The organism is Streptococcus azizii, assembly GCF_001984715.1.
Taxonomy (GTDB): domain Bacteria; phylum Bacillota; class Bacilli; order Lactobacillales; family Streptococcaceae; genus Streptococcus; species Streptococcus azizii.
Map to the genome: position 1 here is coordinate 1 of NZ_MSPR01000015.1, position 57,377 is coordinate 57,377.

General features: G+C 41.5%; 57 protein-coding genes, 10 tRNA genes, 1 rRNA gene and 1 riboswitch (1 of these 69 running past the window's edge). Of the genes, 55 read left to right on the top strand and 13 right to left on the bottom strand.

Features of this window, described 5'->3' with window-relative positions; translation table 11 throughout:
• The first annotated feature begins 11 nt into the window (after window positions 1–11).
• From rrf to BVE84_RS07670, 12 genes are all read left to right on the top strand, one after another.
• A 5S ribosomal RNA gene (gene rrf, locus BVE84_RS07615) occupies window positions 12–127 on the top strand.
• Between the two features lie 5 nt (window positions 128–132).
• Window positions 133–206 (top strand) — tRNA-Asn (locus BVE84_RS07620).
• A gap of 26 nt (window positions 207–232) precedes the next feature.
• Window positions 233–304 (top strand) — tRNA-Glu (locus BVE84_RS07625).
• A 5-nt stretch (window positions 305–309) separates the two neighbouring features.
• A tRNA-Ser gene (locus tag BVE84_RS07630) sits at window positions 310–399 on the top strand.
• A gap of 71 nt (window positions 400–470) precedes the next feature.
• Window positions 471–544 (top strand) — tRNA-Met (locus tag BVE84_RS07635).
• Window positions 545–559: 15 nt separating this feature from the next.
• Window positions 560–632: transfer RNA gene (locus tag BVE84_RS07640), tRNA-Phe, on the top strand.
• Window positions 633–647: 15 nt separating this feature from the next.
• A tRNA-Tyr gene (locus BVE84_RS07645) sits at window positions 648–728 on the top strand.
• 7 nt (window positions 729–735) lie between these two features.
• A tRNA-Trp gene (locus BVE84_RS07650) sits at window positions 736–806 on the top strand.
• A gap of 10 nt (window positions 807–816) precedes the next feature.
• Window positions 817–889, top strand: a tRNA-His gene (locus tag BVE84_RS07655).
• Window positions 890–900: 11 nt separating this feature from the next.
• A tRNA-Gln gene (locus BVE84_RS07660) sits at window positions 901–972 on the top strand.
• Between the two features lie 13 nt (window positions 973–985).
• A tRNA-Leu gene (locus BVE84_RS07665) sits at window positions 986–1,069 on the top strand.
• A 131-nt stretch (window positions 1,070–1,200) separates the two neighbouring features.
• Window positions 1,201–1,983: a DUF2971 domain-containing protein gene (locus tag BVE84_RS07670; RefSeq protein WP_076996463.1), complete on the top strand. Its 783-nt coding sequence runs from the start codon at window positions 1,201–1,203 to the stop codon at window positions 1,981–1,983.
• On the opposite strand, the gene BVE84_RS07675 is transcribed toward BVE84_RS07670, so the two are convergent.
• The 7 genes from BVE84_RS07675 to BVE84_RS07705 form a co-directional block, all read right to left on the bottom strand.
• Window positions 1,980–3,113, bottom strand: coding sequence for a tyrosine-type recombinase/integrase (locus tag BVE84_RS07675; protein WP_076996464.1), 1,134 nt, complete (start codon window positions 3,111–3,113; stop codon window positions 1,980–1,982). The genes BVE84_RS07670 and BVE84_RS07675 overlap by 4 nt on opposite strands.
• 3 nt (window positions 3,114–3,116) lie before the next feature.
• The gene (locus BVE84_RS07680; protein WP_000633419.1) at window positions 3,117–3,323 is read right to left on the bottom strand and encodes a DUF3173 domain-containing protein; all 207 of its coding nucleotides are present in this window, start codon (window positions 3,321–3,323) and stop codon (window positions 3,117–3,119) included.
• A gap of 5 nt (window positions 3,324–3,328) precedes the next feature.
• A complete protein-coding gene (locus tag BVE84_RS07685; RefSeq protein WP_076996465.1) occupies window positions 3,329–4,117 on the bottom strand; it encodes a rolling circle replication-associated protein in 789 nt (262 codons plus the stop codon).
• Between the two features lie 181 nt (window positions 4,118–4,298).
• Complete coding sequence (locus BVE84_RS07690) at window positions 4,299–4,613, bottom strand: hypothetical protein (protein ID WP_000772804.1); 315 nt, start codon at window positions 4,611–4,613, stop codon at window positions 4,299–4,301.
• A 98-nt stretch (window positions 4,614–4,711) separates the two neighbouring features.
• Entirely contained in the window at window positions 4,712–6,070 is a 1,359-nt protein-coding gene (locus BVE84_RS07695; RefSeq protein ID WP_076996466.1) for a P-loop NTPase family protein, read from the bottom strand.
• Complete coding sequence (locus BVE84_RS07700; RefSeq protein ID WP_076996467.1) at window positions 6,033–6,458, bottom strand: hypothetical protein; 426 nt, start codon at window positions 6,456–6,458, stop codon at window positions 6,033–6,035. The genes BVE84_RS07695 and BVE84_RS07700 overlap by 38 nt, the downstream gene beginning before the upstream one ends.
• Before the next feature lie 66 nt (window positions 6,459–6,524).
• Window positions 6,525–6,806, bottom strand: coding sequence for a hypothetical protein (locus BVE84_RS07705; protein ID WP_000471938.1), 282 nt, complete (start codon window positions 6,804–6,806; stop codon window positions 6,525–6,527).
• Between the two features lie 167 nt (window positions 6,807–6,973).
• Here BVE84_RS07705 and BVE84_RS07710 point away from each other — a divergent pair, with 167 nt between their 5' ends.
• The 7 genes from BVE84_RS07710 (at window position 6,974) to BVE84_RS07740 (ending at window position 12,623) form a co-directional block, all read left to right on the top strand.
• Entirely contained in the window at window positions 6,974–7,432 is a 459-nt protein-coding gene (locus tag BVE84_RS07710; RefSeq protein ID WP_000450049.1) for a hypothetical protein, read from the top strand.
• Between the two features lie 823 nt (window positions 7,433–8,255).
• Window positions 8,256–8,705, top strand: coding sequence for a zinc-dependent MarR family transcriptional regulator (locus tag BVE84_RS07715; RefSeq protein WP_076996468.1), 450 nt, complete (start codon window positions 8,256–8,258; stop codon window positions 8,703–8,705).
• The gene (locus BVE84_RS07720; RefSeq protein WP_076996469.1) at window positions 8,702–9,406 is read left to right on the top strand and encodes a metal ABC transporter ATP-binding protein; all 705 of its coding nucleotides are present in this window, start codon (window positions 8,702–8,704) and stop codon (window positions 9,404–9,406) included. The genes BVE84_RS07715 and BVE84_RS07720 overlap by 4 nt, the downstream gene beginning before the upstream one ends.
• Entirely contained in the window at window positions 9,399–10,220 is an 822-nt protein-coding gene (locus BVE84_RS07725; RefSeq protein ID WP_076996470.1) for a metal ABC transporter permease, read from the top strand. The genes BVE84_RS07720 and BVE84_RS07725 overlap by 8 nt, the downstream gene beginning before the upstream one ends.
• An 8-nt stretch (window positions 10,221–10,228) precedes the next feature.
• Window positions 10,229–11,737, top strand: a complete 1,509-nt coding sequence (locus BVE84_RS07730; RefSeq protein ID WP_076996471.1) for a metal ABC transporter solute-binding protein, Zn/Mn family — start codon at window positions 10,229–10,231, stop codon at window positions 11,735–11,737.
• A 237-nt stretch (window positions 11,738–11,974) separates the two neighbouring features.
• Complete coding sequence (locus BVE84_RS07735; protein ID WP_076996472.1) at window positions 11,975–12,430, top strand: CopY/TcrY family copper transport repressor; 456 nt, start codon at window positions 11,975–11,977, stop codon at window positions 12,428–12,430.
• Window positions 12,417–12,623: a heavy-metal-associated domain-containing protein gene (locus tag BVE84_RS07740; RefSeq protein WP_076996473.1), complete on the top strand. Its 207-nt coding sequence runs from the start codon at window positions 12,417–12,419 to the stop codon at window positions 12,621–12,623. The genes BVE84_RS07735 and BVE84_RS07740 overlap by 14 nt, the downstream gene beginning before the upstream one ends.
• A 201-nt stretch (window positions 12,624–12,824) precedes the next feature.
• On the opposite strand, the gene BVE84_RS07745 is transcribed toward BVE84_RS07740, so the two are convergent.
• Window positions 12,825–13,223, bottom strand: coding sequence for an HIT family protein (locus BVE84_RS07745; RefSeq protein ID WP_076996474.1), 399 nt, complete (start codon window positions 13,221–13,223; stop codon window positions 12,825–12,827).
• Window positions 13,224–13,486: 263 nt separating this feature from the next.
• Here BVE84_RS07745 and BVE84_RS11270 point away from each other — a divergent pair, with 263 nt between their 5' ends.
• On the top strand, window positions 13,487–13,612 hold the full coding sequence (locus BVE84_RS11270) for a hypothetical protein (protein ID WP_256765665.1): 126 nt from the start codon (window positions 13,487–13,489) through the stop codon (window positions 13,610–13,612).
• 358 nt (window positions 13,613–13,970) lie between these two features.
• On the opposite strand, the gene tyrS is transcribed toward BVE84_RS11270, so the two are convergent.
• Window positions 13,971–15,230 carry a tyrosine--tRNA ligase gene (gene tyrS, locus BVE84_RS07750; protein ID WP_076996475.1) on the bottom strand — a complete coding sequence of 420 codons (1,260 nt, stop codon included), beginning with the start codon at window positions 15,228–15,230 and terminating at the stop codon, window positions 13,971–13,973.
• 120 nt (window positions 15,231–15,350) lie between these two features.
• Here tyrS and pbp1b point away from each other — a divergent pair, with 120 nt between their 5' ends.
• From pbp1b to BVE84_RS07840, 17 genes are all read left to right on the top strand, one after another.
• On the top strand, window positions 15,351–17,720 hold the full coding sequence (gene pbp1b / locus BVE84_RS07755) for a penicillin-binding protein PBP1B (RefSeq protein WP_076996476.1): 2,370 nt from the start codon (window positions 15,351–15,353) through the stop codon (window positions 17,718–17,720).
• Between the two features lie 424 nt (window positions 17,721–18,144).
• Complete coding sequence (rpoB, locus tag BVE84_RS07760) at window positions 18,145–21,708, top strand: DNA-directed RNA polymerase subunit beta (RefSeq protein ID WP_076996477.1); 3,564 nt, start codon at window positions 18,145–18,147, stop codon at window positions 21,706–21,708.
• Window positions 21,709–21,779: 71 nt separating this feature from the next.
• A complete protein-coding gene (gene rpoC / locus BVE84_RS07765; RefSeq protein ID WP_076996478.1) occupies window positions 21,780–25,415 on the top strand; it encodes a DNA-directed RNA polymerase subunit beta' in 3,636 nt (1,211 codons plus the stop codon).
• 115 nt (window positions 25,416–25,530) lie between these two features.
• Window positions 25,531–25,884: a DUF1033 family protein gene (locus BVE84_RS07770; RefSeq protein ID WP_076996479.1), complete on the top strand. Its 354-nt coding sequence runs from the start codon at window positions 25,531–25,533 to the stop codon at window positions 25,882–25,884.
• Between the two features lie 324 nt (window positions 25,885–26,208).
• The gene (gene comGA, locus BVE84_RS07775; RefSeq protein WP_076996480.1) at window positions 26,209–27,159 is read left to right on the top strand and encodes a competence type IV pilus ATPase ComGA; all 951 of its coding nucleotides are present in this window, start codon (window positions 26,209–26,211) and stop codon (window positions 27,157–27,159) included.
• A complete protein-coding gene (gene comGB / locus BVE84_RS07780) occupies window positions 27,080–28,108 on the top strand; it encodes a competence type IV pilus assembly protein ComGB (RefSeq protein WP_256765667.1) in 1,029 nt (342 codons plus the stop codon). The genes comGA and comGB overlap by 80 nt, the downstream gene beginning before the upstream one ends.
• Window position 28,109: 1 nt before the next feature.
• Entirely contained in the window at window positions 28,110–28,424 is a 315-nt protein-coding gene (gene comGC, locus BVE84_RS07785; RefSeq protein WP_076996481.1) for a competence type IV pilus major pilin ComGC, read from the top strand.
• 40 nt (window positions 28,425–28,464) lie between these two features.
• Window positions 28,465–28,815 carry a competence type IV pilus minor pilin ComGD gene (comGD, locus tag BVE84_RS07790; protein WP_244157400.1) on the top strand — a complete coding sequence of 117 codons (351 nt, stop codon included), beginning with the start codon at window positions 28,465–28,467 and terminating at the stop codon, window positions 28,813–28,815.
• A gap of 46 nt (window positions 28,816–28,861) precedes the next feature.
• Complete coding sequence (gene comGE, locus BVE84_RS07795; RefSeq protein WP_083708315.1) at window positions 28,862–29,080, top strand: competence system putative prepilin ComGE; 219 nt, start codon at window positions 28,862–28,864, stop codon at window positions 29,078–29,080.
• Window positions 29,067–29,501, top strand: a complete 435-nt coding sequence (gene comGF, locus BVE84_RS07800) for a competence type IV pilus minor pilin ComGF (RefSeq protein WP_179098468.1) — start codon at window positions 29,067–29,069, stop codon at window positions 29,499–29,501. The genes comGE and comGF overlap by 14 nt, the downstream gene beginning before the upstream one ends.
• A 10-nt stretch (window positions 29,502–29,511) precedes the next feature.
• Entirely contained in the window at window positions 29,512–29,898 is a 387-nt protein-coding gene (gene comGG / locus BVE84_RS07805) for a competence type IV pilus minor pilin ComGG (RefSeq protein ID WP_135017491.1), read from the top strand.
• A 234-nt stretch (window positions 29,899–30,132) separates the two neighbouring features.
• A complete protein-coding gene (locus BVE84_RS07810; protein ID WP_076996484.1) occupies window positions 30,133–30,801 on the top strand; it encodes a Fic family protein in 669 nt (222 codons plus the stop codon).
• A 728-nt stretch (window positions 30,802–31,529) separates the two neighbouring features.
• On the top strand, window positions 31,530–32,495 hold the full coding sequence (locus BVE84_RS07820) for a class I SAM-dependent methyltransferase (protein ID WP_076996485.1): 966 nt from the start codon (window positions 31,530–31,532) through the stop codon (window positions 32,493–32,495).
• A gap of 37 nt (window positions 32,496–32,532) precedes the next feature.
• Window positions 32,533–33,729, top strand: a complete 1,197-nt coding sequence (locus BVE84_RS07825) for an acetate kinase (RefSeq protein WP_076996486.1) — start codon at window positions 32,533–32,535, stop codon at window positions 33,727–33,729.
• 262 nt (window positions 33,730–33,991) lie between these two features.
• On the top strand, window positions 33,992–34,852 hold the full coding sequence (locus BVE84_RS07830; RefSeq protein ID WP_076996487.1) for a pyridoxamine kinase: 861 nt from the start codon (window positions 33,992–33,994) through the stop codon (window positions 34,850–34,852).
• Window positions 34,849–35,376: an ECF transporter S component gene (locus BVE84_RS07835; RefSeq protein ID WP_076996488.1), complete on the top strand. Its 528-nt coding sequence runs from the start codon at window positions 34,849–34,851 to the stop codon at window positions 35,374–35,376. The genes BVE84_RS07830 and BVE84_RS07835 overlap by 4 nt, the downstream gene beginning before the upstream one ends.
• An 84-nt stretch (window positions 35,377–35,460) precedes the next feature.
• Window positions 35,461–35,550: riboswitch (THF riboswitch) on the top strand.
• A gap of 38 nt (window positions 35,551–35,588) precedes the next feature.
• Entirely contained in the window at window positions 35,589–36,152 is a 564-nt protein-coding gene (locus BVE84_RS07840) for a folate family ECF transporter S component (protein WP_076996489.1), read from the top strand.
• Between the two features lie 47 nt (window positions 36,153–36,199).
• Here BVE84_RS07840 and pepA read toward each other — a convergent pair whose 3' ends face one another.
• Window positions 36,200–37,273: a glutamyl aminopeptidase gene (pepA, locus tag BVE84_RS07845; RefSeq protein ID WP_076996490.1), complete on the bottom strand. Its 1,074-nt coding sequence runs from the start codon at window positions 37,271–37,273 to the stop codon at window positions 36,200–36,202.
• 51 nt (window positions 37,274–37,324) lie between these two features.
• Here pepA and BVE84_RS07850 point away from each other — a divergent pair, with 51 nt between their 5' ends.
• The 13 genes from BVE84_RS07850 (at window position 37,325) to BVE84_RS07910 (ending at window position 50,005) form a co-directional block, all read left to right on the top strand.
• Window positions 37,325–37,609 carry a DUF4651 domain-containing protein gene (locus BVE84_RS07850; RefSeq protein WP_076996516.1) on the top strand — a complete coding sequence of 95 codons (285 nt, stop codon included), beginning with the start codon at window positions 37,325–37,327 and terminating at the stop codon, window positions 37,607–37,609.
• The gene (locus BVE84_RS07855) at window positions 37,606–37,926 is read left to right on the top strand and encodes a thioredoxin family protein (RefSeq protein ID WP_076996491.1); all 321 of its coding nucleotides are present in this window, start codon (window positions 37,606–37,608) and stop codon (window positions 37,924–37,926) included. The genes BVE84_RS07850 and BVE84_RS07855 overlap by 4 nt, the downstream gene beginning before the upstream one ends.
• Before the next feature lie 3 nt (window positions 37,927–37,929).
• Window positions 37,930–38,556 (top strand): YtpR family tRNA-binding protein, encoded by a 627-nt coding sequence (ytpR, locus tag BVE84_RS07860; RefSeq protein ID WP_076996492.1) that lies wholly within the window; start codon window positions 37,930–37,932, stop codon window positions 38,554–38,556.
• 75 nt (window positions 38,557–38,631) lie between these two features.
• Window positions 38,632–39,027 carry a single-stranded DNA-binding protein gene (locus BVE84_RS07865; RefSeq protein WP_076996493.1) on the top strand — a complete coding sequence of 132 codons (396 nt, stop codon included), beginning with the start codon at window positions 38,632–38,634 and terminating at the stop codon, window positions 39,025–39,027.
• 518 nt (window positions 39,028–39,545) lie between these two features.
• Window positions 39,546–39,830 (top strand): co-chaperone GroES, encoded by a 285-nt coding sequence (gene groES, locus BVE84_RS07870; protein WP_076996494.1) that lies wholly within the window; start codon window positions 39,546–39,548, stop codon window positions 39,828–39,830.
• A 17-nt stretch (window positions 39,831–39,847) separates the two neighbouring features.
• Entirely contained in the window at window positions 39,848–41,470 is a 1,623-nt protein-coding gene (groL, locus tag BVE84_RS07875) for a chaperonin GroEL (protein WP_076996495.1), read from the top strand.
• Between the two features lie 315 nt (window positions 41,471–41,785).
• Entirely contained in the window at window positions 41,786–42,835 is a 1,050-nt protein-coding gene (locus BVE84_RS07880) for an LLM class flavin-dependent oxidoreductase (protein ID WP_076996496.1), read from the top strand.
• A 604-nt stretch (window positions 42,836–43,439) separates the two neighbouring features.
• Complete coding sequence (gene rpsL / locus BVE84_RS07885; RefSeq protein WP_018379166.1) at window positions 43,440–43,853, top strand: 30S ribosomal protein S12; 414 nt, start codon at window positions 43,440–43,442, stop codon at window positions 43,851–43,853.
• 17 nt (window positions 43,854–43,870) lie between these two features.
• Entirely contained in the window at window positions 43,871–44,341 is a 471-nt protein-coding gene (gene rpsG / locus BVE84_RS07890) for a 30S ribosomal protein S7 (protein ID WP_076996497.1), read from the top strand.
• A 352-nt stretch (window positions 44,342–44,693) separates the two neighbouring features.
• On the top strand, window positions 44,694–46,775 hold the full coding sequence (gene fusA, locus BVE84_RS07895) for an elongation factor G (RefSeq protein ID WP_076996498.1): 2,082 nt from the start codon (window positions 44,694–44,696) through the stop codon (window positions 46,773–46,775).
• A 73-nt stretch (window positions 46,776–46,848) separates the two neighbouring features.
• Window positions 46,849–47,466, top strand: coding sequence for a hypothetical protein (locus BVE84_RS07900; RefSeq protein ID WP_135017492.1), 618 nt, complete (start codon window positions 46,849–46,851; stop codon window positions 47,464–47,466).
• A 186-nt stretch (window positions 47,467–47,652) separates the two neighbouring features.
• Window positions 47,653–48,663, top strand: coding sequence for a type I glyceraldehyde-3-phosphate dehydrogenase (gap, locus tag BVE84_RS07905; RefSeq protein WP_076996500.1), 1,011 nt, complete (start codon window positions 47,653–47,655; stop codon window positions 48,661–48,663).
• Window positions 48,664–48,805: 142 nt separating this feature from the next.
• A complete protein-coding gene (locus BVE84_RS07910; protein WP_076996501.1) occupies window positions 48,806–50,005 on the top strand; it encodes a phosphoglycerate kinase in 1,200 nt (399 codons plus the stop codon).
• Window positions 50,006–50,198: 193 nt separating this feature from the next.
• Here BVE84_RS07910 and BVE84_RS10885 read toward each other — a convergent pair whose 3' ends face one another.
• Window positions 50,199–50,375 carry a hypothetical protein gene (locus BVE84_RS10885; protein WP_158072010.1) on the bottom strand — a complete coding sequence of 59 codons (177 nt, stop codon included), beginning with the start codon at window positions 50,373–50,375 and terminating at the stop codon, window positions 50,199–50,201.
• A 2-nt stretch (window positions 50,376–50,377) separates the two neighbouring features.
• Complete coding sequence (locus tag BVE84_RS10760) at window positions 50,378–50,734, bottom strand: hypothetical protein (RefSeq protein ID WP_135017493.1); 357 nt, start codon at window positions 50,732–50,734, stop codon at window positions 50,378–50,380.
• A gap of 736 nt (window positions 50,735–51,470) precedes the next feature.
• Between BVE84_RS10760 and BVE84_RS07920 the strand changes: the two genes are divergently transcribed.
• The 5 genes from BVE84_RS07920 to BVE84_RS07940 all read left to right on the top strand — a co-directional run bounded on the left by BVE84_RS07920 (window position 51,471) and on the right by BVE84_RS07940 (window position 56,274).
• Window positions 51,471–51,863 carry a hypothetical protein gene (locus BVE84_RS07920; protein ID WP_076996503.1) on the top strand — a complete coding sequence of 131 codons (393 nt, stop codon included), beginning with the start codon at window positions 51,471–51,473 and terminating at the stop codon, window positions 51,861–51,863.
• A gap of 215 nt (window positions 51,864–52,078) precedes the next feature.
• Window positions 52,079–52,594, top strand: a complete 516-nt coding sequence (locus BVE84_RS07925; RefSeq protein ID WP_076996504.1) for an FUSC family protein — start codon at window positions 52,079–52,081, stop codon at window positions 52,592–52,594.
• Between the two features lie 75 nt (window positions 52,595–52,669).
• A complete protein-coding gene (locus tag BVE84_RS07930) occupies window positions 52,670–53,029 on the top strand; it encodes a MerR family transcriptional regulator (protein WP_076996505.1) in 360 nt (119 codons plus the stop codon).
• A gap of 51 nt (window positions 53,030–53,080) precedes the next feature.
• A complete protein-coding gene (glnA, locus tag BVE84_RS07935; protein WP_076996506.1) occupies window positions 53,081–54,427 on the top strand; it encodes a type I glutamate--ammonia ligase in 1,347 nt (448 codons plus the stop codon).
• 644 nt (window positions 54,428–55,071) lie between these two features.
• A complete protein-coding gene (locus BVE84_RS07940) occupies window positions 55,072–56,274 on the top strand; it encodes an IS110 family RNA-guided transposase (protein ID WP_076996507.1) in 1,203 nt (400 codons plus the stop codon).
• Between the two features lie 510 nt (window positions 56,275–56,784).
• Here the strand turns inward: BVE84_RS07940 and rnjA are convergent.
• Window positions 56,785–57,377, bottom strand: partial view of a ribonuclease J1 gene (rnjA, locus tag BVE84_RS07945; RefSeq protein ID WP_076996508.1) — the end only. Its footprint extends 1,084 nt past the window's final position; 593 of the gene's 1,677 nt are visible here — the last part of the coding sequence; its start codon lies off the right edge, out of view — the gene reads right to left on this strand; the stop codon is at window positions 56,785–56,787.

Consider the following 57,377-nt stretch of genomic DNA (forward strand, 5'->3'; position numbering starts at 1 on the left):
AACCACTACAGTTAAGTGACGATAGCCTAGGAGATACACCTGTACCCATGCCGAACACAGCAGTTAAGCCCTAGAACGCCGGAAGTAGTTGGGGGTTGCCCCCTGTGAGATAAGGTAGTTGCTTAGCCAGAATCCGCCATAGCTCAGTTGGTAGTAGCGCATGACTGTTAATCATGATGTCGTAGGTTCGAGTCCTACTGGCGGAGTAAAGAGAAATCTTTAGTTTATTTATGGTCCGTTGGTCAAGGGGTTAAGACACCGCCTTTTCACGGCGGTAACACGGGTTCGAATCCCGTACGGACTATAATTGGAGGATTACCCAAGTCCGGCTGAAGGGAACGGTCTTGAAAACCGTCAGGCGTGTAAAAGCGTGCGTGGGTTCGAATCCCACATCCTCCTTAAGTGATGAAGGTGCTAATCGGTTTGTATGACGACTAGGAAGTTAGCCTGGATATACTTTATACTATTGACGCGGGATGGAGCAGCTAGGTAGCTCGTCGGGCTCATAACCCGAAGGTCGTAGGTTCAAATCCTGCTCCCGCAATTTGATTGTGGATATGGCTCGGTAGCTCAGTTGGTAGAGCAATGGATTGAAGCTCCATGTGTCGGCGGTTCGATTCCGTCTCGCGCCATTTATTGAATAATTCGGAAGGGTAGCGAAGAGGCTAAACGCGGCGGACTGTAAATCCGCTCCTTCGGGTTCGGGGGTTCGAATCCCTCCCCTTCCATATCTTTACGGGCATAGTTTAAAGGTAGAACTAAGGTCTCCAAAACCTTCAGTGTGGGTTCAATTCCTACTGCCCGTGTTTAACTATGGCGGGTGTGGTGAAGTGGTTAACACATCAGATTGTGGCTCTGACATTCGTGGGTTCGATTCCCATCACTCGCCTATTTTATTATTGGGGTATAGCCAAGCGGTAAGGCAAGGGACTTTGACTCCCTCATGCGTTGGTTCGAATCCAGCTACCCCAGTTATAGTATACTAGCCGGCGTGGCGGAATTGGCAGACGCGCTGGACTCAAAATCCAGTGTCCGCAAGGACGTGCCGGTTCGACCCCGGCCGCCGGTATAGTAATAAAGACAAGGTTTATAAGCCTTGTCTTTTTGTTTTGAGGTGATAAAATTTGAAGTTGAGTTACTAAAAATTACTTAATGTTTTGTAGTATAATATGTTATATAAGCAAGAGGAGGAACCATTATATGAAGACACTTTATCATTATACAACAGTTGAAACATTACTTCTGATATTAAATTATAAAACATTGAGATTCAAAAGTTTACTTTATGTTGACGACCCATTAGAACCTTCAACTTCAGACTTTGGTAATCTAGGTGGATTTAAGTATGTGTCTTGTTGGACTGATACTCCTAATAGTATTCCACAATGGACAATGTATTCTGATAATATGACAGGAGTGTGTATAGGAATTAGTTTTGACAAAGAAACTGATGTCTTTTTAACGGAAAAATTTTCTTTATCTGAATCTTCTGAACCAATTGATATGGTAAATGCATTACATCCTGTAAAATCAGGCTTATTAGTTACAAATAATAAATATGTGCCATCTTTGGAACAAATACGGTATACTGATGATGTTTCATTGATTACTCCTCAAGTAGTTTCTTCAGATGATAAATTCACAACTATTAATTTAGCTTCAAATGGTATCTATAAGACAACTGAGTGGAGTTTTCAAAATGAGCAAAGATTTTCTTTTCAAATTTTTCCATTACCAATAGATTTAGTTTTGGAATCAATGAGTGCAAATAAAGGAGATTTGACTGAAATATTTAATAGTTTTAATTCTGTTAAACCTAAAGAATACTTTGATTTAGATTTAAATCCGACTATATTCAATAATATGACAATTACTTTTGGTAAAAGATGCTCTGCTGAAGATAAGTTGAAAGTATCAAAATTTTTAGAGGATAATAAATTTCATATTCCTTTATTTGATAGTTCTGTAAATATAAAGCCTTAAATTAGGTCATCTAATTTATCAGCTAAATCTTTTTGCTTGCTTGGATACAAGTGAGAATAGGTATCAATTGTAGTTGTTATAGAAGCGTGTCCTAGCCTTTCTTTCACAACTAAATAATCTTCCCCCTGATTTATCAATAGAGAAGCGTGTGAGTGTCTAAAATCGTGTATGCGTATCATTTTAAGTGTGTTATCACGTTCAAGGATTTTCTTATACTGCTTTTCTATGGCATTTTTTGTAATTGTGATAGGACTACTTTGAAACACTTGTAGAGTCAAGTTATCGCTAGTAAAATGCTCTAATAGATGTTTTTGTTGCTGTTGCCAATCTTGTAGTTCTTGGCTTAATTTTTTATTGAGAACAATTCTTCTTGTTCCTGCTTTAGTCTTAGTTGTGTTGATATGACTTATCCCTTTATTGACATAGACAGATTTTGTGATATGAATTGTATTGCTTGAGAAGTCGATGTCTTGCCATGTTAGTGCGAGTGCTTCTCCAAGTCTTAATCCCGTAAAGAATAGAACAGTAAAGAGCAATTTGATATTGTATTCTTCTGGTTCAAATAGTGTTAAAAACTGCTGAAATTCTTTTACTGTCCAAAACTGCATTTTAGTTTTTTCAATTGGTAATTTTTTTAGTAGTTTTACAGGATTTGTTGAGTAATAGCCTTTTCGCAAGCCGATGTCAAAAATCTTTTTAAGCAAAATCATGATTTTATTGATAGTATTTGAGCTTAATAGGTTGTCAGAATTTTGGGCTACTTTTTTCCTAAGGTGTTCTCTAAACTGGTAAATGTCTTCATAGGTTAATTTTCCGACATTATCAACTTTTGAAAAATAATCTTTAATGTGTTTATTGTAGTTATTTTCTTGTGTGTTGATATAGCTTACTTTTCGATGATTTATATTGTCTTCTTCTTTTAGTAGTTCATAGAGCATAGAAACAGTTATTTTAGCGCCATAGAAGCGTTCTTTCAGCTCTACACTTCTTAGGTAGTGTTCTGCTTCGGTAGCTTCTTTTTTGGTCTTGTAGCCCTTTCTAACTACTCTACGTTGTTTTAGTGTTATTGGGTCAAAACCATTACTAATATCAACTATCCATCCACCGTCTTTATCTTTTCTAATTGCCATATATTACCCCCTAGAAAGAGAGCTATTTTGGACATCAAAACCAAGTAATTCAGTAGCGATAGAAGCAGGGATAGTTCCAATTCGCTTATTTTGGTACACTCTAAAACCTCTTGCAATTAGTAGTTCTTTTCCCTGTCTGATAATTCGTTTAGAAGTTCCCTCAGAGAAACCAAGGGCAATGAGGTCATTCTTATTTATAGTTGTTATCATGTGACTTACTCCTTTGTATCTAACTTTATCTTTTTGTAGGTAACGTGATTATCGAAATACTGACCGTCTTTATAGACTTTGCTGGTGTATTCCGTTTCATATAGGACGGTTGAGCTGTTATAGTCAAAAGTTTCGTAGCTATAGAACTTATCTTCATCAGGCTTTTTCAAATTGCGTGATGATAAATAGGCTTGTTTACTAAAGTTTTCCAACAGCTCTTGTCCGATACCTTTTTCAAAATATTTGGTAACATATCGACCGCGGTTTTCTTTGCTATCGACATCAACTTTATTTATCCGTACTGCTCCGTGTCCCCAAAGCTCTAATAGTTGCCTATGTGGAATATAGGGAACGCTGAAAAGTAGAATATGAGCATGCCATGCTCCACGTTTTTGCTTTTCTAATACTGCAATATATCTTAATTGGCTTTTTTTAGTTTTAAATATGTGATAGTTAAAGCGTTTGATAAATGTTTTGAGTAAGTCTTTGAATTCGTTTCTCTCGCTGATATTTTCTTTAGTGGTTAAGGTAAGAAAAGAAGTCGTATCATCAAAGTTACAATCGACTAGACGGAGTAAGTTCCACTTTGCTTCTAAGCGAGTTTTTTTCATGCGTTCAAGACGTTGTTCTTGTTCTTCTGGTGTTAGTTCATCAAATGTTCTGCGTTTTGATTTTTCCTTGTTTTCAGCATTAGTATCTATAGTTGATTTTCCTTTTGAAAATATTGGCTTTTCATATTCCCAAATTTCAATATAGGAAGCGGTGCGAATAATTTTTTTATTATAATTACTCATAAAAAAACGCACCTTTATTATAGTTTTCGCCAAAAGACTGTCTATATAATAAATAAACTAGGAGGAGCAAAGCTCCTCCCTACTTCTATCATGTGATCCTAAGCACCGCTCCGCTAAACACGCTTCCAGCTTGCCGACTGCTTGTCGGCAGTTTTGCTTAGGTGTATGATAAGAAGTATGGTTATTTTGCGACGGGTAAAATGTCTGAACAAGAAAACCAGAGATTTCCGTTGAACTGACCGACATTCAAATCTTTTAGTATCACAGGACAAGTTTTATTATTTACCATTTCTTGAACTGTTAAAGTGGGTGTCAGAGTATTTACTTTAACCTGTATCATCTCCATGAAGAAATCACTATTTTCATCTTGAATTGACACATTTAGACGAAATGCAGTAGGCTTATTAGTTTCTCTATCTAATACTTCTGTATAGCCTTTTACGGCAAAGAAGCGGTTACCTAGGAGTTCAGGTTTTAAAAAATCATTGAGTTTCATAATAGTTTCCTTTCTTTTTACCTCCTGCCAAAGCAGTCGGTTTGCTCTTTTTCTCTATTGGAAAGACTGCCTATTCCAACAGAGAAAAAAGACCGTCATTAGTAGTTTGGTAGAATTTTCCTAACTATCTGCAAAAAATCCTGTTTAGTTTTAACATCAACGAATGGAACGATTGTCAGTACTGGTTCAATCGAATTTAGACCATCAGCATGAAAGAGTGCTTCACCTTTTCTATCAGATACAGTAGGCACGTTCTCCAAATCACACATAGAGAAAGCCATTTTCAAGCGGTCAGCCCCTGGATTACCGAGGTATAAAACTGCTGAAATTTGATTTCTCAGTTCAACTGGGATATTCTCAGCATTAGGGTCTTGTGTGGACAGGAGTAAATGACAGCCCGCTTGTCGTCCTTTACGTGCAATTAGTCCTAGATTTTGCAGAATTTCATTCCATAGCTCTTTTCCTTGTTTACTAGAGCCACAACTATCACGAATGGAAGCTAATTCATCAACAAACAGAAAGTTTGGGGTCATTTCTAAATCGTAGGCATCGGCATTTAATGAACTATTCTGTTTGATAACTTCAAACCTTGCATTCATAATATCTACAAATTCTCTTGATAATTTTGCTAACATTTGGGGCGAAGAGCCTATTGCTATTTGCTCACCTAACTCTTCTTGAAGAAGTTTACCAAGGGAATATAAGTCAGCTCCTTTACCATCTACGATACCTAGATAGGTGCTATCATCAGTACCGCACCCCTTTGCAAGTGCATTGAATAAAAACCATTGTAAGGCTATTGTCTTTCCTGTGCCTGTACGCCCGTAAACACCGATATTAGTATTCGATTTTAGGCTGAATTGTTGGGTATTTGACAGTTTAATAACTGGACTAGAAATACTTTGGAAAAATTTTCTTGTTAAATTATTATTGAAAACATACTGTTCAATTTCTTCAATGTGCCCAAGTTGATAAATAACACAATTAGGTAGTTCTTTTTTGGAAAGTAAAGGAAGTCCAAGACCTGCTACCAAATTATCCTCCAAATTCTTTAAACGTTTTGTCCATTTGTCTCCAAAAAGTGGAGCAGAGATAGTTACTGCATTATCGTTAGAGATATCGAAAGTTAGTATAGCAGTATTTAGAATTCTATCCCCGTCAGAATCATATAACTTCAAACTTTCAAGAATATACCAAAGGCGTTCACGGATAAATAAAGTTTTACCTATTCTCTTCTTAATTGCGATAAATGCCTTATTAGTAAGAAATATACTCCCTAAAAGGAAAATTACTACAATTAAACGTGGCAGAAGTAGAGGAATTGCGGACCAGTAGTAAAACAACATTAGAACAAATATAATATTAAAAACTATCCTAAATAATTTAAGTTTTTGACGAGTTATAAAAAACGGTTTCCGTTCAATTTGAACTATTTTCTTCAATTTTATCAGCTTCATTAGTCCCCTCTTTCCAAATGATTGGCAGATACTTGTTGTTTCTCCTAACTCTCAAATTTTTACGAACCGTTGCGTAGTCCTTTAATCCTAGAGTTCCTGCAATGATTACACCATCTTGTTTATCAAGTATAGAAAGTAATATGAAAAAATTTCCCGTTGTTGCGTGTGGTAGCATTGAAGGGAATAATAGTTCAAACTCATTATTTGAAGTAGTGTGGTCACAAATAACTAAGATATTGTTTTCCCACCCGAAGTCAAATTGTTTGTTATCAAGAATTTGAAAATATGGACTGGCTCTAGGCAAAACAATTTGCTTAGCAATAACTGATGTTTCTGTTAATTGTAAAAGAAGAGCACTAGGATTAGAAGTAAAGCCAATAATAGTCATATCACTACTTTCCTTTTATTTCGCTAAATAATACAACTAATGGGAGGAGTGAACCTCCCATTAGTGCTAGATATAGCTATTAGCATGACGTCGTGTCTTACCAGCTGAGATATCTTCCAACATGGTCTTACCATCTTTGTAATGGTGACGAGCAGAGGCATATGCCAGTTTCCGAGCTAATGCAGTCTGGACGGTTTTAAGGCCGAGACGTTTTTTCCAGGCATCTGCAATATCACTCACATCATCGGAAATAGTAACCTCTCCTGTTAGTGCATTAGCCTTGGATTGCAAAGCTTTAAGTTGTCCCTCTGATGAGGAATAGATAAATTTGACAAGTTCTTTAAACATAAGAACACTCCTTTTCAGATATTATATTTAGAGGATATTCCTCTATATTCAGTATTATACTATAAAAAAAACATAAAAGTCAACAACGGAATGCAATATTTGAAAAAAATCTCTCCATGTGATAAAATTTAATACATAATAATGGTCCGATAATGTTAGGAGAAGCTATGGAAACTAGAAATGAAAAATTTAGAAGATTATCAGAAGCTCGAATGACGAAGGTTTTTTCAATTTTAAACATATTGAGAAATCAAAGTGACAAATCAAAATACACTTTTTCAAAATCAGACATTGAAGAGCTATTTGGAGCGTTGGAACAAAAAGGTGAAGAAATAAAAGAGTTTTTCACTAGCCCCATTACAATAAAAACAGTCAATCTTAAAAACTCTTTTCATTATTCTGTGGTTGATACAAGTAATGATAAAGAAGTATCTTTTAAGAAATTATCGACTGCAAGGGTAGAAAAAATTTTTTCACTTATGAATTTGATTGCAAATCTTAGCAATAAATCGAATTATAATTATAGTGATTGGGAAGTGGAAGAATTGTTTTCAGCTTATGATGAAGAAGTAAAAAAATGTAAAGTATTTTTCGAAGAAAAGAGAACAGTATTTAAATATAGTTAATAAGTCATGAATACTAAAAAGTTACTAAAAATAAAAAAATCCACAGTTTTTACGATAGAGAGAATTTCTAATAATGCTGATTTGACTGGTTTTTATTCTTATAAAACCTCAAGAACCAAACTCAAAATCCAGTGTCCGCAAGGACGTGCCGGTTCGACCCCGGCCGCCGGTATAGTTTATAGTAAGAGAACGTTGAGTAATCAGCGTTCTTTTTGTGTATTCCATAGTTCATTTTGCCTCATAGTTTTTCAGTTCTTCCTCAATGAAAATCAAGATTGGACGAGTCAAGGTAGAGGCTGACAGAATTGACATTCGGTAAACGAATACTCTATGAACATCAACAGTAGATTAGGAAACGAAGGCGAAGGTAGTTGAAATAGTTGATAACTATTTCAAGTTGGAAATAAGAAAAGTCACGCCTTTTCTCAATAGTTCCCTTGAATATGAAGGAACAATGTCCTATCTTCGTTTTTAAGCTCGGGCTTCTGTGGTCATTTTCGTATTTCTAGGTGACCAGTTGAAACAGTTCACCGAACTGTTTCAATCCCAAAGGGATTCTTATCTGTAATCGGCTAAAGCCGAAGCAGCTACCTATTTTCTGAAGGGATTCTCATCTGTAATTGGCTAAAGCCAAAACAGCTGCCTATCTTTTTTCACACAGAGTTTAGGGCTTGTTCAATGACGTGAGACTCTGCTCAATAAGTTCCATCCTACTTTCAAATGAACAGGCTGAAAATCTCCAGTTGAGATATCAATTTGACAAGGGAAGATTTTTATGATAAGATTAACTGGTTAATTAAATGATTAAGGATTGGTAAAGTGGATGCAACCATTAGCTCATCAAATTGAACAGACTTTGCATGAAATCATCTTGAATTCGGAGAATCAATTAGAAATCTTAGTAGGAGCTTGTCAGAGTGAGATGCGTCTGACCAATACTCAGGAACATATTTTGATGCTAATTGAAAATAATGCCTTTACAAATAAAGAGATTGCAAAGCAATTAAATGTGAGTCAGGCTGCGATTACCAAGGCAATTAAGACCTTGATTGCTCAAGATTTATTGGTGGCGGTTCGGGATAGTCGTGATGCTCGGATTGTTCGATATAGTTTGACTGATTTGGCAAAGCCGATTGCTGAGGAACACGCTCATCACCATGCGCATACTCTGGCCTCTTATCAGGAGTTGGTGGGTCAATATTCAGAAGAGGAACAAGTGATGATTAGTCATTTTTTGACAGATTTGGTAAAGAAGATTCGGAAAGAAGCATGAGATATATTACAGTAGAGGATCTATCGTTTGTATATGATCAGGAGCCTGTTTTGGAACATATTCACTACCATTTGGATAGTGGTGAATTTGTGACTTTGACAGGCGAAAATGGTGCAGCAAAGACTACCTTGATTAAGGCGACATTAGGTATCCTAAAGCCTAAGGAGGGGAAGGTGCTTATCTCAGAAACCAGTATTAGTGGGAAAAAGCTGAGAATGGCTTATTTGCCCCAGCAGATTGCCAGTTTTAATGCTGGCTTTCCTAGTACAGTCTATGAGTTTGTAAAATCTGGACGCTACCCGCGTCAGGGCTGGTTTCGGAGATTGACAAGTCATGATGAGGAACATATTCGGACAAGTTTGGAGTCTGTTGGGATGTGGGAGCATAAGGATAAACGACTGGGAGCTTTGAGTGGAGGGCAGAAACAGCGAGTTGTGATTGCTCGGATGTTTGCCTCAGATCCTGATATTTTTATCTTGGATGAGCCGACAACAGGGATGGATAGTGGAACGAAGGTTGCCTTTTATGAATTGATGCACCACAGTGCAAAAAAACATGGAAAGTCTATTTTGATGATTACACATGATGCGGATGAGTTACGTGACTATGCAGATCGTAATATTTATTTGGTACGCGACCAAACATCTCCTTGGCACTGCTTCAATGTGCATGACAAGGATGAGGAGGTGACACATGCCTAGCATAGTTGATGTTTCGATTTTTCATTATGAGTTTATGCAACGAGCATTTCTAGCGATTATTGCTATGAGTCTATTTTCTCCGATATTGGGGATTTTCCTCATTTTACGACGTCAGAGTTTGATGAGTGATACGCTCAGTCACGTGTCGTTAGCAGGTGTGGCTCTAGGACTTGTTGTTGGGATGTCGCCGACCATTTCGACCCTCATAGTGGTTATAGTTGCAGCAATTTTTTTGGAATATTTACGGACCTTGTATAAGAGTTTTATGGAAATCGGGACAGCCATCCTCATGTCTACAGGTTTAGCGGTATCTTTGATTGTCATGAGTCGTTCGGGTGGAAAGAGTAGTTTAAGCCTAGAACAATACCTATTTGGCTCAATTGTAACGATTAGTCAAGAACAGGTGATGGCTCTTTTTGCGATTGCAACAGTTGTACTAGTCTTGACCGTGTTCTTTTTACGCCCCATGTATATTTTAACCTTTGATGAGGATACAGCCTTTGTGGACGGTCTGCCTGTTCGAGCGATGTCCCTTGCTTTTAATATGGTGACAGGGGTAGCGATTGCGCTCATGATTCCAGCCGCGGGTGCTTTATTGGTATCAACGATTATGGTTTTACCTGCCTCAATCGCGCTTCGCTTAGGAAATAGTTTCAAAATGGTGATTGGGCTTGGCATGGTGATTGGGTTTGTCGGAATGCTTTCCGGACTGTTCCTGTCTTATTATGCAGAGACGCCAGCTAGTGCAAGTATTACGTTGATTTTTATCAGTATCTTTCTGCTGATGAATGTTGTCCATAGATTGAAAAGATAGGAGAAGCTATGAAAAAAGTAGTAGCATGTCTAATGGGACTCAGTGTCCTTTTGCTAGTAGCATGTGGGTTGCAGACGGAATCAAAAAAGAAGGATATTCAGATAGTGACGACCTTCTATCCCGTCTATGAGTTTACAAAGCAAGTGGTAGGGGAAGAAGCAGATGTTTCTCTTCTTGTGAAAGCAGGAACCGAGCCTCATGACTTTGAACCGTCGGCTAAAAATATTGCAGAAATTCAAGGAGCTGACGTTTTTGTATATGAAAATGAAAATATGGAAACTTGGGTACCAGACGTGTTGAAATCTGTTGATAGCAAGAAAATCCAGGTTATCAAGGCGACAGAAGGGATGTTACTCTTACCAGGTGGTGAAGAAGAGGAAGAACATGAAGAGGGAGAAGAAGGGCATCATCACGCCTATGATCCCCATGTGTGGCTCTCACCAGAGCGTGCTATCTCATTGGTAGAAAGGATTCGCGATGGCTTGGTAGCTAAGTATCCGGAGAAGAAAGCAGTATTTGAGAAGAATGCAACAACTTATCTGACAAAATTACAAGCCTTACATGCGAGCTATCAGGCAAGTTTATCGGTTGCTAAGCAAAAATACTTTGTGACCCAGCATAGTGCTTTTTCTTATCTAGCCTTGGATTATGGCCTGAAGCAGGTATCGATTACAGGGGTATCTGCTGATCAAGAACCAACCCCTTCTCGTCTGGCAGCATTGACCAAGTATATCAAGCAATATGGGATTCAGTATATCTACTTTGAAGAAAATGCTTCAAAAGCAGTAGCGGAGACCTTGTCAAAGGAGACGGGTGTAGAGTTGGCTGTCTTGAATCCGTTAGAAAGTTTGACGGAGGAAGCGATAAATAACGGAGCGGATTATATTTCAGTGATGGAAGATAATTTGAAAGCCTTGGAAAAAACAACGAGTCAAGCTGGACCGGACATTCTCCCGGAGGAAGGAGAAGGGACAGAAAAGACAGTCTATGCTGGTTATTTTGAGGATAGCGCAGTTAAAGACCGGACTCTATCTGATTATGCAGGAAAATGGCAGTCAGTCTACCCTTATTTGCTAGATGGAACATTGGATCAGGTCTTTGATTATAAAGCTAAATTGAGCGGTCAAATGACGGCTGAGGAATATAAGGCTTACTATGACAAAGGTTACAAGACCGATGTGGAGCAGATTCGTATTAGCAATGATACTATAGAATTTGTGAGTAAGGGTCAAGCAGAAAAACACACCTACAAATATATGGGTTATCAAGTCTTGACTTATAAGAAGGGAAATCGAGGGGTGCGTTTCCTATTTGAAGCAACAGATGCCGATGCGGGACGTTTCAAGTATGTGCAGTTTAGTGACCACAATATTGCCCCAACGAAAACGGGACATTTCCACCTCTTCTTTGGTGGCGAGAGTCAAGAGAAGTTATTCAGTGAGTTAGAGAATTGGCCAACATACTACCCAGATGGCTTAACTGGCCTTGAAATTGGTCAAGAAATGTTGGCGCATTGATACCGTGTATCGAGGTTGGGACTTGGGTTCCGACCTTTTTTATTGAGTATAAATATGATAATCTATAGTCAATCTTCTCTAATTTTTCTTTATATTTTCTCCGCCTCCTCATGCCTTTGTTTGAAGAGAGTGACGTAGAGTGTGAGGGAGTGGTGAGATGCACTACAGACTGTCGAGTAGAAATAGTTGACAAATAACGGCTACAACTGTAAACTGTAGACGAAAGGAGGTGCTGTCATGGGGCAGATAATGTCGGCTGCGGAATGGCAAGTGATGCGGGTGATTTGGGCCTATCCAGGGCATACATCTAGCCAGATTATTGCTAGCTTGCAAGAAGGTTTTGATTGGCAGGCTACCACAATCAAAACACTTTTAGGACGTTTGCGGAAAAAAGCCTATTTGGAGATGAAAAAGGAGGAGGGGCAGTACCACTACTATCCATTGGTAGCTGAAAAGGAGCATCTGCAACAGCAACTTCAAATGTTGCTGGATACTATATGTTCCACTAAGCATGGGGAAGTAGTCGGGCAATTATTGGAAATGGGGAGTTTTTCGTATTCTGATTTAGAAAAATTGCGCCATCAAATAGATTATCAGCTACTAACGGCACCTCAACATTTACAATGTCATTGTTTGGCAGGTCAGTGTACCTGTCATCATCATGAAGGGAGAAATCAGTATGCAGACGATTAAACTTAGCAATCTATCCTGCCAAAATTGTATCAAGCACGTAACTGAGCGTTTTAAGACCATGCCAGGTGTAGTAGATGTGACCATTGATTTAGATCGACAAGTGGCAAGTGTTAAAACCAGTGTCAACTATTCTTTGGAAGACTACCAAGCCAGCCTTTCAGATACTGTGTACGAGGCGGTTGAGACTCTTTAAATATCGCTTCGTCAACCGTCTATCGGTGTATGGGTTTGTGCAATACAAAAAGCTATAGAGCAACACATATGATTGGTTGGTTCTATAGCTTTTATTCTTGGTCATGTCTTATACTCTTAAAAATCAAAAGGATACGTTGTCAAGAGTCTCGGTGAACGCCAGTTCTACCTTCGTCTTTGTTTCCTAGTCTACTTTTGATTTTTAAAGGGTATTAGTATGTTTCAAGTGTTTGAGAAAGGCTTCAAGCGGTAGAGGGTGTTGACTAATGACAATCTGCTCCCAAAAACAATCGTCTTTTTTCCTTGGAATGAGGTGGGAGTGGAAATGCGTTCCCTTGTCCATCAAATCCTTGTCGTTTCTTGCGAGGGTGACGCCGTCAATTGGCAGAGTCTGTTCTAAGAGCCTTGTGATTGTCTGCTCTACCTCTGCCAGTTCATGAAGGACAGGTAGAGGTAGTTCAGAAAGGCTGGTGAAATGCTCCTTGCTGATGATTAACAGGTGTCCTGTTTGAATGGGGTCAATATCCCAGACTAGCTTGAAATATTCGGTCTGATAGAGGATGTTTTCTTCTAAAATATCATGACAAAAGATACAGTGCATGGCCTTATCCTTTCTTTGGTAGGAGGGGCTTGTCGCCTGAAACAAAAAATGGGTATAAAAATAATTGGCCTATTTAGAAGTACCAACCATTCTAGTATAACATAAATATAAGTAAAAAACAGACTTGATTTTTTTAATAATGCCTTATCATAAAGATGTAAGAGCATTCAAGATGGTTTATTAGAAAGGAGTTTTTGATTCAATCAAGCTATCAGTCAGTTATCACTTCGTTTTATTTTTAAGTTTGTCAGTATTGGAGAACAATGATGTTAGAATACTGTTTTGATCTATTTTTAAAAGTTTTACCGGTTATTTCTTGTGTTGTAGCAGCCCAGTTAGTTGTAAAAGCAAAAAATAAACATTCAAAGGAAAAAGAAATAGAACAGTAAATGAATTCGATTTTTCTTATTCTTTACACCTCTTAGTTTCTAAAATGAGTAGCCTTGTGTCAAACAGTCTGGGAATAGACTGTCGGAGCATCAGTTTAGAAATGCAAAAGCGAACAAGGTCTAGTTTCTGTTGTTCAGAAATGGTATCTTGTTCGCTTTTAAGTTTTCTAGATGTGATTAGCGTTCTGACATCTACTACTTTTTAAAAATCAAAAGGCTACTTGGTCAACTTTTCACTCGACAACTTTCCTATGTTGCTGTAGCTGTTGTGAACGATATTCACTTACGGATACCCTATGGGGACACTTTGAGTTTTACACAGACCTTTTAACGTCCTCACATCTTAGCTGTTTTAATGTTAGTTAAATGTCAGTACAAAGTATTTTTTCTTCCCGCGGCGGATAACGGTCAATTCATTTTCGAGTTTATCTGCTTCCGTTAGTATGTAGTCAAGGTCCTGGATGCGGTCTCCATTGATGTAGATGGCTCCGTTTTGGACATCTTCACGGGCTTGGCGCTTTGAGGTGACCACCCCTGCGGTGACCAGAAGTTCAATGATGTTGAGGTTATCATCTGCCGTTACCATGTAATTTGGTACGCCACGAAGTCCTTGTTTCAGTTCACTGACAGAAAGATTTTTGATAGCCCCTGCAAAAAGTTGCTCAGTGATGTTGAGTGCCTCTTGATAAGCTGTTTCACCGTGGACGAGAGTAACGACCTCTCGGGCAAGAATTTTTTGTGCTAGGCGTTCATGTGGTGCTAGCTCGAATCGCTGGCAAATTTCTTCGATTTCATCGAGTGGCAGGAAGGTGAAAATCTTTAAGAAACGAATGGCGTCAGCATCCATAACGTTCATCCAGAATTGGTACATCTCATACGGAGATGTCTTGTTAGCATCAAGCCAAACAGCATTGCCTTCAGATTTGCCGAATTTTTTTCCAGTTGAATCAGTGATGAGTGGAACAGTCACCACGTGACCAGTTCTATCTGCTTTACGACGGAGTAATTCTGTACCAGCCGTCATATTGCCCCATTGGTCACTACCACCGATCTGCAAGGTGACATCATGTAAGCGATTGAGTTCGAAGAAATCATATCCCTGCATAATTTGGTAGGCGAACTCGGTATAAGAAATCCCTGTTTCAATCCGCTTTTTTACAGACTCTTTACTCATCATGTAGTTGACGGTAAAGTATTTTCCAACATCGCGCAGGAAATCAATAAAACTAATCTTGCTGAACCAATCGTAGTTATTGGTCATAACAGCCTTGTTGTCGCCATTTTCAAAATCGAGGAAACGAGATAACTGACCTTGGATTTTCTCGACCCAGCCATCAACAGTTTCTTTTGTTTGAAGACTACGCTCTGCATCTTTGAAGGACGGATCTCCAATCAAGCCAGTTGCACCTCCCACGAGTGGATAGGGCTTATGGCCGGCTAGCTGTAAGTGGCGGCAGACGAGGATTGGTACTAGATGCCCTAAGTGCAGGCTATCAGCAGTTGGATCGTAGCCTGAATAATAAGAGACTTGCCCTTCTTCTAAGGCTTTTCGCAAAGCATCTTCATCTGTAGTTTGAAAGATTAAACCACGTTCTTTTAGCTCATCAAAAATGTGCATGTCTCTTCTCCTTTAAGTTGTTCATCAGCTTCCATTGTACCATATTTTGGGGGAAATCGTGCAGGAAATTTTCGTCAAAACATAAAAAATATGATAAAATAAGGAGATGAGGAGTTATCTATGACGACTAAATTACCTAAGAAAACGAAAGAAATCATCTCCCTCACAACCAGTGATATAACTGGTATTGTTCTGAGGACCTTAAAACTACTAGTAGACTTTGGAGCTATTGTCATTTTTTTGTTGGGGGTATTAGGAGCAGGTCTTGGCTTGGGCTATGTTGCCAGCCTTTTTGATAGTGTAACTGTACCGAATGCTACGGAATTAGTAAAGCAAGTGACCGATATTAGTCGCATGTCTAAAGTTGTCTATGCAGATGGTAGCCTTGTTTCAGAAATTAGTTCGGATCTATTGCGGTCTCCAGTAGGGAGTGATGCAATTTCTGACAATGTCAAGCAGGCGGTCATTGCGACAGAAGATGCGACGTTTGAAAGTCATAATGGCGTCGTTCCGAAAGCAGTTATACGTGCGGCGCTCGGTTCGGTTGGTGTCGGTTCATCAAGTGGAGGCTCGACCTTGACCCAGCAGTTGATTAAGCAGCAGATTGTGGGAGATGCACCTACCTTTAGTCGAAAAGCAAATGAAATCATCTCTGCTCTCGCCCTTGAGCGTGCGATGAGTAAGGAAGAGATTTTAACGACTTATTTGAATGTCTCTCCCTTTGGGCGCAATCATCAAGGACGCAATATTGCTGGAATCGAGGAAGCGGCACGTGGAATTTTTGGAAAATCAGCTAACGATTTAACGGTCCCCCAAGCAGCTTTTGTCGCAGGCTTACCTCAAAGCCCTATCGTTTATTCACCTTATACAGCGAGTGGTGGGCTTAAATCTGAAGAGGGGCTATCTTACGGGATTGAGCGTTCAAAAGATGTCTTGTATAACATGTACCGTTCTGGCTATCTTACCAAGGAGGATTACGAGACCTATCTCGCCTACGATATCAAGAAGGATTTTATTGCACCGGCTCCTATTTTAAAGGATAGTAAAGATTACTTGTATTATGCGGTCTTGTCAGAAGCAGAAAGTATCATGTACCATCATTTGATTAAGAGAGACAAGGTGTCTGCGCAGGATTTGAAAAATGATGAGACGGTCAAAGCCTACAAGGAGTTAGCGAAGCAGAATATTAGCCAGGGAGGCTATACCATTACTAGCACAGTCCATAAAGATATCTATAGCACCATGCAGTCTGTTGTGGCAAATTATGGCGAGGTGCTAGATAGTGGGGGTGGTCTGGTTGAAACAGGAAGTGTTCTTCTGGATAACCGAACAGGTGCGATTTTAGGATTTGTGGGTGGCCGAGACTATAGTTCCAATCAGAATAATCACGCCCTTAGTACCAAGCGGTCTCCAGGGTCTACCGTCAAGCCCTTCTTAGCTTACGGGGTCGCCATTGATCAAGGGCTACTCGGTTCTGCGAGTATCCTGTCCAACTATCCAACGACTTTTTCTGATGGAACCTCTATTATGCACGGCGATAGCAGGGGGACAGGGATGATGACCTTGCAGGGGGCCTTGGATGTATCTGCCAATATCCCGGCTTTTTGGACCTACAAGATGTTGAGAAATGCAGGTGTGGATGTCAAGTCCTACATGGATAAGATGAATTACGATATTGACCTGTATGACATTGAAAGTCTCCCGTTAGGGGGCGGGATTGAGACGACGGTTGCAGCCAATACAAACGCCTACCAGACCCTTGCTAACGGAGGTGTTTATAATGAGAATTATATCGTGGAGAAAATCACAGCCCATGATGGGACAGTGATTTATCAACACGAGGCAAAGCCCGTACAAGTTTATTCAAAGGCAACATCAAGCATCATGATGATGTTGTTGAGAGGGGTCTTAGCTTCAGGAGCGACCTCTACTTTTTCAGGGCGCTTAGCAGCAATGAACCCCCAAGCAGCAGCTAGTGATTTGGTTGGAAAGACAGGAACCAGTAATGATACAGCCGATGTATGGCTCATGTTGGCTACTCCCCAGATTACCATGGGAACCTGGGCTGGACATGATGATAATACTGGTATGGACTTTTTAACAGGGTATAACAATAATGCGGCCTATGTAGCCTATTTGACGAGTGCCCTCTATGAAGTGAGACCAGATCTTTTCGAGGGTCACTTCCAGTTGGATGATAGCGTCATTGCTTCAAGTGTCCTGGCTTCTACTGGAACGCGAGCTGGTACTGTTCAGGTCAACGATACAGCCATTACGCTAGGAGGTGGGGTGACAACGAGTTATTGGGCTAAGAATGGGGCACCAGCCATAAGTTATCGCTTTATGATCGGTGGAACAGATAGTGATTATGCCAAGGCCTGGGCTACCTTGCTTCCTCCTGCTCCTACACCCGAACCAAAGTCTTCATCAAGTACAAGCTCATCGGCCCCTACAACAAAGCCATCTTCAAGCAGTGCCTCTAATCGTTAGTGGCAGAGAGGAATGGAGAGCGAGAATGATTGATGCAGTGAAATGACGATTACCTTCCACCGTCTCCTGACACTATCAACATCATTCCTAAGTTAGTGTTAGCATAAGACCCTTTTGAAGGGGAGCTATCTTTGGTTAGGGGCCTACGGCGTGGAGGGAAGAGGGCGAGGCTTGCAAAATAAAGAGAAATAATGTATAATATACCTATATTATTTGTCGTGTGTCTTGTTTGAAATATTGTCCAAGCAAGGCTTACAGCAGTTAAATCATACTTGGTTAAGGAAGATTTAGCTGCTCTTTTTGTGCTTATTTTTGGTATTTTTTGAGGATTGTCATCAAATCTTAAAGATTCTAAAAATTCAGACAAAACGACAATGGACGGTCTCGTTAGCTAGACTTAGAGAAAAAAGAAGGAGCTAAAAACTTGGCAGGACATGAAGTTCAGTACGGCAAGCACCGTACCCGTCGTAGTTTTTCAAGAATCAAGGAGGTTCTTGATTTACCAAATTTGATTGAAATTCAAACCGATTCATTCAAAGAATTCTTGGATCATGGTCTTAAAGAAGTCTTTGAAGATGTGCTCCCAGTATCCAACTTTACAGATACGATGGAATTGGAATTTGTTGGTTATGAATTGAAGGAACCAAAGTATACTTTAGAAGAAGCGCGTATTCATGATGCGAGTTATTCAGCTCCCATCTTTGTCACCTTCCGCTTAATTAACAAAGAAACAGGTGAAATTAAGACACAAGAAGTATTTTTTGGTGAGTTTCCAATCATGACTGAAATGGGGACCTTTATCATCAATGGTGGTGAGCGGATTATCGTGAGCCAGCTCGTGCGCTCACCAGGTGTCTACTTCAATGATAAGGTTGACAAAAACGGAAAGGTTGGCTATGGGTCAACCGTTATCCCAAATCGTGGAGCCTGGCTAGAGCTTGAAACCGACTCAAAAGATATTGCCTATACACGGATTGATCGGACCCGTAAGATTCCATTTACCACCCTTGTTCGTGCACTTGGGTTCTCAGGTGATGATGAAATCTTTGACATCTTTGGGGATAGCGAATTGGTGCGCAACACCATTGAAAAGGATATTCATAAAAACCCAGCAGATTCACGTACGGATGAAGCCCTAAAAGAGATTTACGAACGCCTTCGTCCAGGGGAGCCTAAGACGGCAGAAAGTTCACGCAGCTTGTTAACTGCACGTTTCTTTGACCCACGCCGTTATGACTTGGCGCCTGTCGGTCGTTATAAGGTTAATAAAAAATTGAACCTCCGTACGCGCTTGCTCAACCAAACCTTGGCAGAACATGTTATCAATGCTGAAACAGGGGAGATTGTCCTTGAAGCAGGGACTGTCTTGAATCGGGATGTGCTGGAGTCTATTGAAGAACAGTTTGATGACTTAAACGTGGTTGAATACATCCCGAATGATGCAGCGGTTGTAGTAGAACCAGTCCTACTCCAAAAATTTAAGATCGTAGCACCGACTGATCCAGATCGTATTGTGACAGTGATTGGGAATGCGAATCCAGCAGAGAATGTTCGGACGATTACACCAGCAGACATCTTGGCTGAAATGAGCTACTTCCTCAATCTTGCTGAAGGTCTCGGTCGCGTTGATGATATTGACCATCTGGGAAATCGTCGGATTCGTGCTGTAGGGGAACTACTATCTAACCAAGTACGGATTGGTTTGACACGTATGGAGCGCAATCTCCGTGAGCGCATGAGTGTGCAAGATAATGAAGTTCTCACTCCGCAACAGATTATCAATATTCGTCCTGTAACTGCCGCGATTAAAGAGTTCTTTGGTTCATCCCAGTTGTCTCAGTTCATGGATCAGCACAACCCACTTTCTGAATTGTCTCACAAACGTCGTTTGTCAGCCTTAGGACCTGGTGGTTTGACACGTGACCGTGCTGGTTATGAAGTTCGTGACGTGCACTACACTCACTATGGTCGTATGTGTCCGATTGAAACACCTGAAGGGCCAAACATTGGGTTGATTAACAACCTATCTTCTTATGGACATTTGAACAAGTATGGCTTCATTCAAACACCTTACCGTAAGATTGACCGCAGTACAGGTACCGTTACAAATGAGATCGTCTGGCTGACTGCGGACGAAGAAGATGCGTATATCGTAGCACAGTCTACCTCTCCACTTGATGAAAACAATCGCTTTGTAGACAAGATTGTCATGGGACGTCATCAAGGGAATAACCAGGAATTTCCAGCAGATTCTGCTGATTTCATGGATGTATCACCTAAGCAGGTAGTGGCCGTTGCGACAGCATGTATTCCTTTCCTTGAAAACGATGACTCCAACCGTGCCCTTATGGGTGCCAACATGCAGCGCCAGGCTGTGCCGTTGATTGATCCTAAAGCCCCTTATGTGGGAACTGGTATGGAATATCAAGCGGCCCATGATTCGGGAGCGGCGGTGATTGCTCAGCATAATGGAAAAGTAATCTACGCAGATGCAGAAAAGGTAGAAGTACGTCGTGAGGATGGCTCACTTGATGTTTACCATATTCAAAAATTCCGCCGTTCAAACTCAGGTACAGCTTATAACCAACGTACTCTTGTTAAGGTGGGGGATGTTGTCGAAAAAGGCGACTTTATCGCAGATGGTCCTTCTATGGAAAATGGGGAAATGGCGCTTGGACAAAACCCAATCGTTGCCTATATGACGTGGGAAGGATATAATTTCGAGGACGCAGTTATCATGAGTGAGCGTCTGGTGAAAGACGATGTCTATACCTCTGTTCACTTGGAAGAGTATGAGTCAGAAACGCGCGATACCAAGTTGGGACCTGAAGAAATTACCCGTGAAATTCCAAACGTTGGTGAAGATGCTCTTAAAGACTTGGATGAAATGGGAATTATTCGTGTTGGTGCTGAGGTAAAAGAAGGCGACATTCTTGTCGGTAAGGTTACTCCGAAAGGAGAGAAAGACCTGTCTGCAGAAGAACGTCTCCTCCACGCTATTTTTGGTGATAAGTCTCGTGAAGTCCGCGATACATCACTTCGTGTGCCTCACGGTGCTGACGGTGTCGTTCGTGATGTGAAAATCTTTACCCGTGCTAATGGCGATGAATTGCAATCTGGTGTCAATATGCTGGTTCGCGTCTACATCGCTCAAAAACGGAAGATCAAGGTCGGAGACAAGATGGCGGGACGCCATGGAAATAAAGGGGTTGTCTCTCGTATCGTACCAGTTGAGGATATGCCATACCTCCCAGATGGGACGCCAGTTGATATCATGTTGAATCCACTCGGGGTACCGTCTCGTATGAATATCGGACAGGTTATGGAACTTCACCTTGGAATGGCAGCCCGCAATTTGGGTATTCATATTGCAACACCAGTCTTTGACGGAGCGAGTTCAGAAGACCTCTGGTCAACGGTTAAGGAAGCAGGTATGGATAGTGATGCCAAAACGATTCTCTATGACGGTCGCACCGGTGAGCCGTTTGATAACCGTGTATCTGTCGGGGTTATGTATATGATTAAACTCCACCACATGGTAGACGATAAATTGCATGCCCGTTCGGTCGGTCCTTACTCACTGGTTACTCAACAACCTCTCGGAGGGAAGGCTCAGTTTGGAGGACAACGTTTTGGTGAGATGGAGGTTTGGGCGCTGGAAGCCTACGGTGCATCAAATGTCCTTCAAGAAATCTTGACCTACAAGTCAGATGATGTTAATGGTCGTTTGAAGGCTTATGAGGCGATTACCAAAGGGAAACCAATTCCAAAGCCAGGTGTACCAGAGTCATTCCGTGTCTTGGTGAAAGAGTTACAATCACTAGGTCTTGACATGCGTGTCCTTGATGAGGATGATCAAGAAGTAGAACTTCGTGACCTTGATGAAGGGGAAGATGATGATATCATCCACGTAGATGACTTGGAAAAAGCGCGTGCAAAGGCCGCGGCGGATGCTGCAGCTGCGTTCGCTGCGGAATCAGAAGAATAAGGATAGGTAGGAACAGGCACACACCTGTTTCTAGCTGCTCCTCTTGTTAGAAATGAAGAAAGGGATTATTAGTGGTTGACGTAAATCGATTTAAAAGTATGCAAATCACTTTAGCTTCTCCCAACAAGGTCCGCTCATGGTCTTACGGTGAAGTTAAAAAACCTGAAACAATCAACTATCGTACGCTCAAACCCGAGCGTGACGGACTCTTTGATGAAGTCATCTTTGGTCCGACAAAAGACTGGGAATGTTCCTGTGGAAAGTACAAACGCATTCGTTATAAGGGGATCGTTTGTGACCGTTGTGGTGTAGAGGTTACTCGTGCCAAAGTCCGTCGTGAGCGCATGGGTCACATCGAGTTAAAAGCGCCAATTTCTCATATTTGGTATTTTAAAGGTATCCCAAGCCGTATGGGTCTGACTCTTGATATGAGTCCACGTGCACTTGAAGAGGTCATTTATTTTGCAGCCTACGTGGTTATCGATCCTAAAGATACACCGCTCGAGCATAAATCAATTATGACCGAGCGTGAATATCGTGAAAAATTACGGGAATATGGCCACGGTTCGTTCGTTGCGAAAATGGGGGCAGAAGCAGTTCAAGACCTACTCAAGCAAGTAGATTTACCGACTGAAATTGCAGCCCTGAAAGAAGAATTGAAAACAGCTTCTGGTCAAAAACGGATTAAGGCGGTTCGCCGTTTGGACGTATTAGATGCCTTTTATAAATCAGGGAACAAACCTGAGTGGATGATTTTGAACATCTTGCCAGTCATTCCGCCAGATTTGCGTCCGATGGTCCAACTGGATGGTGGACGGTTTGCAGCTTCTGACTTGAATGAGCTGTATCGCCGTGTCATTAACCGGAACAACCGTTTAGCACGCTTGTTGGAGCTGAATGCGCCGGGGATCATTGTGCAAAATGAAAAACGGATGCTCCAAGAAGCAGTAGATGCCCTGATTGATAATGGCCGTCGTGGTCGTCCGATTACAGGACCAGGTAGCCGACCGCTCAAATCTCTCAGCCACATGCTGAAAGGAAAACAGGGGCGCTTCCGTCAAAATCTGCTTGGAAAGCGCGTCGATTTCTCAGGTCGTTCCGTTATTGCTGTTGGTCCAACTCTGAAAATGTACCAATGTGGTGTTCCGCGTGAAATGGCGATTGAACTCTTCAAACCGTTTGTCATGCGTGAAATCGTTGCCCGTGAGATTGTCGGGAATGTAAAGGCAGCGAAACGCTTGATTGAACGTGGCGATGACCGTATTTGGGATATTCTTGAAGAAGTGATTAAAGAACACCCAGTACTTCTAAACCGCGCACCGACCCTTCACCGACTTGGTATTCAGGCTTTTGAACCGGTCTTGATAGATGGTAAGGCGCTTCGCCTGCATCCACTGGTCTGTGAGGCCTACAATGCGGACTTTGACGGGGACCAAATGGCCATTCACGTGCCTTTATCGGAAGAGGCACAGGCAGAAGCTCGCATCCTCATGCTGGCTGCTGAGCATATCCTCAATCCGAAAGATGGAAAACCGGTTGTAACCCCCTCTCAGGATATGGTCTTGGGGAACTACTACTTGACTATGGAAGATGCCGGTCGTGAGGGCGAGGGGATGGTTTTCAAGGATATGGACGAAGCCGTTATGGCCTACCGCAATGGTTATGTCCACCTGCATACCCGTGTTGGTATTGCAACAGACAGTCTGGATAAACCTTGGAAAGAATCACAAGAACACAAGATCATGATGACCACTGTCGGTAAGATTTTGTTTAATGCCATTATGCCAGCGGGTCTGCCTTATCTACAAGAACCGACAAATGCCAATCTGACAGAAGGTACACCAGATAAGTATTTCTTGGAGCCAGGATCTGATATTAAAGCGGCGATTGCAAAACTTTCCATCAATCCTCCATTCAAGAAGAAAAATCTTGGAAATATCATCGCAGAAATCTTCAAACGTTTCCGCACCACTGAAACCTCTGCCCTCCTTGACCGCTTGAAAGATCTTGGTTACTACCATTCAACTCTTGCTGGTTTGACAGTGGGAATCGCAGATATTCCAGTGATTGATAACAAGGCAGAAATCATTGAGGAATCACACGAACGCGTTGAGCAAATTAAGAAACAATTCCGTCGTGGTATGATTACTGATGATGAACGTTATGCTGCTGTTACGGATGAATGGCGTTCAGCGAAAGAGAAATTGGAAAAACGCTTGACAGAATCACAAGATCCGAAAAACCCAATCGTTATGATGATGGACTCCGGAGCTCGTGGGAACATTTCTAACTTCTCACAGCTTGCCGGAATGCGTGGATTGATGTCCGCTCCGAACGGACGAATCATGGAATTGCCGATCTTGTCAAACTTCCGTGAAGGTCTATCGGTTCTTGAAATGTTCTTCTCCACTCACGGTGCTCGTAAAGGGATGACGGATACGGCCTTGAAGACAGCTGACTCTGGTTACTTGACTCGTCGTCTCGTAGATGTTGCCCAAGATGTGATTATCCGTGAGGACGACTGTGGAACTGATCGAGGTCTAGACATCCGTTCCATTACTGACGGCAAGGAAATGATTGAGCCGCTTGAGGAACGCTTGCAAGGTCGTTATACTAAGAAAACAGTTAAACATCCTGAAACAGGTGCCGTTATTATTGGTCCTAATGAGTTGATTACAGAGGATATTGCCCGTGAAATTGTGAATGCTGGTGTTGAGCAAGTGACCATTCGTTCTGTCTTTACATGTAACACTCGTCATGGGGTGTGTCGTCACTGTTACGGAATTAACTTGGCAACAGGAGATGCGGTTGAAGTGGGTGAAGCAGTTGGTACAATCGCTGCTCAGTCTATCGGTGAGCCTGGTACTCAGTTGACCATGCGTACCTTCCACACAGGTGGTGTAGCCTCTAACTCAGATATTACACAAGGTTTGCCTCGTGTCCAAGAAATCTTTGAAGCCCGCAATCCAAAAGGAGAAGCGGTGATTACAGAGATCAAGGGTGAGGTGACAGCCATTGAAGAAGATGCCTCAACTCGTACCAAGAAGGTATTTGTCAAAGGTCAAACAGGTGAAGGTGAATATGTGGTACCATTTACAGCCCGTATGAAGGTTGAAGTGGGAGACCAAGTGGCACGTGGGGCGGCCCTTACAGAAGGTTCGATCCAACCCAAGCGCCTGCTTGAAGTCCGCGATGTCCTGTCTGTGGAAACCTATCTGCTTTCTGAGGTCCAAAAAGTGTACCGTAGCCAAGGGGTAGAAATTGGCGACAAGCACATCGAGGTTATGGTCCGTCAAATGCTACGTAAAGTCCGTGTCATGGACCCAGGAAATACAGATCTTCTGATGGGAACTCTCATGGATATTACAGACTTTACAGATGCCAATGCGGAGGTGGTCATTGCAGGAGGTATTCCAGCGACTGCCCGCCCAGTCCTCATGGGGATTACCAAAGCCTCTCTTGAAACTAACAGCTTCTTGTCTGCGGCCTCCTTCCAAGAAACCACCCGTGTTCTTACGGATGCGGCGATTCGTGGGAAACGGGACAATCTTCTCGGTCTGAAAGAAAATGTTATCATTGGGAAGATCATTCCAGCTGGTACTGGTATGGCACGTTACCGTAACATTGAGCCTCAGGCTGTAAATGAAGTCGAAATCATCGAAGATACTGTTGCAGAAGAATTAGCAGAAAACATGGTAACAGAATAACGATATAAGCATATCTCAAAAGAGGTATGCTTATTTGCGAATAAATTTCACAAGCCAAACAGTGTCTTATTTTCTGAAAATTCGCTATAATGATGGATATAGAGGAGTATAAGAGATGTACAAAGTCGTTAGAATGTATGGTGATTTTGAGCCATGGTGGTTCTTGGATAGCTGGGAAGAACATATCATCAGCTCTAAAGAATACGAGAAATATGAAGAAGCACTGCAAGACTACCAACGTCAGTGGGTGTATTTATCTGAACGATTTCCGATGAAAAAAAGTAAAGACGGGGTGATGACTGCTTTCTGGACCCCAGAGGATCGCTACTGGTGCGATGAATGTGATGAATATTTACAGAATTATCACTCCTTAATTCTCCTAGAAGCTAAGGAAAATTTACCAACAGGATTACAGCGCAAATCCCCCGGAAAGAGGCCGCGTTCTTGTAAGATGAAAAAGAAAGCATGATGAACTGTTAAACGGTTTTCCAATCGGTAGATAATAAGAAAAGATTGAGCAACAGCCTTGGTCCTCGTTTTAAGAGGGTCAGGGCTGTTTTGGCGTTTTTGAATATATTTATGATAGCAAAACAGCTGTCTCTAGTAGCAAGTGATTAGCCCCTCATAGCTTGTGGGCTTTTTCACGCTTCCCCAAGTATCAAATGAAGCTAGGCAGTTTCGCCGACTCAGAAAAGCCATGCTATGGGGGTTGTATCCCTAGTCAATAGAACAAATTGCAAAAAAATGGAGAAAAAATGATGTCGTTTACGAATAAAGAAAGTGAGGAGGGAATATGGTTCAAAAAATAGCACAGGAGCTGATTCGGAAAGCGGTGAAAAAACGGGTAAGTGATCTTTACCTACTACCTAGAGAAGCCTCTTGTCAAGTATATGAGCGAGTCCTAGATACTCGGAATTTGGTCGGCGAGTTCGATGAGACTACTTATGGAGCGATCATCAGTCATTTTAAATTTGTGGCGGGAATGAATGTTGGCGAAAAACGACGGAGTCAGCAAGGGGCTTGCGACTACGACTATGAGGCGGGAACGATAGCACTCAGGTTGTCAACGGTTGGTGATTACCGCGGAAAGGAAAGTCTGGTGATTCGTTTCTTGTACGATCAGCAAGACGAATTGCATTTCTGGTTTGATGCTTTAGGACGTGTTCAACATGTGATAAGAGGGAGGGGGCTGTATTTATTTTCGGGACCGGTAGGATCTGGGAAAACGACTCTGATGTACTGTTTGGCAGAGATGAAATTTGCAGAACAACAGATTGTTACTATTGAGGACCCTGTAGAAATCAAACGGGATGAAATGCTGCAGTTGCAGCTCAATGAATCTATTGGTTTGACCTATGACAATTTGATTAAACTATCTCTTCGACATCGACCAGATTTGCTGATTATTGGAGAGATTCGGGATAGAGAAACAGCGCGGGCAGTTATTCGTGCTAGCCTGACAGGTGTAACGATTTTTTCAACCGTTCATGGAAAAAGTATCGCAGGTGTGTATGCCCGTATGCTAGAGCTAGGAGTGCGTCCCGATGAATTATGCCATGCCTTACAGGGGATTATTTATCAACGTTTAATTGGAGGAGGAGGAATTGTAGATGTGGCAACAGAAGCCTACCAATCCTATTCCGCAAAACGGTGGAATCAACAGGTTGATCAGCTATTTGCGGCAGGATATATCAGTGAGTATCAGGCGCAGACCGAAAAAATTATCCTTGATTCGTCAGCGTAAAACGATTGAATTATTTGCCAACCTATTCATGAGTGGGTTTCATTTGGTAGAAATCGTTGATTTTCTAAAAAGAAGTCAGTTACTGGCAGATAACTATACTGGTATTCTAGCTGAGGGACTATTGGAGGGGAAGTCTTTTGCAGCTCTTCTTTCAGACCTGCAATTTTCAGATACAGTTGTAACCCAGGTAGCCTTGGCTGAGATGCACGGTAATCTAGAGCTGAGTCTAAAAAATATTCAAGATTATCTGGGGAATCTTGTGAAAGTGCGTAAAAAGCTAGTCGAGGTGGCCACCTATCCTGTGATATTAGTTGCATTTTTGTTTGTGATGATGTTGGGGTTAAACAACTATCTATTACCTCAGCTAGAGGAGGAAAATGGAGCAAGTAGGCTAATAGGCTATCTCCCATTTGGTTTCCTAGGATCAATGCTTGCTATTTTTATGGTAGTAGTCTTGCTGAGGTACTGGTATCGAAAATCGGAGAAAATAGGTGCAATCAGCTTATTGGTACGACTTCCCTTTTTAGGAAAATTGATTCAGTTGTATCTGACTGCCTACTATGCACGTGAGTGGGGCAATTTGGTGAGTCAGGGCCTCGAACTGTCTCATATTATGCATCTGATGCAGGAGCAACAATCAGCTTTGTTTTGCAGCATAGGGATAGATTTAGAGCAGGCCTTAGAAAGGGGAGTAGATTTTGAGGAACAGATTAAGCAGTATTCTTTTTTTAATAAGGAATTGAGCCTTATGGTTGAATACGGCCAAGTGAAGGATAAGTTAGGCTATGAACTGCGGCTTTATGCCGACGAGTGTTGGGAGGAATTCTTTGCAAAGTTACATGCAGCTATGCAGTTGATTCAGCCCCTCGTATTTATCTTCGTCGCTTTCGTCATTGTTTTCATTTATATTGCGATGTTGTTCCCCATTTATCAATATATGGAGGTGTAAAATGAAAAAATTGAAAAAGATAATGGTAAACGGATTTACTCTGATAGAAATGCTTATTGTTTTATTTATTATCAGTGTTCTGTTGCTCTTGTTTGTTCCCAATTTAAGCAACCAAAAAGAAACGGTTAAGCAGGCTGGAAATGCTGCGGTTGTAAAAGTTGTAGAAGGGCAAGCTGAGTTGTATGAGCTACAAAATGGAGGAGAGGCAAGCCTGTCGAAGTTGATAGAGGCAGGGGCAGTTACAGAAGCGCAGGCAGAGGCCTATAACGAATACTATGCAAAAAATACAGATAAATCTCGTACGGTCAAGCCTTAAGGCTTATACCCTGTTAGACAGTTTGTTGACGCTATTCATAGTGACTTTCTTGACAATTCTATTATCAAGTTCCATTCATAGTGTACTGACAGGTGTAGGAGAGCGTCTCTTTTTTCTTGAGTTTGAAACCATGTATAGGACGAGTCAACAACTGGCGATAGCTTCTCATCGGTCGGTGGTCCTTGAACTGGTAGGTTCTACGATTTCAAATGGATATGGTAGGTTGAAATTGCCATCTACATTGCAACTCAAACAGGAACAACAAATCGTATTGGATTACCACGGGGGAAATTCATCGTTAGTAAAAATTGAATTTTTAACAAAGCAGCAGAAAAAAATTATCTATCAGTTGTATTTAGGGAGTGGGAACTATAAAAAGACAGAGAAATAAGGCTTATATTTTATTAGAAAGTTTAGTCGCCGTAGCCGTTTTTGCTATGATAACAAGATTACTGTTAGCAGGAGTAATCCATAGCAGAAAGTGGCAGGAGGAACAGTGGCAAAGACAAGAGGTGTTATTGCTAGCGAAGATGGCTGTACAGACAAGGCAGACCTCCCTTGCCTTAAACGGTCTGCGTGTAACAGTTGAGCGGGGACCCCATTCCATTCGTGTGTATCATGAAGGTGAGGAGGTGCTACATATTGAAAAAGAGTAAGGTATCGGCCTTTTCCCTATTTGAGTGCCTCTTGGCTTTACTTGTTTTATCAGGAAGCCTATTAGTTTTTGAGGGGCTAACAAAGTTGATTCGCCAGGAAGTCGCTTATCAAGAAAGGAGTATCGAAAAGAGGTGGCTTGTCTTTGCGGAACAACTGAGCTATGAATTGGAGGGTGTTCATTTCATTAAGGTGGAAAATGACCGTCTGTATATCGACAAATCTGGTCACCGTTTGTCCTTTGGTAAATCAAAAGCAGATGATTTCCGTAAGACAAATGACAAGGGACGGGGCTATCAGCCCATGCTATATCAGGTTGCATCCGCTAAGATTCACCAAGATAACTCCCTTATTCAGATCGATATTACTTTTGAAAATGGTTGGGAGAGAAGTTTTGTTTATCGTTTTGAAGAAAAAAAGTAGGGCGGGGGTATTGTTATATGCCGTACTGATGATGGCAGTATTTAGTTTGGTGCTACAATTCTACTTATCAGCCCAGTTATCAGAAGCACGACTTAGTGTAGCCAATCAGGAAAATACAGAGGCTTATTTGATTGCGGAGTGGACAGCTGATATTGTACGAGAAGAAATCAACACAACGAGGCAAAAGGCGGAATTTTTACCGTCTACTCTAAAGAAGGAGCAAGAGTTGAATGCGGGACAGTTGAAATTTCCAAAGGGGAGCGGCATCCAGGGAAGTATCCGATTTTCTAAAGGGCAATCGCACTATCATTCTGACAATAATCAGCTTTTTGTAACAGTCACAACGATAGCTGATCATGATTTTTTCTATGCCTTTCCTTTATCTAGCGTAAAATAGCCTTTTTTGATATGATAGGGATATGAATATTCTCATTCAAATCTCCCAACTGTATACGAGGATTTATAAGAGCTAGTCAGATTATGCGTTCTGAAAAAACCTTGCTATAAACGATGGCGAACAGAAGAAACTTGAAAAACTTTTAGCAATCATGAAAGTGGGGAGAAATAAATAACTAGCTCAAATTTTGAGTAATAGCTCCCCCACGCGCCACCAGCATAGAAAGGAGATACCATGGCATACCCACAAAAGTACCTAGATGATACTCTTGTCCGAATGGCCTATCATTCCAGCGGTATAGAAGGCAATACGATTTCTTTGCCCGAGACAGTCAGCATTATTATTGAAAATAGCTTACCGGGCAATCACAAAAGTATTAGGGAATTTTATGAGATAGAAAATCACAAACAAGCATTCAGCTATCTTTTAGACCAGTTGGACAAACAGCCACCGCTTACTATTGGTCTGATACAAGATTTCCACGCTCTCTTGACGGATAGACTACAGCATGACAGAGGACGGTTCAAAAGCTCGCAAAATGCGATTATAGGGGCAGAATTTCAAACAGCTACCCCAGCAGAAACACCCCACTTAATGTCACAGTGGGCAGATAATACGAATTACAGACTGGAAAACTCTAAGAGTAGCCAAGCATTGCTTGAAGTACTGGCAGATACCCACATTCAACTGGAGCGCATTCACCCGTTTTCAGACGGAAACGGACGGACGGGACGCCTAATATTGATGTATCTAGCTATGAGATACTCACATACGCCTGTCATTATCAGCAAAGACGACAGGACAGAGTATATGGAACTTTTGGCCAATCAAAACATCAACGGACTAGCTAATCTACTCAAACGCTCGTTTGACTATGAAAGTGATAGAATGAAACAGTTTTAAACTCCTTTCAACCACCACGCGCATATATCATCGTCTCAGATACTCCTATCTGAGGACTTGAAAAAGTTCCTGGAGTATATCGACCTCATCAGTCACAAGGATTTCGCAAATTTTTGTTATATGGTCGCCTTTCGCTCAGGCATGCGCATTGGTGAACTGTCTGCTCTTGAATGGTCTGATATTGACGAAAAGAGCTGTACCGTCACCATCAGCAAGAGCTACTCATAAGAAACAAGGACGGTAGGAGAGACCAAGACAAAAGCTGGGAAGAGAACCATCAGCATAGATAAGGCAACTGCCGCCCTGCTCAAGCAATACCAGAACCGACAACGATTGGTCTATGTTGAGGTTGGTGGTAGTCCAGCAAGAGTTTTGGCCCCCATAAGACAATATCTGATTAGGAATAATTTTCAGTAAGTGCTAGACCGCCATTGTAAAAGATGAGGTATACCACGTTTTACCCTTCACGCTTTCTGCCACACTCACGCTAGTTTATTGCTAAACGCTGGTAACACCTAAAGAGCTCCAGCATCGCCTAGGACACTCAAAAATAACAATGACGTTAGACACCAACTCTCATTTATCAAAAGATAAGGAAAAAGAGGCGGTAACTTATTTTGAAAAAGCCATCAGCAGCTTGTAGGGGAACAAATTAGAAAAATATAAAATATAAAAGTCTTAAAAGCCTTGTATATCAAGGAGTTAGACCGCTTAGAAAGTGATGATATATGAATTTTGAAAAAATAGAGCAGGCCTATGATCTGCTATTAAAAAATGTCCAAACCATCCAAAATATTTTAGGGACTAACTTTTATGATGCTTTGATTGAACAGAATGTTGCTTACTTGGCAGGTAGCCATGAAAATGAAGGGATTGCGGCTGCGATTGTTAGGTTGAAAAAGCTGCAGTTGACAGCTGAGGAGTGGCGCAGAACCTACCAGTTTCTCTTTATCAAGGCGAATCAGACAGAACCGATGCAGTACAATCATCAATTTACACCGGATAGTATTGGTTTTATCTTTACGTTTTTGTTGGAGCAACTGGTACTGGAAAAACAAGTCACTATCCTAGAGATTGGTTCTGGAACAGGAAATCTAGCGCAAACAATCTTAAATCACAGTCAGAAAGAAATTGACTATCTTGGTATTGAAGTAGATGATTTATTGATTGATCTGTCTGCCAGTATTGCAGATGTGATGGAAAGTAGTCCCCATTTTGTTCAGGGAGATGCGGTTCGTCCACAAATTTTAAAAGAAAGTCAACTCATCATGAGTGACTTACCAGTCGGTTATTATCCCGATGATCGCATAGCCCGTCGTTATCAAGTGGCCAGTTCGAGAGAGCATACCTATGCTCATCATTTATTGATGGAGCAGTCCTTGAAATATTTACAACCGGGCGGTTATGCAATCTTACTTGCACCTAATGATCTACTGACCAGTCCCCAAAGCCCACTCTTGAAAGCCTGGTTGAAGGATAATGCCAGTGTTGTTGCGGTGCTGACCTTGCCATCTAGTTTGTTTGGAGCACAGTCGATGGCAAAGACTATTTTTGTATTACAGAAGCAGACAGACGTGCCGATAGAAACCTTTGTATACCCATTGACAGATTTGCAAGATCCGAAAGCGTTACAGGAGTTCACTGAGAATTTTAAAAAATGGAAACAAGATAATGCAATTTCATTGAAAATTTGATATACTAGTTAGGAAAACGCTTAAAAAGGGGAATCTTATGTCAAAAACAATTGCGATTAACGCAGGTAGCTCTAGTTTGAAATGGCAATTATACCAAATGCCGGAAGAAAAGGTATTGGCGAAAGGCTTGATTGAGCGCATTGGTCTAAAAGACGCGGTTTCAACCGTTAAGTTCGATGGTCAAGCAGCTAGTCAGACGCTGGACATTGCGGATCATGTGCAAGCTGTTAAAATTTTACTGGATGACTTATTGGCCCATCACATTATTGAAGATTTTTCAGAAATTACAGGTGTTGGTCATCGTGTGGTAGCTGGTGGTGAATACTTTAAAGATTCCGTCTTAATCGATGATGAGGCTCTTGCTAAAATTGAGGAATTGTCAGCCTTGGCCCCCCTTCATAATCCAGCAAATGCTGCGGGTATCCGTGCATTTAAGAACATTTTGCCAGATATTACAAGTGTTGCAGTTTTTGATACAGCATTCCACACAACTATGCCAGAGGTGGCTTATCGTTATCCAATTGCGACTAAGTATTATGAAAACTACCAAGTCCGCAAGTATGGAGCACACGGTACCTCTCACTACTATGTTTCACGTGAAGCAGCGAAGGTTTTGAACAAACCAGTTGAGGACTTGAAATTGATTACTGCCCATATAGGAAATGGTATTTCTATTACAGCAGTTGATGGAGGGAAATCTGTTGATACGTCTATGGGCTTCACTCCCTTGGCCGGTCCAATGATGGGAACTCGTTCTGGGGATATTGATCCTGCGATTATTCCGTATCTTATTGAAAATGTTACCGAGTTGAAAGATGCTGCTGACGTTGTGAATGTTCTTAATAAGCAATCGGGTATTTTAGGCATTGCAGAAGTTTCAAGCGATATGCGTGAAGTAGAGGCAGGTCGCGAAGCAGGGGAAAGTAAGTGTACTCTTGCCTTTGATATGTTGATCAATAGACTTCAAAAATTTATCGGGCAATACTTCGCAGTTCTAAATGGTGCCGATGCTCTCGTTTTCACAGCGGGTATTGGTGAAAACTCTGTAGCTGTTCGTGAAGCAGTTGTAGAAGGTTTGTCTTGGTTTGGGATGGAACTAGACCCAGACAAGAATGTCTTCGGGGCAGAAGGAGATATTTCAACTCCAGATTCTAAGGTCAAGGTTTTAGTTGTTCCAACAGATGAAGAGCTTGTTATCGCGCGTGATGTAGAGCGTTTGAAAGGCAAAGAATAGCAGTTGCAAAAAGGATTCCTAAGTTAGAATAGGAGTCCTTTTTACTTGCCTATTGCTATTCTATGAGCCCCAAGGTTCAAGTTGCTTCATAACCTATCAAAGGTCAAAATCTGATGTTGTTGATTCCTCATGCTGAATGGAATCTACTCTCGCTCTATACTATCTGTCCCCGTACAAACGATATTTTTTTCTATTGCACAATGGGTAGAACTATCTTACAATAACATTATTCGACAATGGGGGAGATGGAAGTGAGGGAAATATGGAAGAACAGACGAAATCAGTGATTGTTGCCAATGATATTGTTGGTTTGGGGAAGGTTGCTTTATCGACAGCTCTTCCAGTTCTGGCTGCCTGTCAAATCGAGGTTATTCCTCTGCCGACGGTTTTATTGTCGTCGCATACGGGTGGTTTTGACCATATTAGCATGACGCAGCTTGATACAGCGGTGAAAGGGGCTTTGGCCCAATGGCAGGGCATGGACTTTCCGATTGCTGGACTCATCACAGGGTATTTGGGTTCCAAGGAGCAGCTTGATCGGATTGCTGAGTTTGCTAAGCACAAACAGATAACGTGCTTTGTTGATCCAGTTATGGCAGATAATGGGCGTCTATACGCTGGCTATCAGGAGGAATTCGTGGCAGCAATGCGCCAATTTTGCAAAGGGGCAGATGTGATTACTCCTAATATGACAGAGGCATGTTTGTTGGCAGATTCTCCCTACCTTGGTGAAGAGTATAGCAAAGAGGATGTAGAGCAGCTTTTAGTGGCTCTGACTCCGTTGGAAAATAAGCATATTATCCTAACGGGTGTTGCGTTTGGAAAGGGGAGCATTGGCCTAGCTCACTTTGATAGGGAGAACGGTATCATCTCATACTATATGAGAACCTCTTATGCACAGCATTTTTTTGGAACAGGGGATCTGCTTACGGCTGTCTTAGGGGCAGGGTATTTTCAGGGCTTATCCTTGGATGTAGTGGCAGAGTTGGCGCTTGATTTTATCGACAAAACGTTGCGGCATACCCTGTTGTTACAGCGCGATTTGAAGATGGGTCTTCGTTATGAGCCCTATGTAGTAGAGTTAGCTAGCCGGATGAATCGTTTAAAGGAGAAAGCATCATGAATCGTCTGACAACGCGTCAATTAGTGGAGCTGAGTTTATATGCTGCTTTGATTATCGTCAGTGTACAATTTCTACGGATTCCGGTAGGGGTTCAATTTGTTCATGTCGGTAATGCCTTAGTGGTGGTAGCTGTTTTACTCTATGGAGCGAAAGTGGGGGCTTTAGTTGCGACGATTAGTCTTGGGTTATTTGATGTCTTAAATGGCTATATATCCGTCGCTTGGATTACTGTGCTAGAATCTCTTTTTGTCTGTTTTGTACTCCATCTAGTGTTTGAAAAGATGTTGCATTCGGATCACCGACCGCGGAATGTCGTTATTGTAGGAGTTGTGGCTGCAATTACTAAAATTATGAGTAATGTGATAAAGTATACCCTTATCAATAGCTTGGTTGGTGGCATAAGGATACAGGAGGCAGTTGTGGCAGCAGTGCTTAAAATCGGTGGTACATTTGGCACCGCGCTCGTAACTATGATTGCTGTTCCGCTCCTTTATCCAATCTTAAAGAGAATTTTTACACGGTAACGATTAGAATGGATAAATTACTAGGGGAGATAGTCTAGTCAAAATCATTGAGATATGGTAGAATGAAACAGCAAAGTTGATTTGCACAGAGTAGGTGGTTTGCGTTAAGTGTGTATGGATGGGATGTTGCCATACAACGAAGCGAAAGCGCGATAAACCATTGCATCCGCTGTCGATGAATCGGCAGCTCCAATTTATAAAAGGAGCAGAGTATGTTTTCAAAAAAATCTCCCAAATTTGGGATTCGATTACTGGTTGTTTTAGCGATGTTAATCGCTATTCGCTACATCTTGGGACAGTACTATTCATTCTGGATTATTCCCAATACACTAAAAGTTAGTCTATCGTTTATTGCTAACACTCTCATAGGAATGTTGGCAGGACCGTGGATTGCGGTGATTGTGTTTGTCGTGAACGATGTGCTAACCGCTCTAAACTCAGGGTATCCGTTTATTATTTGGTTTACCCTACTAGAGGCAGTACAGGGCTTTTTATATGGCTATTTTTACTACGGGAAGAAATTAGATATTCATCGTAAAAAGGACTGGCTCCATGTATTGTGGGCTACAGTGGTGATTATGGGAATTGGAACCTTCTTTTTGACGCCACTTCTCAATCAGATTTATCAACAGATTCCCATTGCAGTACAATTTTTTGTTCAAGGACGTATTTTTAAAGTGCTAGAAATTCCATTCAGAGTGGTTGTGACCATGCTTCTCTTGCCACAACTTCATCGAATCCCTGAAGTTCGCAAACTAATGGGGATTCAAAAATAAGAAAAAGCAACAATCCATCCCGTTGTTGCTTTTTTTGAATAAGTGAATTAGTATCGCTTGATTAGTTCAACAGTTGAACGGTCAAGTTTTTTGACAATAGCTTGTAGAAATGCCTGGGCTTGCAAGAAATCGTCCATATTGTATAGCGTTTGATGTGAGTGGATATAACGGGCGCAAACACCGATTGTGGTGGACGGAATCCCGTGGTGTTTTAGGTGGGCAGCACCGGCATCGGTCCCCCCTTTTGCGCAATAGTACTGAAATTTGATACCCGCTTCTTCGGCGGTTGTCAACAAGAAGTCTTTCATATTCTTTAACATGATGTGTCCCGGATCATAGAAACGTAGGAGGGTTCCTTCTCCGATAGCACCTTGCTCACCAAAGATGTCACCTGCTGGTGAACAATCTACAGCAAGGAAAATATCTGGTTTGAATTTGGTCGTAGAAGCGTGTGCACCTCGTAACCCTACTTCTTCTTGTACGTTAGCACCTGCGATTAACTGATTTGGGAGCTGTAGGCCGGATAGATTTTCGAGCAGTTCGGTTACCATAAGCACCCCGAATCGATTATCCCAAGATTTTGAAATGACATTGCGCCCAGTTGCTGTCAATAGGGTTTCACTTTTAGGGATAAGAAGATCGCCGGGACGGACACCGAATGCCTCAGCTTCCTCTTTGGAACTAAATCCGGCATCAAAGATGACATCATTGATTGCAGGAAGCCCGGCGTTACCGTTCTTGCCGCGGGATAGGTGCGGGGGCATGGATCCGGAAATAGCAGGGATTTGACGACCGTCTTGCAAGTGGAGTGAGAAGGCCTGACTGGATACGACCAATGGGTTCCAGCCACCGATTTCAACGGTTCGGAAGGTCCCGTCTGCTTTAATCTGGCTAATCATGAAGCCCACTTCATCCATATGGGCGGATACCATGATACGCGGTGCGTCTGTCGTAGTCGCATCTTTAATCCCGAAAATACCTCCTAGACCATCCGTCTCGATTCGATCCACATGTGGAGTTATTTTGTGGCGAATATGGTCGCGGACTTCGTGCTCGAAGCCTGCAATACCTTGTAGCTCGGTAACTTCTTTGATTTTTTTGAATAAATTAGAATATGGCATAATGATCCTCCTAGCTACTATTTTATCATGAATTGTGGTAAAATGTTGGGTATGAAGAAGAAAAAACTAGCCTTATTAGTAGGGGTACTCGGAGTGGGAATGTTTGTGGCTGGCACACGATTTGCGGTGGCAGCATATGAAGACCAAAGGAAAGCTAAAGCGCTTCAGGAGGTCCGGGCATTCTTTGAAGAATATGGTAAGATTGCTACGGTATTTATTGATGAGAGAGGCTCGAGCAAGGAGCGCCTGATCGGTGGAGTCGTCATGGAGGATGAGCGGGTCTATCTATTTGAATATGAGGCTGGTGTCATTTGGTATGAGGAGGAGCAAGCATGATTATCCCAAAAAATATTGGAGAATTGGCCCATTTAGCAGAGCAAGAAGGGAAGCGAGTCTTTTTCTTTTCAGCAGCATGGTGTGGTGATTGTCGCTATATCAAACCCTTTTTACCAGAGATTGAGGCGGATAATCCAGATTTTCAATTTGTCTTAGTGGATAGAGATGACTATTTAGCAGTTGCTCAAGAATGGAATGTATTTGGAATACCAAGTCTAGTTGTGCTTGAACAGGGGAAGGAAATTGGTCGTTTTGTCAATCGTGATCGTAAGACTAAACAGGAAATCAATGATTTTTTAGCAAGCGTGAGAGGGTAAAGAATGATTTTTACATACAACAAAGAATATGTAGGCGATGTCTTGATGATTGTCGTTTCAGATAGCAAGAATGAGGCTCTAGAGGTTGAGCGGAAGGGCAATGTGGCGCGTGTTTTTCAGGTAGACAATCAAGAAACAGTTGCTTGGAATATTTTTCAAGTGTCTAGTTTGGTTGATATTACAGGGAGAGGTCAAGTCTTTTTGACAGATCAAGAAGTGGAGGCTCTCAATCAAGAATTGCAAAAAGAAGGTTTTGCAGAGCAGCTAGTCAATGACAAGACTCCCAAATTCGTTGTCGGAGAAATCCTTGATGTCCTTGTTCATCCAGATAGTGATCACTTGCATATTTGCCAAGTTAAGATAGCAGAGGACAAGGTTGTTCAAATTGTTGCAGGAGCTCCTAATGTTGTTCAAGGCTTGAAAACCATTGTTGCCTTGCCAGGAGCCATGATGCCAAGTGGTAGCTTGATTTTTCCGGGTGAATTACGTGGGGAAAAGAGTTTCGGCATGATGTGTAGCCCTCGTGAGTTGCAACTTCCAAATGCACCGCAAAAACGTGGTATTATTGAATTGGGATCGGATGAAGTGGTTGGAACACCTTTTGATCCTGCAAAACATTGGCAAGGATAAAAATAATAGATGAAAAGTTGGTTTCGGCCAGCTTTTTTGATTGCTTTTTACGAATAGACTAGCAGGAGGGTAAAAATGTACAATAAAGTAATTATGATTGGCCGTTTGACGGCTCAACCGGAAGTAAACCAAACAGCAAGTGGGAAACAGGTCACACGGATAAGGCTAGCAGTGAATCGCCGGTTTAAAACAGGAGATGGAGAGCGAGAGACTGACTTTATTACGGCTGTCTTTTGGGGGAAGTTAGCTGAGATGCTGGCATCTTATGGTGGAAAAGGGAGTCTTATTTCTATTGATGGCGAGCTTCGCACGCGCAAATACGAAAAAAATGGCCAGAACCAATATGTGACAGAGGTTCTTGGACATTCCTTTCAATTACTAGAAAGTCGCGCCCAGCGTGCCATGCGTGAAAATAATATGGGTGAGGATTTAGCTGACTTGGTATTAGAGGCGGAGGCTCTCCCATTCTAGATAGATTTGAGGCCAATGTGTATACTCAATAAAAATCAACAGTAGACTAGGAAACGAAGGGGAAGCCTTGTTCTAGTTCAATTCCAATTCACCGAGACTTTTGACCAAGTATCCTTTTGATTTTTAAAGAGTATCATCTTGTGACGTCCCTTGTTTTTAGGTAGTCCTGGAGGATCGATGGTATCATTCTTGACATTTGAAAGAAGTTAAGCGATTGAAACGATGAATTGTCACAAAATGGGAGATTCTATGGCACCCTTTATCCTATATCATTTTGAAGAGTTTAGGATTAAAAATAACTGTTGAGGGACTAGTGTCACCAAACTGTCTAGCTACTTTCCCTCAAAAGTAGTTACTAATATCTGAGTGGGATAGTGGCGTTATCAGTCTTGAGTCCGATTTATGAAAAGGTAAAAAAATTCTCTTGACTATTTTTGACCAAATGATATAATAAAAACAATGAATTAGCACTTGGATACATAGAGTGCTAAAATAGAATATATTCTTGGAGGTATGATATGCTTAAGCCGTTAAATGACCGAGTGGTCGTGAAAGTAGAAGAGCAAGAAGAGCAGACAGTTGGTGGTTTTGTTCTTGCAGGCCATGCACATGAAACAACTAAAATAGCCCAGGTGCTGGCTGTTGGTGAAGGTACCCGTACGTTAACTGGAGAGTTGGTACCATCTAGCGTGAAAGCTGGTGATAGGGTTTTGCTTGAAAATCACGCAGGTATTGAAGTAAAAGAGGGTGATGACAAACTATTGCTCGTTCGTGAGGCAGAGATTCTTGCCATTGTTCAATAATCAAGGAGGAAATAACGATGACAAAAGAGATTAAATTTTCATCAGATGCACGCAGTAGTATGGTACGCGGTGTTGATATTTTAGCAGATACAGTAAAAGTAACCTTGGGACCAAAAGGACGAAATGTCGTACTTGAAAAAGCCTTTGGTTCGCCACTTATCACGAATGATGGGGTAACGATTGCCAAGGAAATTGAATTGGAAGATCACTTTGAAAATATGGGGGCTAAATTAGTCTCAGAAGTTGCCTCTAAAACCAATGACATTGCAGGGGATGGGACTACAACAGCAACTGTTTTGACGCAGGCGATTGTTCGTGAAGGGATTAAAAATGTAACTGCAGGAGCAAATCCAATCGGTATCCGTCGTGGAATCGAGACAGCTGTCCGCGTTGCAGTAGAAGCTCTCAAGGAACATTCTGTACCTGTTGCGAATAAAGAAGCGATTGCCCAAGTAGCCGCTGTATCGTCACGTAGTGCTAAGGTCGGAGAGTACATCAGTGAAGCGATGGAAAAGGTCGGAAAAGACGGTGTGATTACCATTGAAGAGTCTAAGGGAATGGAAACTGAATTGGATGTTGTGGAAGGCATGCAGTTTGACCGTGGCTACCTCTCTCAATACATGGTAACCGATAATGAGAAAATGGTAGCAGAATTGGACAATCCGTATATCTTGATTACGGATAAGAAGATTTCAAATATTCAGGAAATCTTACCGTTACTAGAAAGCATCCTCCAAAGTAGTCGACCACTGTTAATTATTGCAGACGATGTCGATGGTGAAGCCCTTCCAACTCTTGTGTTGAATAAAATTCGTGGAACCTTTAATGTCGTTGCTGTCAAAGCACCGGGATTCGGTGATCGCCGTAAGGCTATGCTTGAGGACATCGCTATTTTGACAGGTGGTACTGTCATTACAGATGACCTTGGTCTTGAGTTGAAAGATACGACGATTGAAGCACTTGGTCAAGCGTCTAAGGTGAGTGTTGATAAGGATACAACGGTCATCGTTGAAGGTGCAGGAGATGTAGAGGCTCTTAATCATCGCATTAGTGTGATTAAGTCACAAATTGAGACAACGACATCTGATTTTGACCGTGAAAAATTACAAGAACGTTTAGCGAAGTTGTCAGGTGGCGTGGCTGTTATCAAGGTTGGAGCAGCGACAGAGACCGAGTTGAAAGAAATGAAACTTCGTATAGAAGATGCTCTAAACGCAACTCGTGCAGCTGTTGAAGAAGGAATCGTTGCAGGCGGTGGAACAGCCTTTGTCAATGTCATCGATGCTGTTGCAAGTTTAGAACTTGCAGATGATGAAGCGACTGGACGCAATATTGTGCTTCGTGCCTTAGAAGAACCGGTTCGTCAAATTGCTTTAAATGCTGGTTTTGAAGGCTCAATCGTCATCGATCGTTTGAAAAACTCAGAAGCTGGAACAGGCTTCAATGCTGCAACAGGTGAGTGGGTCAATATGATTGAAGCAGGGATTATCGACCCTGTTAAAGTGACACGTTCTGCTCTTCAAAATGCAGCCAGTGTTGCCAGCTTGATTTTGACCACAGAAGCGGTTGTCGCAAATAAACCAGAGCCGGCTGCCCCAGCTCCAGCGATGGATCCGAGCATGATGGGCGGAATGATGTAGAGTTTGCGAATAGATTGAAATATCTAGAAACTAGATTGAAGAAGGATCGTTTATGCCCCTCTTCAATCTTTTTTGTTTCTGGTATGCTTGGTTGTCCCAGGCTTCTGGAACGGGATTGTTGAGACGGAGGCTCAAAAATGGGGGATAAAACTCCAAAGGAGTTTGCCTCGTCCGCACTGCATAAAGAGAATATGAATGGAGAAATCTTGCCAAGGCATTTTGAAATCATAGAGGGGATACTGGCGTGAGCAAATTATTTTTATTTATCACTAATTAGTGATAAAATGACAGTAACAAAAGAAAAGGAGACATAAAATGGTTGAATTGGGAATTTCGACATTTGGAGAGACAACTCCACTTGAAAAGACAGGTCAGGCAGTAAGCCATGCGGAACGGATAAGAAATCTAGTCGAGGAGATTGAGCTGGCAGATCAAGTAGGATTGGATGTGTATGCAGTTGGGGAACATCATTGGGAAGATTTTGCAGTATCGGCGCCCGAAATTGTGCTGGCTGCAGGTGCAGTTAATACTAAGCATATTCGTCTGTCCAGTGCAGTGACAATCCTATCATCGATTGATCCGGTTCGTGTATATCAACAGTATGCGACGATTGATGCTTTGTCAAATGGCCGAGCAGAGATTATGGCAGGACGTGGTTCTTTTATCGAGTCCTTCCCTTTGTTTGGTTATGACTTGAAGGATTATGAAGCCTTGTTTGATGAGAAGTTAGAGATGCTCCTTGCGATAAAAAATGATACTCATCTAACTTGGCAGGGTCAGCATACGCAAAGTGTGGAGAATCGCCCAGTCTACCCAAGGGCAGTGCAAGAAGATTTTCCCATCAAAATTGCAACGGGAGGTAGTCCTGAGTCCACACAGAAGATAGCAAGCCAAGGGTTACCGATTGTCTATGCTATCATCGGTGGCAATCCCCGTTATTTTAAGCCTTTGATTGATATGTACCGCAAAATTGGTCGTTTGAAAGGACATGATGAGTCCAAGATGACAGTCGGTGCACATTCGTGGGGATGGATTGCTGAGGATAAGGGACAGGCTGAGAGAGACTACTTTTATCCGACCAAGCAGTTAGTGGATGCCATTAGCAAGGATAGACCATTCTGGAAAGAATTGACCTATGATGCCTACTTAAAGAATATTGGTGAGGAAGGGGCGATGTTTGTTGGGGATCCTGATACGGTAGCCAATAAGATGATTTGGATGATAGAGACTCTAGGTCTTGATAGCTTCATGCTCCATCTTCCGGTAGGCTCTATGCCTCATGAAGATACATTGAAAGCCATTCGTCTCTATGGGGAGAAGGTTGCGCCAAAGGTTCGGGCTTATTTCGATGCTAAAGAAAAATAATTGTTGAGCAGGAAACGTTGCACTCTTCTCATACTAATACTCTTTAAAAATCAAAAGGATACTTGGTCAAGAGTATCGGTGAATTGAACTTGGACTAGAACAAGGCTCTACTTTCCCCTTCATTTCCTAGTCTACTGTTGATTTTTAATTGAGTATAAGCTCCAACTCATTATCATTCCGGGACAGACTTTGAGAGCTGATCATCGGGGAAATTCGACACGACAAGCGCATGAAAAAATTTCGCTGTCAGATAACGATTTTTCATAAAAAGTTATAGTTTTATCATGAAATTTTGTTGCAATATAGGTGAAAACGAGGATAAATCAAAGCAATTATGTAAATGTCGCGAAACTATTTTTGAAAAAATGCATGTGGCTAGAAAACAGTTACATGCATTTTCTTCATGCGTACGGCGTGGGAAATTCAAAAAAGATAGTTGACACAGAGTACCGTTTATGTTATGATGATAAGCGGTACTTTTTACTTTTGGTCTCTCAAAAGTGTACAGAGACGTGCTGACAAATAGTTGCAAAGTACACACGGATAGAGGCTGTCACCAAGCGCTCTGTCAACCAAAAATAAAAAATGATACAGGAGAATGTAGATGCCTACAATTAACCAGTTGGTACGTAAACCACGTAAGTCTAAAGTAGAAAAATCTAAATCACCAGCTTTGAACGTTGGTTATAACAGCCGTAAAAAAGTTCAAACAAATGTTTCTTCACCACAAAAACGTGGTGTTGCAACTCGTGTTGGAACAATGACACCTAAAAAACCTAACTCTGCCCTTCGTAAATTTGCTCGTGTGCGTTTGAGCAACTTGATTGAAGTAACTGCTTATATCCCAGGAATCGGGCATAACTTACAAGAACACAGCGTAGTGCTTCTTCGTGGTGGACGTGTAAAAGACCTTCCAGGGGTACGTTACCATATCGTTCGTGGTGCGCTTGATACAGCAGGTGTGACAGATCGTAAACAAGGCCGTTCTAAATACGGTACAAAACGTCCAAAAGGGTAAGAAAGGGGATAAGATAAATGAGTCGTAAAAACCAAGCGCCTAAGCGCGAAGTATTGCCAGATCCGCTTTACAATTCAAAATTAGTAACACGTTTGATTAACCGCATCATGCTTGATGGAAAACGTGGTACAGCGGCTTCTATTGTATATGGTGCCTTTGAGCAAATCAAGGAAGCTACAGGAAATGACGCACTTGAAGTATTTGAAGCAGCGATGGAAAACATCATGCCTGTACTGGAAGTACGTGCGCGTCGTGTCGGTGGTTCTAACTACCAAGTTCCAGTTGAGGTTCGTCCAGAACGTCGTACAACCCTTGGACTTCGTTGGTTGGTAACTATTGCTCGTAACCGTGGTGAGCATACGATGGTTGATCGTCTTGCAAAAGAAATCATGGATGCAGCAAACAACACAGGTGCGGCTGTTAAGAAACGTGAAGATACTCACCGTATGGCTGAAGCGAACCGTGCGTTTGCTCACTTCAGATGGTAATATTAAGATACAAAGGGGGTGGCACATCGGCGAAAAACAGTGGAATGGTGAGTAGCTGTTGGCTATAAGAGGTTCTATCTGTATTCGCCGAGGGTGTGGCCAAAATTTAATTGAATAAGAGAAGGTTCTATCAGTAACTCTGTGTGAGAATGGGAGAACTGAAGGGGATCAGTATCCGAAAAGATATACTGTTCTTGGGTTTCAGTAAGGAGGCTTCCTTATTCATATGACATGCGCAATATTTGCATCCTACTAATAATAGTTAGCACAACGGCTAGGTCCTGCCTAACCGTTTTTTTCTAAAATATGCTATAATGAGATGTAAATAAATTTAACAATATAGGAGAACATAATGGCACGCGAATTTTCATTAGAAAAAACTCGTAATATCGGTATCATGGCCCACGTTGATGCTGGTAAAACAACTACAACTGAGCGTATTCTTTACTACACTGGTAAAATCCATAAAATCGGTGAAACACACGAAGGTGCTTCACAGATGGACTGGATGGAGCAAGAGCAAGAGCGTGGGATTACGATCACATCTGCTGCGACAACTGCACAGTGGAACAATCACCGTGTAAACATCATCGATACACCGGGACACGTGGACTTCACCATTGAGGTACAACGCTCTCTTCGTGTATTGGACGGTGCGGTAACGGTTCTTGACTCACAATCAGGGGTTGAGCCACAGACTGAAACAGTTTGGCGCCAAGCAACTGAATATGGTGTTCCTCGTATCGTATTTGCCAATAAAATGGATAAAATCGGTGCAGACTTCCTCTATTCAGTAAGTACCCTTCATGAGCGCTTGCAAGCAAATGCTCACCCAATCCAATTACCAATCGGTGCAGAAGATGATTTCCGTGGAATCATTGATTTGATCAAGATGAAAGCTGAAATCTACACAAATGACCTTGGGACAGACATTCTTGAAGAAGACATTCCAGCTGAGTATCTTGACCAAGCTCAAGAATACCGTGAAAAATTGATTGAAGCAGTTGCGGAAACAGATGAAGAGTTGATGATGAAATACCTTGAAGGTGAAGAAATCACAAACGAAGAGCTGAAAGCTGCTATCCGTAAAGCGACTATCAATGTGGAGTTCTTCCCAGTATTATGTGGTTCAGCCTTCAAAAACAAGGGTGTTCAGTTGATGCTTGATGCGGTTATTGACTATCTTCCAAGTCCGATTGATATTCCAGCTATCAAAGGAATCAATCCAGATACAGATGCTGAAGAAGAGCGCCCAGCTTCAGATGAAGAGCCATTTGCAGCCCTTGCCTTCAAGATTATGACAGATCCATTTGTAGGTCGGTTGACCTTCTTCCGTGTGTATTCAGGTGTCCTTAATTCTGGTTCATACGTTATGAATACTTCCAAAGGAAAACGGGAACGTATCGGACGTATCCTGCAAATGCACGCCAATAGCCGTCAGGAAATCGAAACAGTTTATTCTGGTGACATTGCTGCTGCTGTTGGTCTGAAAGATACAACAACTGGTGACTCATTGACAGATGAAAAAGCCAAGGTTATCCTTGAGTCCATTAACGTTCCAGAACCAGTTATTCAGTTGATGGTAGAGCCGAAGTCTAAGGCAGACCAAGATAAGATGGGGGTTGCCCTTTCTAAATTGGCTGAAGAAGATCCAACCTTCCGCGTTGAAACAAATGTTGAAACAGGGGAAACCGTCATCTCTGGTATGGGTGAGCTTCACTTGGATGTCCTTGTTGACCGTATGCGCCGTGAGTTCAAGGTGGAAGCGAATGTAGGTGCTCCTCAAGTATCGTACCGTGAAACCTTCCGTGCCTCAACTCAAGCTCGTGGATTCTTCAAGCGTCAATCAGGTGGTAAGGGTCAATTCGGTGATGTATGGATTGAATTTACTCCAAATGAAGAAGGAAAAGGATTCGAGTTTGAAAATGCAATCGTCGGTGGTGTGGTACCACGTGAATTCATCCCAGCGGTTGAAAAAGGATTGGTGGAGTCAATGGCTAATGGTGTGCTTGCAGGCTATCCAATCGTTGACGTGAAGGCAAAACTATATGATGGTTCATACCATGATGTCGACTCATCTGAAACAGCCTTTAAAGTTGCAGCCTCTCTTGCCTTGAAAGAAGCCGCAAAATCTGCCCAACCAGTTATCCTTGAGCCGATGATGCTTGTGACCGTCACTGCGCCAGAAGACAACCTTGGGGATGTTATGGGTCACGTGACTGCTCGCCGCGGACGGGTAGATGGTATGGAAGCTCGTGGAAATACACAAATCGTTCGTGCCTATGTGCCACTTGCTGAAATGTTCGGTTATGCAACTGTCCTTCGTTCAGCAACACAAGGACGCGGTACCTTTATGATGGTATTTGACCACTACGAAGATGTGCCGAAGTCAGTGCAAGATGAAATCATTAAGAAAAATGGTGGAAACGCATAATTAGGTGCTAAAAAAGGATGAGGGGCTTAATTCTCCCCCATCCTCTTTTTGGTACGATGCATAAAGGAGTTGAATGATGAAGAAAAATACAGGTTTTCTACTGACACCTCTTATTTGGACGGCCTTTGTTGCCTTGGTTGGTGGAATATTTTGGAAAATATTTGTTACTGATGCATCAGCAGGAACGGATACGAGCTTGTTTACAGTAGGGATTCCCTTAGTCGTTGTCCTCGTTTTTATTGTGTTATCGGTAGTAGAGTATGGTAAGGTGAAGGAGCGAATTGCCCGCTATGCTGCATTTGAACAACTGTTTCCAGAATTGCCAGGTGGTGTTACTGCCCTACCAGAGAAAGCAGATTTTTACCAAGAGTTCTATCTGGCTGTCTATAAAGGCTATTTTATCAGTAACTGGGAATTTGACTTTATCGATCTGGATACGGTAGCTAGTATCTACTATGAGAGGACTGCAGCGGTTAAACGTCGTGGTCAGGCTATTGTGGGAGATGACCCGCAGCTTGTCTTTATCACTAAGTCAGATGAGAAAAGGACGGTGAAGCTGGGGCCAGGTGCTCCAGTTAAGGATGTAAGTCCTGTTCTGGCATATATTGCAGGCATTGCTCCAGAGATTCGATATGGTTTAGATAAGGTGAGTTTTGAGGATTATCTCCCTATTTTAGAGGAACTAAGATAGAAGAGTGAATGGAGAGAGCAGATTGATTTTCTGCTGATCAAAAACTTGCATTTTTTGCGAAATAGGTATATAATAAAAATGTTGAAAGGTGACTTGTATGTTTGCAAGTTAAGATTTTCACAAAAGGATTAAAAGGGTACCCTTTTAAAATAAAAGAACTCGATTTTCATAAGGAGGAAATCATTCATGGTAGTTAAAGTTGGTATTAACGGTTTCGGTCGTATCGGACGTCTTGCATTCCGTCGCATCCAAAATGTAGAAGGTGTTGAAGTAACACGCATCAACGACCTTACAGATCCAGCAATGCTTGCACACTTGTTGAAATATGACACAACTCAAGGTCGTTTCGACGGTACTGTTGAAGTAAAAGATGGTGGATTTGAAGTAAACGGAAAATTCGTTAAGGTTTCTGCAGAACGCGAACCAGGAAATATTGACTGGGCAGCTGATGGCGTGGAAATCGTTCTTGAAGCTACAGGATTCTTCACTTCTAAAGAAAAAGCTGAGCAACATATCCATGCAAACGGTGCTAAGAAAGTTGTTATCACTGCACCTGGTGGAAACGATGTGAAAACAATTGTATTCAACACAAACCACGACATTCTTGACGGTACTGAAACAGTTATCTCAGGTGCTTCATGTACGACAAACTGTTTGGCTCCTATGGCGAAAGCTCTTCACAACAGCTTTGGTATTGTAGAAGGTTTGATGACTACAATCCACGGTTATACTGGTGACCAAATGGTTCTTGATGGACCACACCGTGGTGGCGACCTTCGTCGTGCTCGTGCTGCAGCAGCAAACATCGTTCCTAACTCAACTGGTGCTGCAAAAGCAATCGGTCTTGTTATTCCAGAATTGAATGGTAAATTAGACGGAGCTGCACAACGTGTTCCTGTTCCAACTGGATCCGTTACTGAATTGGTAGCAGTTCTTGAGAAGAACGTTACTGCTGACGAAGTAAATGCTGCAATGAAGGCTGCTTCAAATGAGTCTTACGGCTACACTGAAGATCCAATCGTTTCTTCAGATATCGTGGGTATTTCATTCGGGTCATTGTTCGACGCAACTCAAACAAAAGTTCTTGATGTTGATGGCAAACAATTGGTGAAAGTCGTTTCTTGGTATGACAATGAAATGTCTTACACTTCACAACTTGTTCGTACTCTTGAGTACTTTGCAAAAATTGCAAAATAATCATATAAAAGGAGAGGTCGGTTGACCTCCTTTTTTATGTGAGCGTGCTTTCTAGTGAGAATTTTTGTGAAATCTTTCCCATAATTTCCGAAAGTATGGTATAATGAAGGAGTAAAAAATAAAGAATAGGAGTCTTTGTAAAATGGCAAAACTTACTGTAAAAGACGTTGACTTAAAAGGGAAGAAAGTCCTTGTTCGTGTTGACTTTAATGTCCCTTTGAAGGACGGTGTGATTACAAATGATAATCGTATTTCAGCAGCACTTCCTACAATCCAGTATATTCTTGAGCAAGGAGGACGTGCGGTACTCTTTTCTCACCTTGGTCGTGTGAAAGAAGAAGCTGATAAGGAAGGGAAGTCTCTGGCTCCAGTCGCTGCGAACTTGGCAGAAAAATTGGGTCAAGACGTTGTCTTTATTCCAGGAGCTACCCGCGGTGCAGAGCTTGAAGCAGCAATCAATGCCCTAGAAGATGGACAAGTTCTTTTGGTTGAAAACACTCGTTTTGAAGATGTTGATGGTAAGAAAGAGTCAAAAAATGCTGCAGAATTGGGTCAGTATTGGGCTTCTCTTGGAGATGGTATCTTTGTCAATGACGCATTTGGTACCGCTCACCGTGCGCACGCTTCAAACGTAGGTATCTCAGCAAATGTGGAACAAGCAGTTGCAGGTTTCCTTCTTGAAAACGAAATTGTTTATATCCAAGAAGCAGTTGAAAACCCAGTCCGTCCATTCGTAGCTATTTTAGGTGGATCAAAAGTGTCTGACAAGATTGGTGTGATTGAAAACCTTCTTGAAAAGGCAGACAAGGTCCTTATCGGTGGTGGAATGACCTATACATTCTACAAGGCACAAGGAATCGAAATCGGGAACTCCCTTGTGGAAGAAGATAAACTGGATGTAGCCAAGTCACTTCTTGAAAAAGCGAATGGGAAATTGATTTTGCCAGTTGACTCAAAAGAAGCAAATGCCTTTGCAGACTATACAGAAGTAAAAGATACAGAAGGCGAAGCCGTTGATCCAGGTTTCCTTGGTCTTGACATCGGTCCAAAATCAATCGCAAAATTTGATGAAGCTCTTACAGGTGCGAAAACAGTTGTATGGAATGGGCCTATGGGTGTCTTTGAAAATCCTGACTTCCAAGCAGGAACAATCGGTGTGATGGATGCCATTGTCAAACAACCAGAAGTCAAATCAATCATCGGTGGTGGTGACTCAGCAGCGGCAGCGATTAACCTTGGTCGTGCAGACAAGTTCTCATGGATTTCTACAGGTGGTGGTGCCTCAATGGAGTTGTTAGAAGGAAAAGTCTTGCCAGGTCTTGCAGCCTTGACTGAAAAATAGGCAGGAAGTCAAAGAGTTTTGAATTGATTGCACATCTCCATGTGGATTGCAGTCAATTAGTTAAATATAAGATGGAGTTAAGCTGGGCAAAAGCCCAGCTTAACTGTTATGGCTTCAAGCCATAATCAAAAGGAAGAACGATTTTCGTTCTCCCTGAGATGTTTTATTAATCAGCTACAATAGATTGCTTTAATTAGCTATCAATAAAAGAAGCGACTGTTTTGATGGCTAACCATTGGGATACTGAAAGTAATAAAACCAACAGTAAAAACATGTTATCTGTAGCACCAGTTAATATGGCTAGACGCAAAGATATAAAGGGTGATGCAAGATATAGTATTATCTGAATGGATAAAATTAATTTTTTCATAGCTAATATCCTATAGAACCATGATAGTATAAATTGCGAACGTAATTGCTTGTAGATGAAACAGAGATATTTACTGATGCAGCTTCCCCAAGTCCAACCCCTCCTCCAGTAGAAACAGTTGTTGTTGTGTTAGAATAAAGACCTCCGTTCAAGGTATAATGAATGATATTGGGGTCTGCTAAATGGTATTGAAAACTGCCGTTAAAAACATAATTTCCAGAATTATAACCAGCATAAATAATCCGTTTTATTTCTCTGAACCATCCGCTTGTAGACACTTCGCAATAAAAATATACTTGACCTGCATTACCAGGAATATTTTGTGTACGTGTTGTATATTGTGCTGCGGACCGAAACATAACATAAGAAATCTTCTCATCATCATTTTGGAAGTTTCTAAATAATGTATTTCTATTTGTTTTAGGGGGAAATAGTAAATTTGAGGCCTCTGCATAACTTATATCGTTTGTTTTTACATACTCAGAGATAATCTGTTCTTTTGAAACTTCGACTGCCTCAACAGAATTAGTAAGAATATCTTGTATACCAATGTCATTTGCGTAAACTATTCTATCATTGTTTGAAAGAGAAAATAATAATAGGACTAAGGGAATGATTGCAATAAGTTTTTTTAAGCCTATGGTTTATGTCTCCTTATAATAAAATGTAACATGACTACAGGTGATACTTGATTTTTTGTAGTTCTCCTTTCTAACAAGTAACACCATTAAGAAGGTAATCACTAAGATGAATTTTTCTATGTAGAGTCTTATTAATAGATATGATTTCTTTTGACGAAGAAAATCATCTAATTTAAATATACTTTTTCAATTTCATTATAGCCCTAAAAATGAAGCATGTCAACTATTTTTATGCCTATGTATCTGTGTTCCTGTGTATCGATATAGAACTTTAAACATCAAATATAAAAAACAAGCAAACGATTAAATGTTTTTGAGAATGCTCGCACCTATTAACTTTTAGTGTTATAATAAAGGTGGAACAGATAGTTCTGTATTCCTGCTAAAAGTTTTAGAGAATGGAAGAAAGGAATACAGGAGTAACATGATAGAAAAATAGAGAGGGGGTTGGTGTATGAAACGGATAAAATGTTTTGGTGTTAGAATAGCAGGTTTACTTATTTTATCTGGAAGTATCATCAGACAGATTGATAGTTTAAAACTTGCTAATAGTTTTTTACAAAGCCAGATAAATGTCGTTTTCCTGCTTATTCTGCTATCGCTTAGTTTTAGAGACGTTTCTTTCCTGTCATTAAAGGTAGCCTATACTCCAATTATTTATACTTATTTTTTCTATCATAAAACGATGAAGACCTTTATTCTCTCTGGCTTTTTAGATGGCATCTGTTCAGAAGTTTTGAAGCTGCTTCAAATTGAACGGTTTGCCATCAATAGTGTGTCCCTTTGTTTATACCTCTTATTTTTAATTCTTGCTTATCTTGCCTTTCTAAAATATGTTAAAAAATAGGGGGCATCATCATTGTATCCACCTTAAAAGTTGGATGTTAAAAGGCTGTACTGCTCTGCTAGACAGAGGTACAGCCTTTTTCGTATCTTTTGGCTCATTGTAGGGAGAAGGCCCTCTTCTCTTTTCTCAGACTGGTTAGCGAGGTACAGTTTTAAAAAATAGTGGTATAATAATAGGGAAGCAGATTGGTCAGGATAAGGAGATGGGGGCTTTATATGTTTAAACAATATCGCTTTAATCCGAAAGAGTTTAAGTTGGGGATGCGGACCTTAAAATCGGGGGTAGCAGTTTTTTTAGTGATTTTACTCTTTGGTTTTTTCAGTCGTCAAGGAGCGCAGATTGCAGCTCTGACAGCGGTTTTTAGTTTGCGTGAGGATTTTGATAAGAGTGTGCATTTCGGGGCATCACGTATTCTTGGAAATTCGATTGGTGGTATCTATGCTCTGATTTTTTTTATTCTAAATCAATGCTTTCAGGAACACCTGTTAGTGACCTTACTGGTTGTGCCGATTTGTGTCATGCTAACCATTATGACAAATGTAGCCATGAATAACAAATCAGGTATTATCGGTGGGGTAGCGGCTCTTTTGATTATCACTCTATCTATTCCGTCTGGAAATGCCATTCAGTATGTCTTTATCCGTGTGTTTGAGACCTTCGTTGGTGTATTTGTGGCCATTTTGGTGAATTCAGATATAGACAAAATAAAAAAGCGATTACAAAACGAATAATGTCATAAAATGTAACATAAAATATTGACGAATACATAAAATTCTCCTATAATGGTAGGCAGAAAGGAGCTAATCATGAGAGAGAAAGAATTTCGTAGATCTCTAGCAGTTTTTCCGATTGGTAGTGTCATGAAATTGACAGCTTTGACCGCTCGCCAGATACGCTACTATGAGGAACAGGGCTTGATTCATCCAGACCGCAATGAAGGAAATCGTAGACTCTACTCGCTGAACGATATGGACCAGTTATTGGAAATCAAGGATTTTCTAAATGAAGGCCTCAATATTGCAGCGATTAAAAAAGAGTATGCGAATCGCCAGACTAGATCTCAGAAAGAGGCTGAAAGTCTGACGGATGAAGATGTGCGACGAATTCTCCGTGATGAACTTCGCAATCAAGGGCGCTTTTCTAACCCTACTAGTATCTTTCGTTAGCCATCCATATGGATAGAAATTCTATTTTTGAACAATAAAAGGAGACCATTTATGTCAATTACAGTAGCGGATATCAAACGGGATATTCAAGAGAAGAACGTCACTTTCATTCGCTTGATGTTTACGGATATCTTAGGGATTATGAAAAACGTTGAGATTCCAGCCACTGACGAACAAGTAGATAAGGTGTTATCAAATAAGGCGATGTTTGATGGGTCTTCCATTGAGGGCTTTGTCCGCATCAATGAATCAGATATGTACCTTTATCCTGATTTGAATACGTGGACCATTTTTCCTTGGGGGGATGAAAACGGTCGTGTAGCAGGTTTGATTTGTGATATTTATACGACAGAGGGGACACCGTTTCCAGGAGATCCTCGTGGGAACTTGAAAAAAGCCTTGCGCCACATGGAGCAACTAGGGTTTACTTCTTTTAATTTAGGGCCAGAGCCAGAATTTTTCCTCTTCAAAATGGATGAAAATGGCAATCCAACGCTCGAGGTGAATGATAAGGGAGGGTATTTTGATCTTGCCCCAACGGACCTTGCAGATAATACCCGCCGTGAGATTGTCAACGTCTTGACTCAAATGGGCTTTGAAGTCGAAGCTAGCCACCACGAAGTGGCGGTAGGGCAACATGAAATTGACTTCAAATACGCAGATGTCTTGAAAGCCTGTGATAATATTCAAATCTTCAAATTGGTTGTGAAAACCATTGCTCGTAAGCATGGTTTATATGCGACCTTTATGGCAAAGCCCAAATTTGGCATTGCAGGTTCTGGAATGCACTGTAATATGTCACTCTTTGATAGCCAAGGCAACAACGCTTTCTATGATCCAACCGATTCTCGTGGGATGCAGTTGTCAGAAACAGCCTATCATTTCTTGGGTGGCTTGATGAAACATGCCTATAGCTATACTGCGATTATGAATCCAACGGTGAACTCTTACAAGCGTTTAGTACCAGGGTTTGAGGCCCCTGTTTACATCGCTTGGGCTGGTCGTAATCGTTCGCCATTGATTCGTGTACCAGCATCTCGTGGGATGGGGACTCGCTTGGAGTTGCGTTCGGTTGATCCAACAGCGAATCCCTACTTGGCTATGGCAGTCTTACTAGAGTCTGGTTTAGACGGGGTGGAACATAAGATTGAAGCACCAGCACCAGTTGAGTCAAATATCTATGCGATGACTGAGTCTGAACGGAAACGAGCAGGAATCGTGGACTTGCCATCAACGCTTCACAATGCCATCAAGGCCTTGCAAAAAGATGAGGTTGTGAAAGCAGCCTTGGGAGACCATATTTTCACAAACTTCGTTGAAGCGAAGAAGATTGAATGGGCAAGCTATGCGACCTATGTTTCACAGTGGGAAATTGATCATTATTTAGATTTATATTAACAGTGGAAATGAAATTAGCACCGCTAATTTCCTTATAATTGAAGCCGAAGGCAGTTGAGGCTGGGACAAAAAGATTTTGATTTTTGAAATTCCTTATTATAAGTTTTACGAAGCTTACAATTAACAACTAAAAACGAACGAAATTAAATTTGTGAGACTACAAATGTCATATTCGTTCGTTTTTTCTATTTGGAGCTGGACTTTTATCCTAGCCTCAAGCTGGAAATAAGAAAAGTCACGACTTTTCTCAATAGTTCCATCTTATTTCCTAGCTTTCCTGCTTCTTGGTTCAAACTTCTGTGGTCACTTTCGTGTTTCTAGGTGACCAGTTGCAACAGTTCACCGAACTGTTGCAATCTCAGCTGTAATGGGCTGAAGCCGAAACAGCTGCCTATCCACTAAACATACTAAGATTAGTAGTGAGGAAATCTCCGACGGGAGAGAGTACTCACTACTTTTTCTTTATGATAAAGTAGAAGTGTCTTGTTAAGTCGTAGAATCCTTTGACGCTAGACGTCGTAAACTAAACTGGCAAGACACCTGTTTTAGGAAGAATGTTATCAAAGTATGTGGGACGCCAGACGTCGAGTATTGAAAATGACATCACTAAAACAAGGAATCATTCAAGACAAAGAGGTACTATCATGCGTGCAGTTTTCGGGATTGATGTGAGTAAGGTAAGTTCAGAAGTGGCCATTCTAGTCAACGGTGAGAAGGTTCATCGCTACACGATGTCCAATGATGCCATTGGCTTTTCTCGGCTACTTGGCGATTTGAGAACCGTCCACAAGGCAGAAATCATCTTTGAAGCAACAGGCGTCTACTCCCGCCGTCTTCAAGCTTTTCTGGATGAACACGGCTACGCTTATACGCGACTCAATCCCTTAGAAGCCAAGAAGCAACTGGATAGTTTGCGTGTGCGAAAAACAGATCAAATTGACGCTGAAAAACTGGCTCAGTCTCAGTTTGTACTGAATCGTAAACCGACTTATATCCAGAAAGAAGTCTATCAACATCTGCGAGATTTCAGTCGATTCTATCAGAACTTAACTGAGGACATCGTTCGAGCTAAAAACCGCCTACACAAGGTCTTGCAGGTCACTTTCCCAGAATTGGAGACTCTTTTATCAACGCCAACTGGTGAACAATACTGGAACTTGGTCATAGCCTTTCCTTGCAAGGACTTCGTGCTTGATTTAAGCAAGGATGAACTCTCAGAGAGCATCCGTCTGTCCACCTCAAAACGGATTTCTGACAAACGTGTGGCATACTTAGCCGAGAAGCTTACAGCACTAGCTAATCAATCTTATTGTGCCGTCAAGAAAACCTCTCCAATACTGGAAGAGGTCCGTTACTATGCAAAAGAATTGCTTAGACTTTTTGAACAGAGACAAGCAGTCTTAGACGAAATGGTGGAACTAGCTCAACCCTTACCAGAATATGACATTCTACTTTCTATTCCTGGTATCGCTGAGACAACTGCAACAAGTATTATTGGTGAACTTGGAGATATTCGCCGTTTTCAGTCTGCCAATCAAATTAACGCCTTTATCGGGATTGACCTGAGACACTATGAATCTGGCAACTTTTTAGCGAAGGAACACATCACCAAACGTGGGAATCCCTATGCTAGAAAGATTCTGTTCAAGCGTATTCACAATATCGCTTCAGCCAGTCACACCAATCCTTGCCATATCGCAGACTTTTATGAGAAACGAAAAAGACAATCGCAAACGACTTCAACCAAGCCACACACGATTGCCTCCATACATCGTCTCATTCGGACAATGTATTACCTCATAACGCATAACAAACTTTACGATTACACTTTAATCCAAAATCAGTAAAATTGTTTATGCCATATTATTGTAACACCTTATTTCAAAAAAATCACAAAATAAGGTGTTGGTTTTGTATACACTTTTTATGTAAATCTTTAGTGTAAAGTAAGGTCATTTCCCTATTTTGATGACTGTATGAAAATTATTTTTTCTCTAAAACCTTGATAGGCTTGACAAATGGTAGAAAAGGGATTCTCATCTGTAATCGGCTAAAGCCGAAACAGCTGCCTATCTTTTTCCGAGGTTTTAGGCTGAACTCAATTACACAAGATGTGAGGACGTTAAAAGGTCTAAGCGAAAATAGGAGATGCGACGAGTGAAAAGCTCCAGTGGAGGTTCTCACTCACCGAGACTCTTGGTAACGTATCCTTTTGATTGTTAAAGAGTATAAGTGTATCCTCTTTGCTTTACTTCCCGTAGCTTATCTTCTAATCAAGGTACAAAGCTCATTAAGGATAAGAAACTCTCCATCGGATAGTGGTGTTTATAGGCTCAAAAAAGGTCCCTGGGACCTTTTTACTTATCTGGTGTAAGAATCATCGGAATGATGATGGGTTCGCGCTCTGTCTTTTCATATAGGAAGGGTCTGAGTGCATTGACAATGGCTCCATTGACCGATTGGATATTGGCTTCCTTGTTCTTGAGCGCAATGCGAATAGCATTGAACAAGAGGCGTTGGCTTTCGCGGATGAGGTCACCCGATTCGCGCATATAGATGAAGCCTCGGCTGAGGATATCTGGTCCTGCAAGAATCATTTGCGATTGGAAATCCACGGTTGCAACAGCTAGGACTACTCCATCTTCTGACAAGTCTCTCCGATCTTTAAGGACAGCCGCTCCGATTTCTCCGATGCGGTTTCCGTCTACATAAATATCTTGAGCATTGAAATGACCAGCTAGACGAGCGCTGTTTTTTGTGAGAGCAAGCACATCTCCGTTTTCCATGATAAAAATGTTATCTTTAGGAATGCCGGTATCCATGGCGAGCTGGGCATGAATGGTTTGCATGCGGTATTCACCGTGGACGGGCATGAAAAATTTTGGTTTTATCAAGCGGAGCATGAGTTTTTGCTCTTGCTGTCCGCCGTGTCCAGAAGTATGGATGTTGT

Bases quoted from the DNA above. Each gene is read 5' to 3' on its own strand.
- BVE84_RS07670 (WP_076996463.1), top strand. From the start codon at position 1,201: ATGAAGACACTTTATCATTATACAACAGTTGAAACATTACTTCTGATA.
- BVE84_RS07675 (WP_076996464.1), bottom strand. From the start codon at position 3,113: ATGGCAATTAGAAAAGATAAAGACGGTGGATGGATAGTTGATATTAGT.
- BVE84_RS07680 (WP_000633419.1), bottom strand. From the start codon at position 3,323: ATGATAACAACTATAAATAAGAATGACCTCATTGCCCTTGGTTTCTCT.
- BVE84_RS07685 (WP_076996465.1), bottom strand. From the start codon at position 4,117: ATGAGTAATTATAATAAAAAAATTATTCGCACCGCTTCCTATATTGAA.
- BVE84_RS07690 (WP_000772804.1), bottom strand. From the start codon at position 4,613: ATGAAACTCAATGATTTTTTAAAACCTGAACTCCTAGGTAACCGCTTC.
- BVE84_RS07695 (WP_076996466.1), bottom strand. From the start codon at position 6,070: ATGAAGCTGATAAAATTGAAGAAAATAGTTCAAATTGAACGGAAACCG.
- BVE84_RS07700 (WP_076996467.1), bottom strand. From the start codon at position 6,458: ATGACTATTATTGGCTTTACTTCTAATCCTAGTGCTCTTCTTTTACAA.
- BVE84_RS07705 (WP_000471938.1), bottom strand. From the start codon at position 6,806: ATGTTTAAAGAACTTGTCAAATTTATCTATTCCTCATCAGAGGGACAA.
- BVE84_RS07710 (WP_000450049.1), top strand. From the start codon at position 6,974: ATGGAAACTAGAAATGAAAAATTTAGAAGATTATCAGAAGCTCGAATG.
- BVE84_RS07715 (WP_076996468.1), top strand. From the start codon at position 8,256: ATGCAACCATTAGCTCATCAAATTGAACAGACTTTGCATGAAATCATC.
- BVE84_RS07720 (WP_076996469.1), top strand. From the start codon at position 8,702: ATGAGATATATTACAGTAGAGGATCTATCGTTTGTATATGATCAGGAG.
- BVE84_RS07725 (WP_076996470.1), top strand. From the start codon at position 9,399: ATGCCTAGCATAGTTGATGTTTCGATTTTTCATTATGAGTTTATGCAA.
- BVE84_RS07730 (WP_076996471.1), top strand. From the start codon at position 10,229: ATGAAAAAAGTAGTAGCATGTCTAATGGGACTCAGTGTCCTTTTGCTA.
- BVE84_RS07735 (WP_076996472.1), top strand. From the start codon at position 11,975: ATGGGGCAGATAATGTCGGCTGCGGAATGGCAAGTGATGCGGGTGATT.
- BVE84_RS07740 (WP_076996473.1), top strand. From the start codon at position 12,417: ATGCAGACGATTAAACTTAGCAATCTATCCTGCCAAAATTGTATCAAG.
- BVE84_RS07745 (WP_076996474.1), bottom strand. From the start codon at position 13,223: ATGCACTGTATCTTTTGTCATGATATTTTAGAAGAAAACATCCTCTAT.
- BVE84_RS11270 (WP_256765665.1), top strand. From the start codon at position 13,487: ATGATGTTAGAATACTGTTTTGATCTATTTTTAAAAGTTTTACCGGTT.
- tyrS (WP_076996475.1), bottom strand. From the start codon at position 15,230: ATGCACATTTTTGATGAGCTAAAAGAACGTGGTTTAATCTTTCAAACT.
- pbp1b (WP_076996476.1), top strand. From the start codon at position 15,351: ATGACGACTAAATTACCTAAGAAAACGAAAGAAATCATCTCCCTCACA.
- BVE84_RS07770 (WP_076996479.1), top strand. From the start codon at position 25,531: ATGTACAAAGTCGTTAGAATGTATGGTGATTTTGAGCCATGGTGGTTC.
- comGA (WP_076996480.1), top strand. From the start codon at position 26,209: ATGGTTCAAAAAATAGCACAGGAGCTGATTCGGAAAGCGGTGAAAAAA.
- comGC (WP_076996481.1), top strand. From the start codon at position 28,110: ATGAAAAAATTGAAAAAGATAATGGTAAACGGATTTACTCTGATAGAA.
- comGE (WP_083708315.1), top strand. From the start codon at position 28,862: ATGATAACAAGATTACTGTTAGCAGGAGTAATCCATAGCAGAAAGTGG.
- BVE84_RS07810 (WP_076996484.1), top strand. From the start codon at position 30,133: ATGGCATACCCACAAAAGTACCTAGATGATACTCTTGTCCGAATGGCC.
- BVE84_RS07820 (WP_076996485.1), top strand. From the start codon at position 31,530: ATGAATTTTGAAAAAATAGAGCAGGCCTATGATCTGCTATTAAAAAAT.
- BVE84_RS07825 (WP_076996486.1), top strand. From the start codon at position 32,533: ATGTCAAAAACAATTGCGATTAACGCAGGTAGCTCTAGTTTGAAATGG.
- BVE84_RS07830 (WP_076996487.1), top strand. From the start codon at position 33,992: ATGGAAGAACAGACGAAATCAGTGATTGTTGCCAATGATATTGTTGGT.
- BVE84_RS07835 (WP_076996488.1), top strand. From the start codon at position 34,849: ATGAATCGTCTGACAACGCGTCAATTAGTGGAGCTGAGTTTATATGCT.
- BVE84_RS07840 (WP_076996489.1), top strand. From the start codon at position 35,589: ATGTTTTCAAAAAAATCTCCCAAATTTGGGATTCGATTACTGGTTGTT.
- pepA (WP_076996490.1), bottom strand. From the start codon at position 37,273: ATGCCATATTCTAATTTATTCAAAAAAATCAAAGAAGTTACCGAGCTA.
- BVE84_RS07850 (WP_076996516.1), top strand. From the start codon at position 37,325: ATGAAGAAGAAAAAACTAGCCTTATTAGTAGGGGTACTCGGAGTGGGA.
- BVE84_RS07855 (WP_076996491.1), top strand. From the start codon at position 37,606: ATGATTATCCCAAAAAATATTGGAGAATTGGCCCATTTAGCAGAGCAA.
- ytpR (WP_076996492.1), top strand. From the start codon at position 37,930: ATGATTTTTACATACAACAAAGAATATGTAGGCGATGTCTTGATGATT.
- BVE84_RS07865 (WP_076996493.1), top strand. From the start codon at position 38,632: ATGTACAATAAAGTAATTATGATTGGCCGTTTGACGGCTCAACCGGAA.
- groES (WP_076996494.1), top strand. From the start codon at position 39,546: ATGCTTAAGCCGTTAAATGACCGAGTGGTCGTGAAAGTAGAAGAGCAA.
- groL (WP_076996495.1), top strand. From the start codon at position 39,848: ATGACAAAAGAGATTAAATTTTCATCAGATGCACGCAGTAGTATGGTA.
- BVE84_RS07880 (WP_076996496.1), top strand. From the start codon at position 41,786: ATGGTTGAATTGGGAATTTCGACATTTGGAGAGACAACTCCACTTGAA.
- rpsL (WP_018379166.1), top strand. From the start codon at position 43,440: ATGCCTACAATTAACCAGTTGGTACGTAAACCACGTAAGTCTAAAGTA.
- rpsG (WP_076996497.1), top strand. From the start codon at position 43,871: ATGAGTCGTAAAAACCAAGCGCCTAAGCGCGAAGTATTGCCAGATCCG.
- fusA (WP_076996498.1), top strand. From the start codon at position 44,694: ATGGCACGCGAATTTTCATTAGAAAAAACTCGTAATATCGGTATCATG.
- BVE84_RS07900 (WP_135017492.1), top strand. From the start codon at position 46,849: ATGATGAAGAAAAATACAGGTTTTCTACTGACACCTCTTATTTGGACG.
- gap (WP_076996500.1), top strand. From the start codon at position 47,653: ATGGTAGTTAAAGTTGGTATTAACGGTTTCGGTCGTATCGGACGTCTT.
- BVE84_RS07910 (WP_076996501.1), top strand. From the start codon at position 48,806: ATGGCAAAACTTACTGTAAAAGACGTTGACTTAAAAGGGAAGAAAGTC.
- BVE84_RS10885 (WP_158072010.1), bottom strand. From the start codon at position 50,375: ATGAAAAAATTAATTTTATCCATTCAGATAATACTATATCTTGCATCA.
- BVE84_RS10760 (WP_135017493.1), bottom strand. From the start codon at position 50,734: ATGTTTCGGTCCGCAGCACAATATACAACACGTACACAAAATATTCCT.
- BVE84_RS07920 (WP_076996503.1), top strand. From the start codon at position 51,471: ATGAAACGGATAAAATGTTTTGGTGTTAGAATAGCAGGTTTACTTATT.
- BVE84_RS07925 (WP_076996504.1), top strand. From the start codon at position 52,079: ATGTTTAAACAATATCGCTTTAATCCGAAAGAGTTTAAGTTGGGGATG.
- BVE84_RS07930 (WP_076996505.1), top strand. From the start codon at position 52,670: ATGAGAGAGAAAGAATTTCGTAGATCTCTAGCAGTTTTTCCGATTGGT.
- glnA (WP_076996506.1), top strand. From the start codon at position 53,081: ATGTCAATTACAGTAGCGGATATCAAACGGGATATTCAAGAGAAGAAC.
- BVE84_RS07940 (WP_076996507.1), top strand. From the start codon at position 55,072: ATGCGTGCAGTTTTCGGGATTGATGTGAGTAAGGTAAGTTCAGAAGTG.